We start from the raw sequence: 56703 nt of genomic DNA, 5'->3' as shown, positions 1-56703 counted from the left end.
GCCACCGACGACGAAGACGCCGCTGATGCCCGCGACACCGTTGAGAGCACCCAGACTGAGGACGGAGACGAGGAAGAATGACCTTCTTGGCAGGCCTGCTGGCGATCGAGATCAAAGCCGGCGCACCGAACAACGGCCGTGGCGAGGACAACGTCGCGATGGTCAAGTCCACCCGTGTCGGTAACCAGACGTATCCGTATGTGTCGGCGCAGGCGTTGCGTCGGTGGTGGCGCGACAGTCTGCCGACGGACGAGTCCCGGTCGCCGGTGTACCGGTCGGGGAAGGGCACGAATCAGCAGGCCTACACGGCCGGTCGTGGGGACCGGTTCCTCGACGATGACCTGTTCGGTTACATGATCGCGGAGAAGAGCGAGTCGTATAACCGTGACACCGTGCTGGCGGTGGGGACTGCGGTGGCGGTGGCGCCTCGGGTGATCACCCGGGATTTCGGCACGATGAACCGGGGTTTCGAGATCGGTGCCAACCCGGTGATCCATGAGCACCAGCACTACACCGCCGACGTGGCCAGCCCGGTTCTGCTGGACTTGCCGCGGGTGGGGACCTTCGAGTACGAAGGCCGCGGGAATCGTCCCGACCTGTCGGCTGCGGCGTTGGAGGAAGCGCGCGCTGAGGGCGCGGTCGAGGTGGAGTTCCGTGATACTAAGGCGATCCAGCTGCCGTTGGTTGAGCGGCGTCGGCGAGTAGCGGTATTGCTGCGGACCTTGGCGCAGCTGCGTGGGGGAGCGAAACAGTCGCTGCATTATGGCGAGCGGTCGCCGGCGCTGTTCGTGGTGGCGCCGATGAAGGGCGGCAACAATCCCTTCACCCGGGTCATCGCAGCCGAGGCGGGTTTGACGGTGGTGGATACCGGGGTGCTGCGGGAAGAGATCACGGCGTGGGCCGACGAGCTCGACGGCCCTGTCCTTCTCGGGTGGGCACCGGGCTTCCTGCGGGAGAAGCGTGAACTGGCACGGGAGGAGCTCGCCGAGCTCATCGCCGACGGGACGGTGCGTTTCGAACACCCGCGGGTGCTGCTGCGGGGCTTGGCGGAGGAGATCGAGCGGGGCGAACACGACGTGTGGTTCGAGGATGCTGTATGAGTCGTGAGGCGTTGGAGGTTACCGTGACCGCGTCGGTGGCCTCCTTCCGTAATCCGCTGTACTTCGGGATGCAGGTGGGCCTGCCGTGTCCGCCTCCGTCCACCGTCGGTGGGATGCTCGCCGCCGCGGCCGGCGGCTGGCACAGGGTCAAGCGCTCCACGCGGTTCGCGATGGCGTTTCGCGCCCAGTCCTCGGGCACCGACCTGGAAACGTTCCATCCTCTGGACAAGCGGGGTCGGCGGACCGAGGCAACGCCGAAAGATCGGGACTACCTGTGGGGCGTGGAGCTCACCGTGTGGCTCGTGGAGGACTGCGACTTCTGGTACCGGGCGTTGCGGCGGCCGGTCTGGCCGTTGAAACTCGGCCGTAGCCAGGACCTCGCGGCAGCCCGCCCCCGCTACGTCGATCTCCATGAAACGCCTGGCATACAGGGGCATGCCGTGGTTGCAGGTGATGTCGGCGGCGACGGCACGATGCTGCGGCTTCCGACCACGGTCAGCCTTGACCGCTCCCGCACCTTGTGGGGCACCTACCGCTACGACCGCAACGGCAGCCGAACTCACCTGCCCTCTGGAATGTCGACAGACGATGGTCGCGGGGTAGTGTTGCTGCCTGAGGTTCACCCCAGTCTGGTGGAGGAAGTCGCGTGACCGGCCCTCGCGGCGATGAGTCGCGGGAGTTCACGGATATATGGGCGAAAAGCCCGGATGCGGATGGTCCGTCCGGGGTGGGGGAGTCGCTGACGGTCCACAGCGACACCACGCTGGGAGCAGCGGTGGCGGTGGCGGATCGGGTGGGGCGGTTGCGCGGTGTGCCGGACTGGTTCTGGCACGCCGTTGTCCTGGCGGCGTTGCTGCACGACTTCGGCAAGATCGATCCCGGATTCCAGCTGCAGGTGCGTCATCCGGGAAGCAAGAAGTATGCGTGGCGGCAACGGCACGAAGTGCTCTCCCTCGGTGCCGTGGGTGTGCTGCTGCCTGAGCGGTCAGAGCTTCGGCTGTGGGTGGCCGCCGCCGTGGCCACCCACCACCGGCCGCTGATCAATCAGCACAAGCCCGAGCGGGAGATCCTGGAACCTCACCTGGCCGAGGAAGGAGAGCCACTGGAAGGCCGGTTCACCGTCACCGACGACCGCGACGTGCTGCGGGCGCTGCTGCGCTGGTTCGCAGGGCGTGCCGCCGTCCACGGGCTGCTTCATGAGGTACCGGATCTTGCTGCGGTGACGGCCGGGGATGTGCTCGCTGCCGTCGGTGAGCTCCTGGCAGAGCTGGACACGCGCTGGGGCCTGTACCCATCCACGGCACAGGCACCGGCAGCGGCGTCACCGGGCCTGCCGCTGGTGTTGCTGCAGGGCGCGGTGACGCTGGCCGACCACGTCGCCTCCGCACACGGCGAACTGCTCACCACACACCCCGTCGACGCGTTCACCACCACCTTCCTGCGCTCCCTCACCGCTGGTGCCGACATCGTCGATGGGCAGCGCGTTCTCCATACCCATCAGCAGCACGCCCGCGCAGCGAAGCGGGCGCATCTGCTGCTGCGGGCTCCTACGGGCAGTGGCAAGACCGAAGCAGGAACAATGTGGGCGGAAGAGGCCGTCCGGCAGATTGCGCAGCTGCGCGGTGGGCGGCCACGGCTGTTGTATGTGCTGCCGTATCTCGCCTCGATCAACGCCATGTCCGACCGCTTTCGTGCCGTGTGCCCCGGGGAGGTGGGTGTCCTGCATTCCAAGGCCGGGGTCTACCACCTTCACCGGCTCGGCGAGGACGTCGACGACGCACCGGCGCGGGCGCTGGAGGCGGTTGACGCTACGCGTCTGCACCGGCAGCTGATGCGCGTCACCACCCCGTACCAGCTTCTGCGCGCTGCGTTCGCCGGCGTAACCGACTCCGCCACACTGCTCGATTCCGCCAACAGCGTGTTTCTCTTCGACGAACTGCACGCCTACGAGCCCCGGCGGCTGGGCATGATCCTGGCGATGATGCGGCTGTGGTCCCACGACCTCGGAGGACGTATCGGGGTGCTCAGCGCGACCCTTCCGGACCGCTTCGCCGGGCTACTGGAGGACACCCTGGGACACGACACCGTCGAGGAGATCGACGGCTTCGCCACGACCACCGCGCCGCCACGACACCGGCTGAAGCTCGGCGACGAGCACCTCACCTCACCGAACACCTTCGAGCGCATCGCCGATGACCTCCAGGACGGGCACGCGGTGCTCGTGGTCGCCAACAACATCGCCGATGCCATCACGATCTACGAGCAGCTCCGGGATCTGGCCCCGGCACGGGACGAGGCCGGCATCCCTGCGGCATGGTTGCTGCACGCACGGTTCGAAAACGGCGACCGCGCCCGCGTCGAAACCGAGATCACGAAATGGTTCGCCTCGACCGGCGCCGCACCCCGCCCAGGGCTACTGGTGGCCACTCAGGCCGCCGAGGTCTCCCTCGATGTCGACCTCACCGTCCTGCACACCTCCGGTGCGACGATCGAGGCGCTCCTCCAGCGGTTCGGACGCATCAACCGCCGCGGACTGCGCCCACCGGCATCGGTGTGGGTCTACGAACCCGACTACCGCACCGCCCGCGGAAACCAGGTACGTGCCGACGGCGTCTACGACCCGGAACCCACCCGAAACACCTGGGAGTTGCTCTCCGCGCACGGCGATGGCGGCGTCCTGGACGAGTCCGAAACCCAAGCCTGGCTCAACAAGCTCTACACCAGCGACTGGGGCGACACCTGGGAGAAACAGGTCCGGGACTTCCGGGACGAGTTCACCCGGGCTTTCCTGACCTACACCGAGCCCTTCACCGATCGCTCACACCTGAAAACGCAATTCTTCGCCCAGTTCGACGGATTCGAAGCGATCCGCCGCGACCGCGTGGACGACTACCTTCACAAACTACGGCAAGGCAAGACCGGCGAGGGCCGACTGCTGGCAAGCAGCTTCCACATCCCACTGCCGGACCACTGCCGCCGCCACGCCGAATTCAGCAAAGACCTCGGCATCCACGTCATCGACGGCGTCTACGACCAGACCACCGGCCTGACCGAGATCCTCGGCACCACCGACTACCAGCCGGGAGAAATCCTGTGATCACCCGCGAGGACATCGGCGGAGTCCACATCAAGTACCTCTACCACTGCCCCCGGCAACTATGGCTGTATGCCAGGGGATTCCGCCCCGAACACCTCAATGAATCCGTCGAACTCGGCACCGCGCTGCACGCCACCACCTACAGCCGGTTCAGCCCGGTCGACCTCGGTGCCGCGCGCCTGGACCACTTCGACGGCCAAGCCTGGGTCCATGAAATCAAACACTCAGCACGAGCCACCGCAGCAGACCGCGCCCAAGCACGCCACTACTGCCACCAACTCGATCGCATCGGCATCACCGTCGAAGGCGCGATCCTGCACTACCACGCTTCCCGTCGCACCCAACGCCTGCCCTACACACCAGAGGAACATACCCGCGCCGAGACAGACATCGACCGGGTCCTCGAGGTCATCACCAGTCCCACGTCACCACCGAGACCCGAGCGCACCCGCTGCCACGGGTGCTCCTACCGCGACTACTGCTGGAACTCGTAAACCATGCCCGCGACCGCACGCACCTACTGGCTGACCACGCCCTGCCGAATCCGCCGCCACGACAACAGCCTCCGCATCGAACGCGACGGACACGACCACACCTACATCCCCATCACCGACGTCCGCGACATCATCGCCGCCGCCGAAGTCGACCTCAACACCTCGATCATCAGCCTCCTCAACAAACACCGCATCAACATCCATTTCCTGTCCTACTACGGCGACTACGCCGGATCCCTCCTCCCCGCCGACACCGCCACCTCCAGCCACACCGTCCTTGGCCAAACACGCCTCGCGACCGACCACGATGCGTCGCTGCGCATCGCCGCCTCCATCATCGACGCAGCCGCCTTCAACATCCGCTGGACCATCGACCGGCGCCTGCTCCACGAGCCCTACCAAACCCTCAAAACAAAACTGAAAACCGCCACCAGCCGCGAACAACTCATGGCCGCTGAGGGAAACTTCCGCCGCAGCGCCTGGGAAACCCTCGACACCAAGCTCCCCGACTGGCTCCAACTCGCCGGACGCCACCGCCGCCCACCGGCCAACGCCGGCAACGCCATTATCAGCTACGCCAACGGACTCATTTACGCCCGAGTCCTCACCGCACTGCGCCTGACACCCCTGCATACCGGCGTCGCGTTCCTGCACAGCACCCTCGAACGCCACCGCCACTCACTCGCCCTCGACCTCGCCGAACTGTTCAAACCCCTCTTCGCCGAACGCATCCTCCTGCGCCTGGCCGGACGCAACCAGCTCAAACCCCACCATTTCGACACCAACACCGAACACGCCATGCTCAGCGACGCCGGCCGCAAACTCGTCATCACCACCATCCGAGACGACCTCGCCACCACCGTGAAACACCGCGAACTCGGCCGGAACGTCACCTACGACGAACTCATCTACCTCGACGCACTCGCCCTCACCCGACACTGCCTGGAAGACCAGCCCTACAAGCCCTTCCGCGTCTGGTGGTGACAGATGTACACGATCCTCGTATACGACACCGCCGTCGAACGCAACGCCGCAGTCCTACGCACCTGCCGAAAGTATTTGCATCACATGCAAAACAGCGTCTTCGAAGGAGAACTCAGCCAAGCCCAGATCGTCTACCTCGAATCAGAACTCCGCCACCACATCGACCCCGACTACGACCACATCCTCGTCTACACCTTCCCACCCGGCACCACACCCCACCGCCAAGCCTGGGGCAAACCCGACGACCGACCCCACAACATCCTTTAACCACAACAGAAACTCACCCACGCCAACCGTCAAACCCCACGAACGCTGCACCCACCCGCACATTGACAACATCAACAGCGCTGCGACCAGCAGATTTACCCTCGGGTCCGCATCGCCCCTACGAGGGGTAGCATCGCCCCTACGAGGGGTAGCAACACGGCTTTGCCGTTGACTTCGACCTGGTTGTGCCCAGTCCGCACCGCCCCTACGAGGGGTAGCAACGTAATCACGATGTCGCGGAACAGTCGGGGAATGGAGGGTCCGCATCGCCCCTACGAGGGGTAGCAACACTGGTGCCCCACCCGCTACGCCGCGATGGTCAGGTCCGCATCGCCCCTACGGGGGTAGCAACTCCCGTTACTCGCCCCCCGTAGCCGCTGGCCCGGAGGGTGCGAGGGTACGAACGGAGACCCGTGTGCCGGGGTGTGGAGCGTGGTCGGTGAAGTAATCGAAGCCACGGTACACCTTCATTTGCAATGGCTGCTGACTTCTCGTGCTCGGTTGGTGTCGTTCCGCTGGCAGCTGATCTGCGTCGTGTCCGTTCAAGCTGCCTCAACCGCAGGGAGGGCGTTTAGTCCTATTTCCACGGTGGTCGCGGCTGCGTCGTGGCTGCTCCGCTGGTCTAGCAACGTGGTGAGTGCTGTGGTCCAGCGTTGTTGGAGGGCTTGGAGGAGCCGGGTTTCGATTTCGGGGGCGACGTGGGAGTAGATGTGTTCGATCTTGTCGGGGATGACGTGGCCGAGTCGGCGGGCTTGGGCGACTTGGGGGATGCCGTCGGCGATGAGCCAGGTTTTGTGGCTGTGCCGGAAGCCGTGGAAGACCAGTCCGGGCACGATCGGTTGGAGGTGGTGCCGTGCGCGGGGTTTGTGGAGGGTTCCGTCGGTGGTGGGGCGCATCGCGCGGCGGGAGAAGTTGCTGCGGCGGAGAAGTTCGTTGTCTTTGGTGACGAACACGTGGGAATGGCAGTGGGTGTCGAGGTGGGCTCGCAGCATCTCGATGAGGAACGGTGGGAGGGAGATGGTGCGGGCGGAGTCCTCGGTTTTCGGTGGGCCAAGGGTGAGTGCGCCGTCGACTTCGTGGAGAGCGCCTATGTCCGGGTCGATCACGATGCAGCCGTCGTCGAGGTGGGTGTTGAAGCGCTGCAGACCGGCAAGTTCGCCCCAGCGTGCCCCGGTGTAGGCGGCGGTGATCATCAGCGTTCCTGCTCCTGGCCATGCTGCGACGGCGGCCTGCAGCGCGATTTTGAGGACTTGATCGGGGGCGGCCCAGAGTGCTTCGCGGCGATGTGCGCGACGGCGTTTGCCGCGGCGTTGGGGCCGGATGGGGTTGGCGGGGATGAGTCGCTCGTGGGTGGCGTCGGCGAGCATCATCGAGAGGATCTTCACGATCGTAGTGACGGTGGAGTGGGCGTAGCCCTTGGCGCGGAGTTTCTTGGACCAGCCGTGCACAGCGGACCCCGTGATGTCGCTCAGCGACGTGGTTCCCCAGCGGGGGAGGATGTGGTTGCGGATGAGACTGGTGTACTGAGATTCGGTTGCCTGTTCCACGTCGAGGGAATCGAGCCACGTGGTGGCCCAGTCGGCGAGAAGGAGTCTCCCGGCGTTGGGGTCGAGGAAGGTTCCGTGGCGGCGTTCGCTGTCGATCTCGTTTGCCTTGTTTTCCGCGGCTTTTTTCGTGGCGAACCCAGGGATAGAGCCATGTGTGCCGTCATCTTTCCAGTATCGGACACGCCACGTGTTCTTGCCTGATTTTTCCACAAAGGACATGACAGGGCTTCCTGGGAAACTCGCGCCGTATTGGCTGGGTCGGTGTTGTGACGGACACATGGACGCTCTGTTGCTGACCGGTGTCAAGTAAATCCGGCGAGTAATTCCCTGTTTGGGCGTATGTAGTCGCGCGGCAATGGATTGAGGTTTCCTAGGTATTGCTCGCGGTGGGCGGGTCGATTCCTGCGATCTCTGCGATATCGCTACGCGAGAACCGCAGGTGTTTACCAAGGAACCGGCAGGGGATGGCGCGAGCGGAGGCTTTCCGTCGCAGCCACGAAGGGCGGACGCGCAGGAGGTCGGCAACTTCTTCGGCAGTGTAGAGGAATGTGCCCTGATTTACGGTTCTGCTTGCGTGCTCCGTCTGTTGTTCGGATGCGGCGTTGTCTTGCGAGTCCTCGGTCGCAGGGATGCTGATGCTGGGTTCACTTGCCGGCGTACTGCGAGGTGTTTTCAGTCCGGTCCGGCGCGGTGGTGCTGATCTGCCTACGTTTCTCATGAGATCAACGTCCTGTCTGGATCTGACTTCGGTGATCGCCGTCGTGCTCGGCGTGGATGCGGGGTGTCTTTGCGGACAGTGGCTACGCCGCGGCAAGTGGCGCGTGCACCGAGTCTCGGAACTGTAGCTGAGGGGTTCCTTTTTCTGCGGTGGCTTTCGACGTGGTGGGTTTGGTGAAGATGAGGACGTCTTCGTGGGCGATGAGGTGGAGGGGGAGTCCGTTGTTGCGTTGTTTGCGGATGAAGTCGCGTTGGAAGAAGCTGCCGCGGGCGACGAGGTCGTTTTCGGCGATGCGGGCCAGCAGTGCGACGCAGCGTTCGGTGGGGATGAGTCCTGCTTGGCGGCCGCAGGTGAGGATGTGGGAGGGCAGGTCGATGAGTTCGGCGTGTTCGCGCCAGGGGCGCAGTGTGACCGCGACGTGCCCGCCGGGCCGGAGGAAGACGGCCGTGTGGGTGAGGATTCGAGTGAATCCGGCGAGGAGTCGGTGGTGGCCGATGTTGGCGAGGTTTCCTCGGTCGAGGGTGTTGCCGTAGCGGTGGTGGTGTTTGTGGACGCCGGCGGTGCCGGTGCTGACCTGACCGTGGGTGGAGGGTCCGTAGGGCGGTGAGGTGACGACCAGTGCGACCTGGCCGTGAAGATCGGCTGGCAGGAGCGTGGAGAGTTGGCGGGCGTCGCCGTGCACCACGCGGCCGGCGATGGTGGTGGCGTTGGTGTGGTGGGCGAGGTCGAGGTTGGTTTGGGTGACGGTGACCCAGTGGGGTTCGTATTCGACGCCGATCGCGCGGCGGCCGAGGTGGAGGGCTTCGACGAGGGTGGTGCCGATCCCGCACATGGGGTCGAGGACGAGGTCGCCGGGCTGGGTGTAGTGGGCGATGGCGTGTGCGGCGACGGCGGGCAGCATTTTGGCGGGGTGTGCGGTGGAGTCGGGGCTGTAGCGGTCTTTGCGTTGGGTGGCGGGCGAGGTTTGCGCGGTCGCCCACACCGACACCGCCGGCGGCTGTTGCTCGGGTGGTGTCACGGTGATCCGGCGGTGCGATGCGGGAGGGGTGCGGTGTCCGGTGGAGGTGTGTTCGTGCACAGGGATGCCCTTCTTTTCGACGTGGTCAGCGGTGGGGTGTCGGTGGGGGTACGTCATCGGATGGCGCCGGTGTCGGGCCCGAAGTGCGGGTGCGGGCCGGCGTGCTGGTGTGGTTGAGCGAAGACGAGGACGTCGGCGTGGACACGGCGATGCCGCACCGGCCTTGCGGAGGCGCCTGGCGCGGAGCCGTGTGGGTGGTCGTTATCGGTGTGGAGGCGTCCGTGCCGGATCGGGGCGAGCAGGGCGACGATATGCTGGAGGTAGAGCAGGTCCGCGCTTTGTGCCGCCGCGACGACGGGACCGGTGGGGTCGACGAGTTGTCCCTGCGCGGTGCCGGTGTGGGTGAGTACGGCGAGGATTCCGCCGGTGCGCAGTAGCCGGGCCGCGGTCTGGGCGAGGTGATCGCAGGTCCGCGTGTCAGCGTGGTGGGGTGGCAGGCTCGCGATGACCAAGTCTGCGCGGCGCTTGTCTGCGCCGTCTGCTGACACGAGGCGGGGCAGCGGTGGTGTGTCCGGAATGCCGTCGGGCGCGAAGCCGGGCCGGGGCTGGTCGAGCGAGTGCCTGGTGCTGGGTTCGGCGGTGGTGTGGGTGACGCTGATCGTGCGGTCGAGTTGGCTCACGGCGGCTTCTGCTGTCGCGAGGCCGCTGGATTCAGTGGAGCGGGTTGCGGGCAGGTCGTGGGGTCGGGTGGTGGCCTGCAGGTCGAGCAGGATGACCTCGTCGTGCGGTGTGGTGAAGGATGTGACGATCTTGTTCACGAGCGCGGTGCGCCAGGGATCGTCGGGGTCGATCGGGGGCGTTTGGCAGGCCCACACCGTCGCTGGCGTGCTCGCGCCGGCCCGTTCGCGCGGGTTTCGTGGAGTTCGGCGGGGTGCTGACGGAGAGGCCGGGTCGCTGACGGCCGGCTGCGCGCGGCGTGCACGGGGCGTGCCGGGGTGGGGCTGTGATGGGTTCATGGAATGCCTCCACGATGCTGGTGACATTCCTGAACTCCGTCCTACGCCCCGGATAGGGACAGCACGCGCCCGGAGTTTTTACAGAAAGATCGACATCGAGCGGCATCTCTTTCCGGAAATTCACAGGTAGCTCCTGTGCTGAACATGCACGACGCCGACGCATGGGGTGTGTGTGAGAGACTGCGACGTCGGTTCCTGGGCGCGAGCACGATTCCTGGGGAACGCTGAAACTTTCGCGAGATTCCGTCCTTGTGGAAGCGTGCTGGCGCTACTACACGGCTACTACCGCAGGGTGTTGGCCCAGCGTATCGGCTACTACCGGCGCGATCTCGCGATCAAGCTGGCCCTGCGCACAGTGATCAACTTCGTGTTGGTGTAAGACTCACGGAATTCGCGGCAAGGAGCCGATGAAGATCGGCGGTAGTAGTGCGCCGCGGTGTTGGGTAGCAGTGTCGTAGAAATTCGGTAGTACCGGGTGTGGCGTCCTTGCCGGGTCGTTGTATCGGCTCGTTGTAAGGAGTCGCGAAATGGTCAGTGATAAGGATTTTCCGGGATTCACGGCGTCGGGTGCTGGGCGTGGTGGGATGCCGCTGGATACGGCTCGGGCGGCGTTTTCGTGGTTGGTGACAGGGCCGCATCCGGTGTGTGTGGACGGGCGCTTGTTCGTCGGGTTGCCGGATCGTGTGGTGCCGTTGAACGAGGTGCGGGATCTGTTGCTGCGCCGTCGGTGCGGGCAGGCCACGCGGGATGCGGTGTGGGCGCATCTGGTGCTGCGTTCACGCACCGAGGGTGCGACGTGGACGGTCGGCTGCGTGGGTGTGGCGCTGCCCGGGTTGACCCGGATCGCCGCGCGCCTGTCGGCCCGGTTCGCCGGCGATACCGCCGACATTCACGCCGCCGTCCTCGCCGGGTTCCTCGCCGAGCTCCCTCGTATTGATCTGCGTCGGCCGCGGATCATGTTGCGGCTGCGGTGGGCGGCCTATCGAGCCGGGCACGCCACTGTTCGTGAGGCATTGGATGCCCCGGTTCCGTCGGGGAGCGGTTTCCGGTCGGCGCCGCCGAGCCAGCCGTGGGGGCATCCGGACTTCGTGCTCGCCCGGGCGGTCGCCGACGCTGTGCTCACCGCGGAGGAAGCGGAGCTGATCGGCTCCACTCGGTTGGAAGGCCTCCCGCTCGCAGAGGCCGCCCAGCGGCGCGGGGCCACCTACGAGGCCATCAAGAAGACCCGACGACGTGCCGAGCTGCGACTCCTGGCTTTCCTCTGCGCGGAGAACGCCGACGGCGCGCGGGATGCCGGCGGGGACGTCGCCGTTCAGGTCGCGGACACCCTGGCCGTCACCGCCGCCGCACGCACCACCACTGAGCTGCCCGCAGCCGTAACACATCGCGGTGGTGGGTCCGCGCAGAAATCCCGGGCACGAATGTCCCGGCGGGGCAGTGACAGCGGAGTTCAGGGATGCGGGGGACACCCAGCCACGTCCTCCGCGATCTCGTCGCCGGCTCCTTCGACGCAGGAGGCTCCCCGATGCGCCTGACCACCCCTTCACGCTCCTGCCAGTTCCGGCCTTACCCACCCGCTTCAGCACCCCGAGATCCCCGTCGGCGTGCCCACCGGTCATTGACGTACCGGTGGCTGCTGGTCGGCGAAATCGTGGCCGTCGTGCTGCTGCTGACCGGGTCGGCGGCGCAGGCCGAGACCACACACGTGCTCGCTTTGGCGCCCACTTTGGAGGTGGTGCTGACCAACGCCCGGAACTGGATCATGGGGATTCTTGCGTTGGTGGCGACGGTGTTCCTGACCGTCGGCGGGCTGCGCTACCTGATGGCCGGCGGCAACCCGGGCGAGGTGGAAAAGGCCAAGCAGGCGTTCAAAAGCGCCGGCATCGGCTTCGGGCTCACCGCGTTGGCGCCGGTGGTCGTGGAGATCCTGCGCGGGATTCTGGGGATGTGATCGACGGTGTCGATCCCGCCCCCAGCCGCCTGGCGAGGCATCGCTGTCGTGAATGCGGTGGTGTGGTGTGCGCTGATCGGCAGGCCCATCACCGCACAGGCACAGCCGTCCCTCGACCAATCCCCGAGTCCTGGCTCTACCGCGCCACCGACGGAATCACCCCCGCCGCCGGCCCCGGAGACGCCACCGTGTGAGGGGGAGTACTGCATTCCCGTGGCGCCGACCGCGCCTGCGATTCCGGGGGCGGGGGAGGGTGAGGATCACGGTGGGTGGCTGCAGCATTTTCTGACGGACTGGTTCTGGGATTTCTTCTCCGATCTGGCCACCTCCGCGCTCAATGGCGTGCTGGATTGGCTTGGCACTTCGCTGTTGGTCACGCCCCGGCTGGATGAGATTCCGGTCGTCGGGCAGGTCTGGGGCAGTTCGCAGCGCATCATGATTGCCTGCTCGGTGCTGGTGGTGATGATCGCCGGGCTGGTGGTGATGGCGTATCAGTCGGTGCAGACCCGTAGCTCGCTGAAGGAAACGCTGCCTCGGCTGGTGGTGGGATTCACCGCCGCCAACTTGTCGCTGTTTTTCGGCGGGAAAGGAATCGAACTCGCCAACGCCCTCTCGGTGGCGGTGCTCGGTGGTGATCAGGCAGGGATCGATCAGACCGCGCAAGCTTTCACCGACACGCTGCGGGGAAACCTGCCGATTGAAGACGCGCAGTACAGCGATTTGTATGCCGTTTTCACGGTATTGGTGCTGGCGGTCATGATCATCGTGGTGTTGCTGACCTATGTTGTCCGGGTCGCGCTGACTGTCCTGCTTCTTGTGGGTGCGCCGTTGGCGTTGATGTGTCATGGGTTGGCGCCGGTCGAATCGATCGCGTTCTGGTGGTGGAAAGCCTACGGTGGGCTGCTAGCCATTCAGGTCTGCCAGTCGCTGGCGTTTATCGCCACCATCAAGATCTTCTATCTCCCTGGCGGAGTCACACTGTTCTGACACCCCTTCGAGAAAAGGGTGGTTGAGCATGTCGAGTTTTCTCGTCGCTATCGCGATGTGCTACATCCTGATCAAAATACCATTCTGGGTCCTGAGTTCTGTTCGCGGCGGCGGCCGGTCCCGCGTCGGATCGCTGATCAAAGGATTCCTTGCCTACAAAACCTTCGGTCTGATCCGGGGCGGCATGGCGAGCATGGCCTCACGCCAGCGTTCTCGTGGCGCGACATCGGCCAGTGCGGCGGATCCTTATGAGAACTCCCGTGCCGGCGCGGACGGCCAGTATGTGTTGCCGCTGCCCGGACTCGCGCGGGGCCGCTTGCGGCGGCCATTCCACAACCGCACGAAACCCGCCCCGGCGGCACGCTCGCCGCGGAATGCAGTGGGACGGCAAGGGGCCTTGTTCTCCGTGGATGGCAAACCGGTGCGTTCGGCGCTGCCACCGGATTTGGGGCCGTCCGCGATGCGCCTGAATCCGCGCCCGGGTGAGCAGCACATGCTGCCGATCCACGCCCGCCACGATCCCGACCGCACCACCCCCGACACCCCACCCAGCTCCGAGGCCGGCCCTCCAGCGGGCGCGGGGCAGCTGCCGCTGTTCACCCGCTCGGGGCGACCGCGACCGCAGGCCTTGCCGCCGAAACCGGGCAACCCCGGTGCGATACCCACCCGGATCCCGCCGGGCGGCCAGTACCCGCTGCCACTGGTGGGACCGTTCACCACCCAGTCCGTCCCCACACCACCACCTCCGCCTACTGCCCAGCCGGACCCCGGGCCGGTGCGGGTGCCGGGGCAGCGCCCGTTGCTCACCCCCAACGGAGAGGTGCACCCGCACGCACGCGCCCGCCGACCGCGCCGCGTTCCCCCGAAACCCGCCGCCCCCTCGGCATACAAGGGCATTCGCCCCGACAAGCACGGCCAATACGCCCTGCCGCTGGATCTGCCGCGCCCAGCCCGCAGCCGCCCTCGGCCGACCACCACCGGCGCGAGCCCTGCTGGAGCGGACCCGAGCCAGCCCGAACTCCCTCTGGACCTACCCGCTGCACCATCGACACCGGCGGAAGGTGATCCCACATGACCGAGCCCATCCGTATTCCGTCTGATGTGGACCGTGAAGACCGCATCCTGGCGAACCTGACCGCACGGCAGCTGGCCATCCTCGCCGTCACCGGCGCGGCGCTGTATCTCGGCTGGCTGGCGACGCGGACTGTCGTGCCGCTGCCGGTCTTTGTGGTGCTGGCGCTGCCGATCGCCGCGCTCGTCGTGGCGCTGGTACTGGGGCAGCGCGACGGAGTGTCGCTGGACCGGCTCGCCGTGGCCGCCCTCCGCCAACGCATGACCCCCGCGCGACGCGTCACCGCCCCGGACGGGGTGCAGCCTGCCCCGGACTGGCTGACCGCCCGCGCGCACCACGCCTCCCGCCCGAAGCTGGACGCGTCCCGGCTCGGGGCGGTGGAGTTGCCCGCGACAGGCGTGCGTTGCGCGTCTGCTGCCGAGGCCGGTGTGGTGGATCTCGGTTGGGACGGGCTGGCGGTCGTGGCGGTGGCCTCGACGGTCAACTTCGCGCTGCGCACCCCGGCCGAACAGGCTGGTCTGGTGGCCGGTTTCGGGCGTTATCTGCATTCCCTGACCGCCCCGATCCAGGTCCTCATCCGCGCCGAACGTCTCGACCTGACCACGCAGATCGCCGAACTCCGGGATCGTGCCGGGGGATTGCCGCACCCCGCGTTGGAAGCCGCCGCGGTCGAACACGCCGGCTACCTCAGCTATCTCGCCGGGCACACCGACCTCCTCCGCCGCCAGGTCCTGCTCGTCCTGCGTGAACCCCTGGAACACGCCACCACGAAACCGCCTTTTCTCACCTGGCGGCGCCACGAGCGCACCGCCAGGAGCGTCCCCGCCGGGGACGCGGCGCGGCGGGCCGCCGAAGCGCGCCTGGTGCGACGGCTGGACGAAGCCACGGATCTCCTGGCGCCTGCCGGGATCGTGGTGACTGCCCTGGATGCGGGGCAGACCACCGGTGTGCTGGCCGCCGCCTGCAACCCCGACCGCGTCCTGCCGGCCTTCACGGGTGTGGCCGGCGCGGAGGACATCATCACCACCCAGCCCGAGGCATCGCCGCATACCCATGACATCGCCGGCGAGGACGAGTGGGGGCGAGCGGCATGAGGGCCCACGCACAGCAGCGTGCTGGGCAGGAAGCGAGTTCGGCGGTGTTCGCGCCGGAGGCGCTGAGTATCGGGGCTCGGCATGTGGAGGTCGGCGGGGACTGGGCCGCGTCCTTCGCCGTCACCGGGTATCCCCGCGAAGTCCACCCGGGGTGGCTGCAGCCCCTGCTGACCTACCCCGGCCGGCTGGATGTGTCGCTGCACGTCGAACCGATCGACCCCACGACCGCCGCGACACGCCTGCGAAACCAGTTGGCGAAACTGGAATCCGGTCGCCGGCATACCGCCGAGCACGGCCGCCTCGCGGACCCGCAGGTGGACGCGGCCACCGAGGACGCCTACGAGCTCTCCGCCCGGATCGCCCGCGGCGAAGGGAAGCTGTTCCGCCTCGGCCTCTACCTCACGATCCACGCCAGCACACAGGAGGCGTTGGCTGATGAGGTTGCCGCGGTCCGCGCGTTGGCGGCCTCGCTGTTGCTGGACGCCGCACCCGCCACCTACCGCAGCCTGCAGGGCTGGGTATCCACCCTCCCCATGGGACTGGACCTGCTCGGTATGCGTCGCACCTTCGACACCAGCGCGCTGGCCGCGGCATTCCCTTTCACCAGCGCCGACCTTCCCCCGGCCGATCCGACATCGGTGTCGGCGCCGGCGGGGGTGCTCTACGGGTTCAACGTGGGCAGCCAAGGACTCGTGCACTGGGATCGCTTCGCCGCCGACAACCACAACAGCGTGATCCTCGGCCGCAGCGGCGCCGGGAAGAGCTACCTCGTCAAACTGGAGACGCTGCGCTCGCTCTATCGCGGGATCGAGGTCGCCGTCATCGACCCCGAAGACGAATACCGGCGCCTGGCCGACGCTGTCGGCGGCACCTACCTCCACCTCGGTGCCGACGGTGTCCGCCTCAACCCCTTCGACCTGCCCATCACCACCGGTGCCGACGGCACGCGCACCGCGCCGAAAGACGCACTCGTGCGCGCAAGCCTGTTCCTGCAGACCGTGATCAGCGTCCTCCTCGACGCACCACTGACGGCGGGGGAGCGGGCAGTGCTGGATGAGACGATCACAGCCACCTACCGCCAGGCCGGAATCACCCCGGATGCCCGCACCTGGACCCGCCCCGCCCCTACCCTCCGCGATCTACGCGACACCCTCACCGCCACCGGCCACACCGTCGCCGCCGACCTCGCCGCGCGGCTGCACCCCTATGTCGACGGCGCGTTCCAGGACCTGTTCAACGGGCCCACCACGACCCGCCCCGACGGGCACCTCGTGGTGTTCTCGCTGCGGGATCTGCCTGAGGAACTCAAACCCATCGGCACCCTGCTCACCCTGGACGCGGTGTGGCGGAAGGTCACCCACCCCGTGCTCCGCCGGCCACGGCTGGTCGTCGTCGACGAGGCCTGGCTGCTCATGCGCCAACCCGCGGGCGCGGAGTTCTTGTTCCGCATGGCCAAGGCGTCCCGCAAACACTGGGCCGGGTTGACCGTGGCGACCCAGGACACCGCCGACGTGCTCGGCAGCGATCTCGGCAAAGCCGTCATCGCCAACGCCGCCACCCAGATCCTGCTGCGGCAGGCCCCGCAAGCGATCGAGGAGATCACCCGCACTTTCGATCTTTCCGCCGGCGAACGCCAATTCCTGCTTTCCGCCGAGCAAGGTCAAGGTCTGCTGGCCGCTGGCACTCAGCGCGTGGCCTTCCACACCGTCGCCTCACCCACCGAACACACCCTCGTCACCAGCGACCCCGCCGAACTCGCCGACACCCCACGCCAGGAATCCACTATGGATTCCGGATACGTCGAGCTCGGTCAGACCACAACGCACCTCGCCGGCGATGAATCCGGGACTGGCGCGGGCGACATCCGCCTCCCGCACTCAACCTGACCACCCGCGTGCCGAATGAACTGGACACGTCACCCCGAGGAGGTGCGGTATGCCCGCCTTGCCGCCTGCAGTGATCAGCCTGGCCGGTGGATGGATCGAAGACTACTTACGGGACCCGTGGGGTGCCCTGCAGCTCGCCCTCGGGCACCTCGGTGACGTGGCGAGCGCCGCCGTTCCTGTCGCCGTGCCTGGTCTTCTCGTCGGGCTCGTCGGCGTGGTGGGCGGGCGTTGGTGGTGGCGCGGTCGCTGCCGTCGGCGCCTGATCGAGAACGCCCGCATGGTGACGATCCTCGCACCACCCACAGTGGACCCCGCGGGTGGAGCGGCGTTGTGGTCGCACCTCGTTGGCCTGCTGCGTCCACGATGGAAACGGCTTCTCACCGGCCAACCCCACCTGGCGTGTGAGTACGTGTTCTCTCAGGCTGGTGTCGCGATCCGGCTGTGGGTGCCCGGCGTCATTCCCCCTGGCTTGGTCGAGCGGGCGGTGGAAGCGGCCTGGCCCGGCGCACACACCCGCACCAGCCCCGCCGAACCACCCCTGCCCGCGCCCGGAGCGGGACAGCGGCGAGTCCTCGTCGGCGGAGAACTCCGGCTCGCGCGCCCGGACGCGCTGCCGATCCGGACCGACTTCGACGCCGACCCGATCCGCGCGTTGATCGGGGCACCGGTCGGCCTGGACCGCGAGGAGCACGCCTGCGTGCACATCCTCGCCCGCCCCGTCACCGGGCGCCGCCTCGCCCAAGCCCGCCGCGCCGCCCGGCACACCCACACCAGCAGCCACGTCGCCGGCCGGGTCCTGGACCTCATCACCCCCGGCGGCGCTACCCGCCATCGCGACCACAGCCGGGATGTGGCCCGTCATGATCCGCAGATGTCGCTGGAACACTCCGCGGCCAACCGCGCGATCGTGACCAAACAACGCGGCAGCCACTACGAGACCGTCATCCGCTACGCCGCCGCCACCCTGCTTCCCCACACCGCGACGACCACGGAGGTCGACACGGCGAAAGCGGCAGCGCGGGGCCGGGCGCACGCCGTGGCCGCCTCGTTCGCCTCCTACACCGGCCACAACCACTACACCCGCCACCGACTCCGCCACCCCGACACCGCCTTCACCCAGCGATCCCTGCGGCGGGGTGATCTGCTGTCGGTTCCGGAGCTCGCGGTACTGGCACACCTGCCCACAGACGACGCCATTCCCGGCATTCAGCGGGCCGGAGCCAAAGCCATCGCGCCCCCACCGGGCGTGGCCGCCCCCGGCCCGCAGGCCAAGCCACTGGGCGTCACCGACACCGGCCATCCCCGCCCGGTGGCATTGCGCGTGCCGGATGCCCGGCACCACCTGCATGTTCTGGGCGCCACCGGATCCGGGAAATCCACCCTGCTGGCCTCCATGATCCTCGCCGACGCCGAGGCCGGCCGCGGCACTGTGGTGATCGACCCTAAAGGCGATCTGGTCACCGACGTCCTCTCCCGCCTACCGCGATCGGCTGCCGACCGGGTGGTGCTTTTCGACGCCGACGCCCGCACCCGCCCACCCTGCCTGAACCCCCTGGATGGCGGGGAAACCGACCTCACCGTCGACAACCTGGTGTCGGTGTTCCGCCGCGTCTACTCCGCGTTCTGGGGCCCGCGCACCGACGACGTCATGCGCGCCGCGTGCCTCACCCTGCGCGCCCAGGACGGCACCGCCACCCTCGCCGACCTACCCACCCTCCTAGCCGAGCCCGCCTTCCGCGCCCGCGTCACCGCCGCCGTCACCGACCCGGTCCTCAAAGGATTCTGGTCCTGGTACGAGGACCTCACCGACGCCTCCCGCAGCCAGGTCATCTCGCCGCTGATGAACAAACTCCGCGCGTTCCTGCTGCGGCCGTTCGTGCGCGACGCCATCGCCGCCGGACCCTCCACCATCGACATGACACAAGTCCTCGACGGCGGGATCTGTTTGCTGCGGATCCCGAAAGGCACGCTCGGCGAGGAAACCACCCGGCTGATCGGGTCACTGGTGGTGGCACGCGTCTGGCAGACCACCACCGCCCGCGCCGCCATCCCGCAAGCCCAGCGCCGGGACGCGGGCATGGTCATCGACGAGTGCCACAACTTCCTCAACCTGCCCTACCCGATGGAGGACATGCTCGCCGAAGCCCGCGGATTCCGGCTCGCCATGACCCTGGCACACCAGCACCTCGGCCAGCTCCCACGGGAGCTGAAGGAAGGGATCTCCACCAACGCCCGCAGCAAGATCTTCTTCAACGCCAGCCCCGAAGACGCCCGCGAACTCGCCCGCCACACCACACCGCGGCTGTCCGACCACGACCTCGCGCACCTGGACGTGTACCACGCCGCAGCGCGACTGGTCCTGCACGGCGCCGAAGCCGAACCCTTCACCCTCCTCACCCAACCACTCCCACCACCGATTCCGGGACGTGCCCGCGAAATCCGCCGCATCGCCCAGAACACCCACCACCAACCGACACCACAACCCACCACCGAAGACGAGCGCCAAGCGCGCAGCGCGGATCCCCGCCGCAACACCTGACCACCACACGAGCCTTCGACACGACGCTGCGCTCGTCGTGGCGATTCAGCCTGCCTACGACTCTCTGGTCTGGAGGTGCCTGTCCCGTGATCACCAACCCCACCCGGCAGCGCGCGCTGCACGGACTCAAACCCGCACGCCCGACCCCGCGCGTCGCCAACTCCGTTGAACACCAAGCCATCTTGGCCTGGCGGCTGACACCCCGCGACAAATGGATCATCCGGATGCTGCACGAACACCGCGTGCTCACCGCCACCCAGATCACCGCCTGCGCGTTCCCGTCCTTCCGCTCCGGACGCCAGCGCCTGCGCGAGCTGTTCCAATGGTCGGTCCTCGACCGCTTCCAGCCCGCCATCGTGCTCGGCACCGCACCCATGCACTACGTCCTCGGCCCCGCCGGCGCCGCCGTCCTCGCCGGCGAATACGGACTGGACGTCAAAGACCTCGGCTACCGCCGCGACCGGACCATGAGCATCTCCCACCACCAGCGCCTGGCCCACACCGTCGGCATCAACGAATGGTTCACCGCCCTCGTCGCCCGAGCTCACCAGTACCCAGCGGAAGCGCTGCGCGTGTGGTGGTCGGAAACTCGCTGCGCCCGTCACTTCGGTGACCTCGTTCGCCCTGATGCCTACGGCCGTTGGCGTACCGCCAGCGGGGAGACCGAGTTCTTCCTCGAATTCGACCTCGGCACCGAGACCGTGGCCCGTGTCGCCCGCAAACTCCACGGCTACGCCCACCTCGCCATTGCCACCGCCATCACCACCCCCGTGCTGGTGTGGCTGCCCACCGGCCGCCGCGAAGCCACCGTTCGCCGCCAACTCCACCGCATCTGGCGCGACCTCGACCAACCCCACTTGATCCCTGTCGCCACCGCCGCGGCCGACCACCTCAACCCCGCCACCAGCCACCCCAGCCCCGCCGAACCCATCTGGGCACCCCTCGCCGCCACCGGAGGCGACGCCAGGTACCCGTTGCACGACCTCGCTGATGTGTGGAACCTCCCGGCCCCCAGCACCGTGAACGACCCCGCGGCCAGTGTGACTCCGAAGGGCGTGCTCCCGCCGCCGATGCCAATGCCTCCTCCTCGCCAGCCTCGCAGGGTTTCGAGGTGATCAGCCCTGTCCGCCCTCGTCAAGACCGTGCTCGCCGTCGTGGGCGGGTTGGTCGTCCTCATCGTGTTCATGGCCGCTGGCGCTGCCGGCGTCGTCACCACAGTCCTCGGCGGTGCCCATCAGACACGCTGCACATTCGCCGGGGACGAGACGCCCGCCGTACCTGGCTACACGCCTGAGCAACTCGCCAACGCCACAACCATCATCACGATCGGCAAACAGCTCAACGTCCCGGAACGTGGATGGATCATCGCGCTGGTCACCGCCATCCAGGAGTCCCGGCTGCGCAACCTCGACTATGGCGACCGCGACAGCCTGGGACTGTTCCAGCAACGCCCATCCCAAGGCTGGGGTAAGCGAGAACAGCTCCTGAACCCCACCTACAGCGCCACCCAGTTCTACCGGCACCTGCTCGCCGTGCCCGACTGGCCGGCTATGAGCATCAACGACGCCGCACAAACAGTCCAGCGCTCCGGCTTCCCGCACGCCTATGCCCGCCACGAACCCGCAGCACGACAACTCCTCACCGCCCTCCACGGACATACCTGCACCAGGACACCAGCAGCGGGGGAGTGGGCTGTGCCCGTGCAGGGGCAATGCACCTCACGCTTCGGGCCTCGCGGCACCGGCTTCCACCGCGGACTGGATATCGCCGCACCACTGGGCACCCCGATCCTCGCCGCCGGCAGCGGCACCGTCCTCGACTCCGGACCCGCCTCCGGCTACGGCCTCTGGATCCGTATCCAGCACCGCGACGGCACCATCACCACCTACGGCCACAACAACCGCAACCACACCCAACCAGGCCAGCAAGTCCGCACCGGGCAACTCATCGCCGAAGTCGGAAACCGAGGCGAATCAACCGGACCACACCTGCACTTCCAGATCGAACAACACGGGCAGCCAACCGATCCGGTCGCATTCTTCCGGCGGCACGGCGGGCCGACTCTGTGCGACCAGTGACACCCCTGCACATCACCGCGCCCGGGGCCGTTGGCGATTCGATTCGCTGCGGCTGCGGAATGGGCACCGGCGTGCCCGATCGGAGGAATGTCCACACAAGACAGTCATCTTGTCCGGAATCCACTTGACAGAACCGGGTCAACGAAGCGTCCATGTCTGTGTAGCCCGCTCGACCGGCAGCGCACCGGGGGCTGCAACCGCCCCCGGGGGCATGACCCACCACCTATCCGAAACAGGAGCGAACCGTCATGCCCAGAAAGAACAACAACGCCCGCACCACAGCCAAGCAGCGCCCCCTAAAAGCCGTTCCCACAGCCGGCACCGATAGCAACCCGACGCCCGCACGCACCGAATCCCAGGACAAGGTGTGGGCCGCACTCCACGCCAACCCGGGCACCACCACTACCGACATCGCCGAAGCTGCCGGAGTCGGCCGATCCACAGCCGGAAAAATCCTGGCAACGTGGGCCAAAGACGGCAGCGTCACCCGCATCTCCGGCATCGTCGACGGCGGACGCCGCAGCGCCGACTGCTGGACAATGACCCACACCGACCAGATCACGCCCCCGCCAGGAACAGCTTCCCCCGCACGCGACGACACCACGGCAGAACCGGCCACCGTGGACGAGCCCAGCCAGCCGCAAAGCCCCAACCAGAACGACGAATCTGGGGCTGAGGAACAGGTATCCGCAGAAGACGCACGAGAGGCCAGCGGCGTCGACGCTTCCGGCCCGATCATCAAGGGGCCCCGCCTGAGTAAGGGTGAATTGCGCGGCATGGTCGAGGACTACCTCACCGAACACCCCGGCGAAGAATTCAGCCCCAACACCATCGGCACAGCACTCAACCGCTCCTCCGGAGCCGTCAACAACGCACTGGAAAAACTCGTCGCCGACGGCTACGCAGTGCAAACGCAGGACAAGCCCAAGCGCTTCGCCGCCAAACAAACCGACGCGCCCGCCAGCTAAACCACCGACGACGAAATCACGTAGCAGGGCCAGGTCCCCGGAGGGGAGCCTGGCCCTGCAGTGCGCTGGTCGTCGAGCTTGGCGCCACGGCCGAATTTGCGACGTTGAATGATGGGACACCGTGGACTGGCATGAGCGTTGCCTTGCCCGCCGGTAGGGCAAGTCGACCCCGTGTCGGCGGCGTCCCGGTGACGCCACGATGGGCTGGATCGCCGTTGACTCGGCACAGCGGATTCCGTGGGTGTCCCCGGTAGAAGATGGCCTACGGCTGATTGGCCATGACTATCAGATTCCTTGCGCAACCGTGAACTCACCGCAGGAGGAAAGAGCCGGTGGGCTCGGGGGCTGTGGGTGGAGGGCACAGCCTTCCGCCCACAGCCAGTGCTCTCAATGGGGCAGCGGTGCACCGACGGGAGTGGCACCAGGTCTGGTGCGAATTCATCACGCAAAACACCCTCGATGCAGCGCTGTCACTTACTTCCATGCTGTGATCAGTCAACGGAATCGATGGGTCCGGTTGGTTTGTGGCTGGCCGTGTTCGTCGACGAAGAACAGGGCACCGGTGTACTGGTCGTATTGGTCAGGGGTCAGGTGTTGGGTGCCGCGACGGTCGAGGATGGTGAATGCGTCGGAGACGACGTGGTCGAGGGCAGAAGCGTGATCCGGGCCGGTGAGTCCTGTGAGGCGGATGTGCAGCAGCAGGACGGGCGGGGTGTCGCCCCACAGCGGAGCGATGGTGGAGGCGCTGGTCGTAGTTTCGACGTGCGCGGGGATGGCTCCGGCGTCGCGGGCGGTGAGTAGATCGGCGTGGACATCGTGGGCGAACGCGCCGAAGGCGTCGGTGGTGGCTGTGGCGTGGGACGGCTGTCCGTCGATCCACACTCCGGGTTTCCAGCTTTGCTCGATGAACATCGTCTGTCTCCTTGGCGATGGGGTGATACGTGGACAACGTGGTGTGCCGGTGTCGGTCGGTGGGGTGTAGCCATGTCCGGGTATGGCTGACGCCGACTGTCTCCGGGATCGTGGTTTAGTGCTGTAGTGGGGTGTTTTGGCAGCCTGATAGGTGGGCGGGGTCGGTGTAGAACTCGTGGACTGGTTCCTTGTTGTGGTCGGGGTCGAGGTGGTCGTCGAGGTCGGCGAGGGTGGCTATGCGGGCCGTCGGCACGTCCGCGCCGCAGCGGGGGCAGGCGTCGATGAGGAGCCATCCGTCGCCGGTAGTGGTGAGGTCGGGGACGAACCGCCATGTGCGCGGTGTGTCGGTGATGGTGATCAGGTCACCGGGGACGGGGCCGCTTCGGGCGCGGTAGGTGCGGTGGGCATCGTCGGTGACGGTCACACACGTCACCGGGACGTGCAGTGCGGGCGCGATCGTGCGGTCACGCGGTCGCGTCGTTTCCGCCGGGTCCACTGTGGTGGGCTATCGTGGCGGTGGTTGCGGCCGTCTGGATCGGCTTTGCGCTGAGACCGTGCGACGTTGACTGCGCGCAGAGTAAGCCCGCAACGGCCGTGTGCGGGGGATGTGGCTGTGTCGGGCATTTCGTGGCTCCCCGGCTGGTGTCGTCGGACGTTTTCATGGGACATGACTGCCACCGGTGTCCCCGTTGTTGAGTAGGGGTGTGGGGCAGTCGCTGCATTCGTCCCGGCCGAAGCTGGTGATGAAGGCGCACTGCTTCTCGTGTGCTGTGGTGAGCGTGATCGAGCCGTTCGTCTGCGGGATGATCAGAAAGGGATGTCCGTGTGACTGTGCCCAAGCAATGTCGTCGGGCTCGATCGTGGTCTCGCCGGTGTAGCCGTAGGTGGTGGCGAACAGTGCGTGCAGCGTGGCAACCAGCTCGGTAATGGAGAGGTTCACTCCGGGAGGGTGGGAGAGGATCGCCTCGGCACGGTGGACAAGCCGGTCGGCTGCGTCGCCGAGTTCGTTTGTGGGGGAGATACGGCTTGTCCGGGGGTGTCTGGTGTCGGTCAGCCAGTTTTCCTGGGCGTCGTCGGTGAGGTGGGTCCAGGTCACGTTGTCGGTGAGCATTTCGGCGATGGCGTAGCTCTGGGAGGTGTCGAGATGGCGATGGATTCGTAGGCGGACGGTGCGGTCTGCGATGCGTGCGATTCGTTGGTATTCGTAGAAGTCCCATGTACTACGGCAGGTTTCAACAATGATGGTGTGGGACACGGCTGGTTCTCCGTTGTGGCGTCGTGGTGTGTTCGGTCAGGTGGCGGTGTTGGTTTCCTGGGGCCCGGTGCGGTGCGCCTGCCGGTAGGCGTCGACAGCGGCCGAGAGCGGTTCTCGCAGGGCTTGCATGCTCGCGACGGCCGCGTCGTAGTTTCCCGAGTCCGAACACGATGCGAGGCTGAAGACGTGACGGTTGCCGTCGGCGAAGCGCTTGGCCGCGTCCTGATGGTGGGCGACGTTCTCTGCGATCACCTTCAGCACGATGTCGACGGGGTGGGTGTCGTCGAGTTCTGCGCAGGTAATACCCGCGACCTCGGTCAGGACCTTGTCGGTGCTGGTGAAACGGTTCTCGGGCAACGCTGTCTCCTGTTCTGGGGTTTCCACTGTGGTCAGTTGGTGCCGTGGAATTCGCGTTCGCTCGGGGTGGCGGCCGGGTGCCAGGTGGCCGGGTGTCCGGCCACCTGGCGGGGCGGCTATCGGGCGGCGCGCAGTGCTGCGGTGGCGGCGTGGCCGATGGCGTGCGCGGTGGCTGTGGGATCGGCGAGCGGGTGAACGGTGACGCCGTGCAGTGGCTCCACGCGGGGGCTGTCGGGTGCGAGCCACAGCACGGCGCATCCGTTGGCGCGCAACCGATCGACGCGGCGCTGCCCTTCCCGGCGTGGGTCGTGCCGGTACCGGCCGTCGGAGACGATCACCAGCAGCCGCGCGGCGGCGGGGCGGTAGAGGTCCAGGGCTCCGTCGAGTGCGTCGATGGCGCGTGGGATGTCCTCGTAGTTGTCGTCGGCGTCGAACTCGGTGACGTGTGCGGGGGCGGAGTCGGGGCGGGTGATGGCGCGCACCCGGTTCCCGAAGATCACGGTCGCGGCGGCGGCCGGGATCTCGGCGTGGTGGGCGGCGTGGTTGAGGATCCAGGCGGCGGAGGCGACAGGTCCGGCGAAGGCTGACATGGATCCGGACACGTCGCAGGCGATCCCGAGCCGCAGGGGTGGGCTGGGCGCGATGCGCCGGGTGGTGCGGGTGAACGGTTCGGCGGTGGGCAGCGCACCGGCGGCGCGTTGCGCGTCGGCGGCCAGTGCGCCGCGCATCCGCAGCCGCCCGGGTGGTGTGGGCGAGGTTGTCTTTGTCGCTACACGGTCGCGGATTCCGGCTGTGCTCAGTGCGCGACCGAGGCGGCGCGCGGCAGCACGTTCCTGCCCGGTGGGGGGCCGTGTCCCGGTGATGGTGGTCTTCCCGGTACGCGGCCCGCCGATCGCGGAGAAGACCTTCCGCGCGGCTTTCGCGGCGTCTTGTTGTGCCTGGCGTTCGGCGTTCGCCGCGTCCGCTTCGGCCGTCGCGGGGTCGGCGGGAGCGTCTTCGGTGGCGACGGCTACGGCGGTTCGCGCTGCGGCCACGGCGATAGCGCTGGCCAAGGGTGATGGGGGCCCCGTTTCACCCGGGGTGGCTTCCTTTCCGCCTGCCCCGGCTGTGGGGGAGGGACGATCTGGGTCGGTGCCGAGGGCTTCGCACCAGCGGCGGCCGAGGTCGATCATGGTGTCGGCGTCGCCGTCGTCGACGTGGTGCGCGGCCAGCCACACGTCGCGGAGCTCGTCCAGGGTTGACGTGCCGAGGAGTGAGTCGACGACGTTGCCGACGATCTTTGTTTCGTCGGGGGTGAGGATTCCGGCGTCCGTGCGGGCCAGGAGCAGGGCGGCGGCGTGGGCGGCCGCGTGCGGCGTCATGCTGGGGGCGCGGGTGGGATCGTTGGCGTGGGTGTCGGCGAGGATGAGGTGGGTAGCGCAGGCGCGTAGCCAGTGCCGGTCGTCGGGGCGGCGGCGGATCTGGTTGGCCTCGATGCGGGATTCTTCCAGCAGCATCGCGGCGTCGACCGCGCCGGGTGGGGCGTCGTGGGGTGGTTCCCAGACGGAATGGCGGGCGTGGGCGCATTCGTGGGTGAGCAGGCCCCACGCTGTGGCGTAGCGGGCCCGGTCGCCGAGGCGGTCGGGGGTCATGGTGGCGGGGTCCACTGTGCCCAGGTGGGTGCCGTCGATCTCGATCGTGGCGTGGTGCGGGAAGTAGCAGGCGGGCGCCCCGTGCCCGGCCCCGGGGGCGATGGTGACGAGGAGGTCTTCCCGGTCGGCGATGACCGGAACCTCGTCGGTGAGGGTGGCGGACAGGCGCAACCACACGGCGTCGCGGGAGGAATCGAGGCGGGTCTTGTCGACAGCGGTATCGGTGACCAGGTGCGTGCTCATGGGGATCGTCTCCAGGACTTTCGAAGTGGCGGGGCGTGGGGGTTAGACCCGTGGCCCGAGTGCGAGCGGTTCGATCACGGTGCCGAACGCGTCGCGCACGGCCACCGCTACGGTGTCGCGGTCCTCTTCCGGCGCGATACCCACGAGATTGGCGGCGGCAGCGTCCGCACCCAGTACGGCGGAGATCCGTTCGAACGCGATCAGTTCGCGAAGCTGCGGGGCCCAGCGGACCTCGCCTTTGCGTTGGCGCGTCGCGAGATTGCGCGCCACGCGCACCGCGCGGCGGTCGATGTTCAGTTGCTTGGCCAAATCGAAGTCCGTGGAGACCTGGATCTGCGCGGAGAACCGTGACGAGAGGGCGTCGGTGAGGACCGCGCCGTGCACGCCGGGGTTGTGTCCGGCGACGACGTAGAAGCCGGGCTCGGCGGTGACCACTTCGCCGCCGTTGGCTTTCACGGTGATCTGGCGGCGTCCGTCCATCGCGGGATACACCACGGCCAGCACGGTAGGCGGGATCAGGGTGGCGTCGTCGATGAACAGGCACCGGCCGTCCCGCATCGCGGTGACCAGGGGGCCGTGGACGAAAACGTAACGGCTATCCGGGGTTTGGGTGTATTCCCCGACGAAGTCCGCGACCGTGGTGTCCCCGTCGCCCTGCACTGTGATCAGGTCCGGGAAGGCGGCCTCGACGACCGAGGTCTTTCCCGTTCCGGGGGGCCCGTACAGCAGGGAGGACACACCTGCGGCGCGTAGCTTGCGCAACGCGGTGACATCCGGCACCCCCGACAATTGGCGGGGGTGGTAGGTCTGCCCGTTCGGGCGGGTCACCGGACCCGACACGGGCGCCTCTTCCGGGGGCACCGGAGCCGGGTGTGGCGCCTCTGGTTCCGGTACGGCTGGCGTGGGCGCGGCTGGTGTGGGTGCGGCTTTCCGGGGTCGGCGCGAGGCTTTCGCGGGGCTCGCCGCTGGTGTGCTGGGGGCGGCGGCACCGGCGGTCGCGGCCGTCGCCCGGTAGCGCAACGGCGTGAGGGAGGTCCTCTCGGCCTCCCCGCGATCGGTGAGCACCTGCAACGCGTTGCCGACCGCGCCCGACGAGCGACCCAACTTTTTAGCTATGTCGCGTGGCGTGAATTCCGTTCCCGCGTGATCGGAGAGCCATTCGGCGACAATCCGCCGCAGTTCGCCACTGCGCAACCGCGCACCCCCCGTAGTGCCCGAGGGCACCGGTGCGGGCGCGGGCGTTCCTGGCGAACCGGCGGGCGGTGTCATGTGCAATTCCCCTTCCCAGGTGGTGGGCCACACAACCGGCGTCTCGTTTTCGGCGGCATCGCTGGATTCGCGGGTTTCGGCGGTAGGGTGGATCGCGGCCATCGGCACGGTAGCTCCCTCGGTGAACATAGCTCCGCCAGGGGCGGCATTTCGGTGATTTCCCGGTTCCCCCGGTGATGGTTCAAAGATAGCTCTGTGCCGCGCACGATTCAACAAATAACGCCCCATTTTCACGACTCTTCTCGAATCACCCCATAGGATCCGGCCTGCCGTTATTCTGAAATCGCCCACATTTCCTATTCAAATCCCAAGTGCTGGGCGAATAGGTCACTGAAAGCGACGACTTGAACAGTTTCTGAAAAATAAAATGAAAAACAATAATAGTGGAGGGAGGTTATTTATCGGGATACAGGTGGTGAGAGGCGTGGTGGGAGTGTCCTGACGTGATGCCTGGCCCCGCCCGCCTCGATGTTTCTCCCGGCCTGTGGCCAGGCCAGTCGGGGATACCCGCGGATCCCCCGTGAGGCACGCTACGCAGCGGGGGACCGCCGCCCGAGGGGGTGGTCGTCTAAGCGCCGCCTCCTGCGGATCCCCCTGGTGATCCTCCCTATGCACCCCCGTATCCCCAGCACAGGCCCCGCGGCCCCGCCTCGCACCACGCGGTCGACGGCGGGGCCGCGGGGCCTGCCGGCCGGCGGCCCCGCCTTCGACTATCGAGCGTTGTCGTAGGCCTCGACGATCTCCGCGGGGATACGGCCTCGGTCGGACACCTGAAAACCTTGTTCGCGAGCCCACGTGCGAATGGCCAGGTTGCGTTCTTTGTCCGTCGTCTGCGGCGCGGCGGCTTTGGCGGGCTTGATAGTCGCGCGCTTTCGCCCCCCGGTCCGGCGGGCATGAGACACAAACGGTGTGAGGGCGTCCCGGAGTTCAGTGGCGTTGTCCTGGGACAGGTCGATCGTGTAGTTGACTCCATCCAGGCTGAACTCGACGCTGGCCTCAGCGGGCGTGCCATCGATGTCGTCGACGAGCGCAACGGTGACTTTCTGAGCCATGTAGTTCCTTTCGTTTGCCCGGTATCGTGAAATGCCGGACGTCGGTGTGGAAACGGATTGTAGGGCAGCCGCCGGAGATAAAACCCACGGAGCGCCGCCGCGTCCGGGTGGATTACAGTCGCGGCATTCTCAAGGATGTCACATGTGCTGGCTGTCGCGGGCGGCGATGTTCTATGATTTCGCAGCAAGGAGTACGTGCTGACTTCAGGGCCCCTGTCATGGATCTCTGGACTTGATATTGGGATGGTGCTGTGGCTGAAAAGACCGTGGTCGAGTTCGTCGATGACATCGACGGCTCACCCGCCGAGCAGACCATGACGTTCTCTGTGGAGGGGGTGGTCTATGAGATCGACCTCAACGCCCACCACGCGCAGCACCTTCGGGACCTGCTTCAGCGCTACATCACCCACGCGCGTCGGGAACCGGCTCACCGCGGGAACCGGCGCGCCGAGCGTGAGCAACGCCAGGCCCGCGAGACCAACAAGGGCCTCACAGCACAGATTCGACAGGCAGCCCAGCGCACCCGCGAGCACCTCAGCCACCAGCCTGCCTCGGAGCAGACAGACCACACCGATCCCAATCCCCCGGCGGAGATCACGGAGATCACGGTGGTGGAACCGCACACCAGGAAAGAGCCACGGAATCCCCAGCATGCCCCTGAGTTGGCGCCCCCGCAGTTTTCCTCGATCTAGCAGCTCCGGCAGGCTGCCCTGCCGGCTGCGCAGGGCGCTGCCGGAGCCGGGTGGACTTGTTGTGCCGACGGTCAGAGCGCCCCTCGCCACAGGTGGGGCGGCCTGACCGTCGGCACCGCTGGCCGGGTTCATCATGGCGACGGCTTTTATGTGTGGCGGGACGGCAGGGCGCGCAGTCGTGGTGAGCTTGCGGTGTTCTGCGGTGCTGCGCCGGCCTGGGGTGCTGCGCTGGCCTGTGGTGCGGGCAGGGCGGCGTGGATCAGCGGCGCGGCGCGGTAGGTCCAGCCCGGGCCTGCGTTCTTCCAACAGCCCAGCATCAGCCAGCGTCCGTGACGGGTGAGCCACAGCCAGACGTCGACCAGATCGGGATCGTCGCCGTCGGCGGGTGGAAGGAGCTGCAGGACAACGGTTCCCGCGGGGAGGGAGGCGGGGCTGAGGTTCGGCTTCCAGGCCCCGGTGAAGCCGGTGAGGGCCTGGTGGGGGTCCCGGTCGGTGGAGGTGATGACGATGCCGCCGGTGTCGCGGGGCATGCGCATGGGCGGCGGGGGACCCAGGGTGCAGGTGAGCCGGGTACGCGCGGCAGGTGAGGGATACGGCGGTGCCGGAGCCTGGTTCAGCCGTGGGCCAGGGGCACGCAGTTGCTGTGCCGGTGGTGTGTGAAGCCGCGAACGGTCTACTGAGGACATTTCTGTTACCTCCTTGGTGACATTCGATTCGTAGGGGCCAGTGGTATATGGACGCTCCGGTCAGGGGCGCTGTCAACCGGGGTGTGGCGTGGCGGGGTGAGCTGCACCGGTGTGGCGTATTCCGGTGTCGGCGTGTGGTGGTTGGGGAACCGACCGGATGACGTGCTGGGCGTGGCGGTGTTGTAGCGCGGTAGCCAGGGTCTGGGTTTCTGGTGCGGGTTCGCAGTCGATGTCCCGCAGCCGCACTTCGAGGAGCGCGAGGGTGCGGGGGATGCCGTCGTGGATGCCGAGACGGTCTTGCAGTCGCATGATGTCGCGGTAGAGATGTTCGTTGTAGGGGTCGAAACCGGTGGCGGTTTCCAGCAGTTCCAGGGTGTGCCGGGGATCGTCGGCGACGTGATGGCGGGCCAGTTCGCTGATGGCATTGATGGCGGTGCGTTGCGCGGCGTGCCGCACGGGGTGGATCCATTCGGAGTCGATGCCCGCACCCAGCTCGCCACGGTAGGCATCCACGATCTCGCGTAGCACGGTGAGGCGTTGCGTCGTGTTCTGTGTACGGCGGCTATCGGAATCGGCGTGGGCGAAGTGGTGGTAGTCGACGTCGACGAGATCAGGGTTGAGCCGCAGATGCCGGTTGTGGGTGTCGACGATCTCGCCGGCCAGGCCGTGGGTAGCGCGGGTGAGAGTGGCGCGCAGCCGGGAGAGGGCGGTGTTGAGCGCGTTGGTGGGCCGTGCTGAGGGACTGGTGTGCCACAGGTCGGCGATCAGCGTGTCGCGGGCGACGCCCTCGGGATGCACCGCGAGGTAGGTGAGGAGTTCTTGCTGGCGTGGCGAGAGCTCCCCGGTGATCTCCCACCAGGTACCGGATTCATCGCTGCACGACAGAGCAAAGCAACCCACAACCCGCAACGACAGCACCCCAGCGCCGGTGTCCGGCGCCTCGGTGATCCCGAAGGATTCCACGGTGGAGACCGAGTCCTCCGTACCGGCAGCGGCGCCGCTGTCCGTGGACCGGCAGGTTCCTTCAACCTCTGGCAGTGAGGCTGGTGGGGGCGCTGGCGAAGGCGTTTTCGCCTCGGCTGGATTGTTTCGTGGCCGCTGGGGTGCGACGTGGTGGGCGAGGGTGAGGAGGTCGTCGGCGGCGGGCGGAGTCGCGGTGAACATCCGGACGCCCACCAGATCTCTCGCGGTGGCCTCGGGAAATCGCTGAGGTCACGATCCCGCCGGAGTTGATGGTCAGCGTGGTTCCCGAGACCGACGGTCCGAGCGCGAGCACGACCACACCGCCGGGCCTCGTGTGCGATCGCCTCAACAGGGCAGCGGTCTGGGCCGGCAGTGGTGCGCGCACCACGAAAACCTCCAGACGCTGGTCGTCCTCCCCGGGGCTGCTGGCAGCGGTGGTGAGGGCGTCGGTCACCTCCAGGGGGTGAGGCAGCTCGCCGTAGTGGGGGAACAGGTTGTTGGCGAGTGATTTCTGCAGCACAATCCGCGGGCCGTGGCGGTGCTGGAGATCGAGGATGAGCGCCCGCATCGCGTCCTCGGCGCCAGGCCCGGTGAGCCCGAGCCCACCGACGGCCGCAAGGTCCAGCCGCACGGTCGCGTTGTCGTCGACACCGAGCTCCGCGACGACGTCACCTGGTGCTGCGGCACCCTCACCGGTCTCGCGCTCGCGCTCGTGTTCGTGATCGTGATCGGCGGAGGGGGACTCGGTGTCGAGGCTGGGTTGGGTGGCGCGAAGGTGGGCGAGTTTGAGCTGATACACCGTGGGAGCAACGGGGTAATCCGGCGTCGGTGCGGCCCCGGGACGCTGGGTGCGGCGGTGGCGTGTGCGGGCGAGAACCAGCGCGGCACTCGCGGCCGCGGCCAGCCCCAGGCCGAGGAACACCCCGGACGCGATCTCCACCCCCGGCCCCTGTTCCAGCGCAGCGGCCGGCTGTGCAGCCGACCGGCCGTGATCCTCCGGTGACGGAGCCTGAGGGTGTGATGTGGTCGCGCGCGGCGTGTGATCGGGCGGTGCGGGTGCGGGGGCACTGTGGCCTGCCGGGGGTAGTGCGAGGCGCCAGCCGGGGAAAAGCATGTCCGGGTCGCGCAGAACACGCCCGTCCGGCTGTGGCTGGTGGGCGTTGAGCTCGGCGATCTCCTGCCAGCGGTCGGGGGCGCCGAGCTCGCGTCCGGCGATCGCGGTGAGCGTGTCACCGGGTCCGACAGTGATCCACCGCGCGTCCTCGGGAATGACCGCGGGGGCGGGGAGATGGGTGGCGTCGCCCGGCAGCAGGAGGACCGAACCGGTGAGCAGGCAGTAGTCGTCGCCGATACGGCCGGTGTTGAGTGCCGCGATGTCAGGCCAGCGGTGGGGATTGCCGAGGTGGCGTGCCGCGAGGCCCCACAGGGTGTCGCCGCGAACGACCTCATAACGGGGGTAGTCCGGACGCAGGTCGTCGCTGACGGTGGTGGGGGTGCTGGGTTCGGGCAGGCCGGGAGGCCCGCCCGAACCCAGCGGGACGGTGGTGCCCTTCTCGTGGGGCATCGGGAGGACACCACCGGGGTACTGGGGTGCGGTGACCGCGACCGGATCTGTCACCGGGGCGGCGGACACAGTGGAGGGAGTGCTGGCGAAGGTCGCGGCGGCGACCAGCGTGGTGATCCACCCGCGAGGCCCCATCGCCGCGACACGCTCACGCGCACGGCCGGCGCCGTAACGCAGGAGAAGCAGGAGATCGCAGAGGCTCCACCACAGCATCACCAGCCAACTGCCCCACCCGGTCGCGAAGATGAGCAGGAGGAGCGCACCGTCGGAGCCGAGGTCGAGGCGCAGGGCCTGCCAGGTGTCCTCCAGCCAGGGCCGGAGCTGGTCGATCAGCGGCGGCGCCCACGGGGAATCGTCGAGCACCGGCCACGACAGCTGCGGCATCGTGATGACCTGCCCGGCGAAGGTCAGAACGACGGGCAGTCCGATGAGGAGCAGGGCGAGGCCGAGGACGGCGGCACCGGCGCGAATCCGGTCGGCCGTCGTGGCGCGGGGCGGGGTGGTGGTCATGGTGTGCTGCCGGGGGTGTTGGTGCCGACGGCGAGTTGGGCGGTCGCGGAGCCGGTGACGGTGTGGGTGGTCCAGAGCAGCCCGATCGCGGCGGGCTCGGAATGCCAGACGGTGACGTGCACGGTCCGTGCACCGTCCAAGACCAGCGTGCCGGTGTGGTGGGTGGCGGTGAGGTAGCGGCGCGCGGCTGTGGCGGCGTGAACGGGGTCGAGGGTGATGGCCGGGCCGCGGGTGTCCAGGGCGGTGAGCGCGGCACGGGCAGTCTCGGCGGCGATGGCGTCGGCGCGTGCGAGCACGCGTAGCCGGTCGGCGCCGTCGACCAGGACCGCGAACACCAGCAGCAGGCACGGCGCGAGCACGGCGATGAGCACGCTCACCGAACCCTCATTGGGTAGGCGCTTCCGGTGGCTGGTCATGAGCGTGTCCGGTACGGGTCCACAGGACTGCTACTGGCCGCATCGAGCCCGACCCTGCCCGGCAGTCCGGGCAGGCTGGTGAGGTCGGACAGCGTCACCGTGCAGCGCAATCTGATCGTGACGACCCCCGCTTGTCCCGGGCGGGTACCGAAGCCGCTGGCGTCCAGGGTGTGCTGAATGTCCGTGCACGACAGGTGTTGTTCGCCCAGCACTCGTGTACCGGTGCCGACGGCTGCGGCGTGAGCGGCGGTGGGGGTGCGGGCCAGGGATGCGGCGCGGGCGGCGGCGGTGGCGGCGTGTTCCAGCGTGGTGTGGGCGGTGACGATCCGGCCCCCTGCGACCATGAGCACCAACACCAGCAGCACAACCGGGGTCAGGACGGCCAGTTCCACGCTGGCCGAGCCCTTGTTGTCGAATGGGCGCAGTGTCATGGTGTGCTCCCGGGGGTGGTGAAGCGCTCTTTGGCGGCGCGGGCTTCCTGCTCGATGCGATCAAGCCCGGGGATGGGCAGCAGGCGGGGTGCGGTGGCGGCCACCCGCACCGTGACCGCACGGTCACCGATCTCGGCGGTGACCACTGGGGCGTCCACGACCGTGGCCGCGCGGGCCAGGAACGCGGTGGCGGCGTTCTGGGCGTCGTCGGCGGTGCCGGTGACGGTGCGGGCGGCCTGCACCCCTTGCTGGGCGGCGGCGAGACAGAGGGTGCGGGTGTGCCACCACAATCCGGCCTGCAGCACCGTGACGAGCAGCAGCAGCGCCAGCGGCGCAAGCACGGCGAGCTCGACCGCCGCCGACCCGGTGTCGTCCTGAGTGTTCCGGCATCTGGTGTGGACAGACGTGGCCTTCATGAGCGCATCCCCGGGCGGTTAGCGGATCTGGCCTTGATACTTGGAGACCACGGCGGTGATCGCGGCACCGAGGCCGAGTGCTGCGGCGAGAGCGATCGCGGTGAGCACCGCCTTCTCGGTGCTTTCCGATCCACGGTCATCGAAGCGTGCCCGCATCCAGCGGTCCTGGACGGCCTGGCCGGCGATGGCTATCCAGATTCCAAGGAGAAGGACGGTGGTGGTGACCTGGTGACGCGTGCGTGCGGTCAGCATGATGATGTCCTTTCATTCCTGTTGGTGTACAAGGAAAACCCTCGGTTTCTATCCGGTGAGGAGCCGGACTATGGCGGGGTAGAGGACGAGGAGGAGGAAGCCGAGCATGAGCGCGGTGACCGGGAGCGTGAGTCGTTCGGTTCGTGTGTTGGCATCGGCCTTGTCGGCACTTATGTCGGTGGCGCGTAGGCTCGCGGCCTGGGTGGTGAGGCTGGTGGAGATCGCGGCGCCGTCGGCGGCGGTGGCCGCCAGGTCCGCGACCGCCACCAGCTCCCGCACCCGAATTCGTTCGCCGAGGTCGCGCAGCGCATCCCACGGGGAGTGTCCACTGTGCTCGGCGTGGGTGAGGGTGCGGTGCAGGCGCGTGAACAGCCAGTGCTCGCCCACGCCGGCGGCCTCTCGCAACGCCGGGCCGGGGGCGTGGCCGGCGGCGCGTTGCTGGGCGATGAGCTCCAGGTACACCGCCAGCGCGCGACGTCCGTCCTCCCGCGCCTGCGCTGCCTGGTCCCGGATCTGCCAGACCGGCACCATCGCCCCCACACCACCCACGGCACACACCATCAGCATCGACACACCCAGCGGGAACACCACCCCGACCACCGTCGCACTGAGGGCGAGAACGGCTGCGGCGGTGAGGCTTGCGGCCGCCCACCGCACCCGCGCGGCCACGTAGCCGGCGGGGGCGCGGTCGAGCAGGTCGAGATCGTGCACGGGAATGCCCAGCCACGGGTGCCGGGCCCGGTGAGCAAGCTCGGTCACGCGGGCGAGCAGACCAGCCCGCCGTGCTTTCCAGCCGACGGCCGGGCGCGTGCGCGTGGTGAGGTGGCGGACGGCTGCGGCGAGGTCCATCGGCGCCGGCCCGGCCACGACCCGCACCCCGGCGGCGAGCCCGAGCCCGAGCATCGCGCCCAGGCCGGCGGCGATCTGGAGTACGGGGTTCATGGCCGGCTCCCGAGGTAGCGTGACCTGGGCGCGGCGGTGGACAGGCGGTGCATCCGCCACAACGCTCCCGCGAAAATCCCGACGACCCCGGCCAGCACTGCCTGCCCTTCCCAGGACGTGAACGGGGCGAGGTAGGGGTGGGCGAAGACCAGCAGCCCACCGGCCATGACCGCGGTGATGGCCACCAGAGTCCGCACCGTGGTGCGGGGTTTGGCGCGGTCGGCCTCGATCTCCCGCTGGGCCGCGACACGCGTGTTCAACGCAGCGGAGAGGGCATGCAGGTTCTCCACCAGACCGCGGCCACCGGAGCGCACGCGCAGCAGCAACGCCAGCACGACTTCGTCCACGGCCGGGTCGGCAAGCTCGTCGGCGAAGGCCCGCAACGCCCGCTCCGGTCGGTCGCCCGGTAGCCGGTCAGCCAACCGTCGGAGCGCCCCGGTGAGAGGTTCGGGGGCGGTGTCCGCGGAGCGGGCGAGCGCCTGATGCAGGCCGCCGGCGCCGGAGGCCAGCAGATCTCCCACCCGCCGAGTCCACACTGCCAGCGCGTCCTGCAGCGCGATCGCATCCCGTGGCCCGGCCGGTGCCAGCAGGACCGGCAATCCCAGGACCGCCGCGACCGCAGCGAGACCCGCGACCGGCCACCCGCTGAACCACCACACCCCGCTCGCGACGGCCGTGGCGAGCAGTCCACGTCGCCACCAGCGGCGGACACGCCGCCACACCGACACCCAGAAGCGCCCCGCTGGACGCCGACCTAGACGCGGCGGTGCCGCAAAGGTGAGCAACCCCAGCACCAGCCCAGCACCGAGCACGAGTCCACACAGGACAGAAAAGGAGGAGATCACCGGTCCTCGTCTCCCCAAGGGTGGGTGTCCCACCTACCGTGGTGATGCTGGAAGATGCCGCGGTCCAGACCGCGGGCTTCCAACCGGGCCAGCAGGACGGGGCTGGGGGCAGAGGCGGGCACAGCGCGCCCGTCACCCGGCCGGGGCACGAACAGGCTGGTGAGGTCCGGGATCGCCGCGTCACCGACCTGGCCGACTTCGGCGATCTCGGTCACGAACCGCTCCCGCCTGCCTGCGTGGTCACGGCGGGCGACGTGCACGATGAGATCCAAGGCCGAGGCGGTCCACCGGTACGCGGCCTCCACCGGCAGGGGCGGGGTGGCGAGCTGGCCGAGCGCGGCGATGCGGTCGGGCACGGCCCGCGCGGAGGCCGCGTGCAGGGTGCCCATCCCGCCGGCGGCACCGTTGCCCAACGCGCGCAGCAGCGCCGTGATCTCACCACCGCGGACCTCGCCCACCACCACCCGCGACGGCGAATGCCGCAGCGTCTGCTTCAGCAGGTCGTCGAGGCTGACCTCGCCGACCCCTTCGGCGTTCGCGGTGCGCGCCTCCAGGGGTGTGACCAGGGGATGTTTCACCGGGTTCAGGTGCAGCCCGAGCTCGTAGTCGTCCTCCACGGTGACGATGTGCTCCCTGTCGGGGATCTCGTCGCACAATGCCCGCAGCAGCGTGGTCTTGCCCGCATACGGGCCCCCGGTGACCAGCAGGTTGAGCCCGGCGGCCACGGCGACCTGCAGGAAATGCAGCAGATCGGTATCCAGGCTGCCCTGGTGGTGCAGGTCGGTGAGGGTGGTGTGGGCCAGGCGGTGGCGGCGGATGGCCACCCGTGGCCGGCCGCTGATCTCCCGCACCGCCGCCAACCGCGCGCCCAACGGCCCACCCCCGGGAAGGCGGAGATTCCCGATCGGCCTGGCTGGTGAGAACTCCCGGCTGGTCTGGCCCAGCCGCGCGAACATCGCCTCCAGCAACTCCACCAGCTCCGCATCCGAGGCGGCGACCGCATGGGGCCAGCGCTGCAGACGGCCATCGGCCAGCTCCAGGAACACCTGGTCGTGGCCGTGGATGTGGATGTTCTCCACATCGCCGCGTTCCAGCAAGGGCTGCAGTCCACCCAACCCCGCCAACGCGGCCAGCACCGCGGCAGCAAGCACCCGTTCGTCCTGTTCGGACAACGACGGATCCCCGCGAGAGGCGCGTTCGTGAGCCCAGGCGGTGATTTCCTCGGCCACCAGCGACGCCCGCTGCACCCCGTGCGAACCCTCGCCCTGCAGGCGCCGGGCCACCCTCGCGCGCAACGCCCGCACCGTCGCCGGATTGGGCACGAACCCCGGCCGATCCACACCGATCGGGGGCTGCCGCTGCTCGTTGATCCCCGTGCTCATGCCGCACCTTCCTGAACGACGCCGTTGGTGACCGTGGTGTTCGGGGGCGGAGGCGGGGTGAGACGGACGTGGAGGCGACGCGCGGCCATCCGGCTGGTGCGCAGCAGCGCGCAGTGGCGAGGCTTGAGGGAGTGCGCGCAGCCATCCGAGAGCACACGCGCCGCGGCCGGGTCGTCCGGCAACTCCAGCCCGACCGGGATCCCCAACGCTCGGGCCACACCGTCGGCTTCCCGGCTTGTGGTTGCCGATACCGCAGCCCCCAGCCGGGTGATCGGCACCAGCTCCCGCAACGCTGTGATCAACGGCAGGGCGGCCGAGACATGCCGCAAGCTCGGGCGAACGCCGACCAGGACAAGGTCGGCTTCGGTGACCAAGGCCCAGGGTGTCTCGGGCACCCACCGGCCCGCGTCGATGAGGACGTCGGGCCTGTCGTGGGCGGTGAGGTCCCGGGCGGCGCTGGCCAGCCGCCGCCAGCCGTCCTCGCCGATCGCACCGGCCTGGGCCCGGTTGGTCACCCCTGCCAGCAGCCGGAGGTGATCGTGCCCCGGGACCTCCTGCACATGCCCCGCCAGCCCTTCCGAGGGCACGGCGTCCAAATGCCGGGTCGCGGCGGCGAAACTCACCACCCCACGGCTGGTCGTGAGGCGCCCATCGACCCACCACTGGCCGACCCAGCCCGACAGCAGATCACCCCCGCCCGGGTCCGCGTCGACCACCAGCAGGTGATGCGGCCACACGGTGGCCAACGCGGCAACCGCCGTAGTCACACCGGGGGAACATTTCGCGGACAACATCGTGATCACAGCCATGACAATTCCCTTCACCATCAACAGAAACCACGGATCTACGAGGAGGGGCCGAGCAGCGTCACGAGCGCTCCGCTGGTCGCGGCGGCGCTGGCCTGCTCGGCCAGCGAGTCGGCAATGAGCAAGTCCGCGACGATCGCGCCTTCGGCATCCGGCGGTGACACCTGCACCACCCGCGCCCGGAACCCGCTCCCACTCGGGACCGTTTCTGCCGCTGCGCCGGTGGTCGACAGCGTCACGACCTCGACAGGGTCATTGGGAAACAGCCCGCGAGCGGGAAACCGGCCCTGCGGCAGCCGGACACCGATCACCTGCTGGCCTACCGCAGGCACCCTCTGGGCCATCACGTCGCCGTGCGACAGCAGCTGCCCGGCACGCAAATTGCCCGCAGCCACCTGACCCACCACCCGGCCGCGATCGGCATCAGCGACCACAAACCGGCGAGCGCTCGGCGGAAGCTCCACAGTGGTCACATCCGCACCCGTCACCGGCTGACCCCAGGCCACGTCCCGGGCCAGCAGCAGCATCGGCTCACGTTCCCACGCAGCCGACACCACCATCACCGTCGCGACCGTCGACGCAGCCACCAGCCCCAGCGAGGCCCCTACAAGCCACCACCGCCGTCGCCGAGGCACCCGAGGAGAACCCGCAGAGCCCGCTTTCTCAGACGGACTGGAATCCGGTGTCGTGACCGCGAAAATCCCACTACTGGACATAGATACTCCCAGAAATGAATGCATACAAAGAAAGAGCGTTATTCACGTGAGTTACCAGCCGAGTCGATAGAATTCGAGCGCCGTGACGATGCGGATGATGTTGGAGAGTTCAGCGAGCCGCCCTCGGTACCCGGTGGCAAGTATCTTCCAATTCTTTAAATGTGCGAGGCATCGCTCGACGGCAGATCGTAGCGATGAGATCGTTTTGTTGTTTTTCTTATCTGCCGCCGAGAGTTCGCCGCCTTTCGGCTTCTTGCGAGGCGTAATCGCGCGAGTTCCCTGATAGGCAGGGTCTCCGATGAATGAGGTCTCGACTAGAAGATCTTCCCAGCCGGACTCGGTGAACGCCTTTCGGTCGTGCATGGATCCGCATAGAGGCGTCGATATTCCCAGCAGACCTCCCTCCGTATCGGCGGCGACCTGGATGTTCAGCCCAGCACGGCGACGTTTGCCGGAGTAGTTGTCCTCGTGACCAGCACGGTTACCGGTCGGCACATCGGTGCCATCGACCAGGACGAGCCGGCCACGAATGGCCTCCTCGAGGTCTGGCACATGCAGACACAACGCCTCTCCGATCAGCGGCAGTATGCCTCGATAGACCCGCGATACGGTCGGCTGACTGACGCCGAACAGATCACCCACGGCCGCCTGGTTTAAATTCTGTCGGACATACACCAGGGTGAGCGTGACCGCGCGATACAGCCCCACCGTCGGAGGCCACACTTGTTCTTTACGGCACTGGACGATCTGCCAGATCCGGGCAACAAACTCCTCAATCTGGTCAGCAACAAGCCCCGTAGTAGACTGGTAACGCAACGGCTCCACCTGTAAGTCGTGTTCTGTGAGAAGAAAACGATCTTACTCGATTGGGGCCGTTGCCCTATTTTTAGGTGATCAAGTCGCTAGAATAGCGCTCAAAGAATGAGAAAAGAAGAAATGTGTTTTAGCGGGTGCGGAGTGCTTGGGCCTCGGCCACCGCGAACCGCGCCGGCGCCCGCGAGGTCATCGGCGCCAGCTCACCACCCACGGGCGCGCTGCCATCCCATCCCCGCCATACCACCCGCCACGTGATCGACCACTGTGCCGTGACCTGCTCACCGGGCTGATCCATCGACGAGCGCTCATACACCACATCGCAATCCGGCGAGGCCGCATGCAGCCCAAACGACCGGTCATACGGTGTCCCGGGCCCAGCACAGAACTCCGTCGGCTGCCCCATTCCCGGCACCATCGACAACCGGACCGGCACCGCCGTGGCCTCGGCCCATACCGCGCCGGCCTGCACCCTCTCCCGCTGCGGACGCCAGTCCGCAGGATCTGTCCAGAACCAGGTGTGCTCACCGACCACCGTCGCCGAACGATCATCCGGCAACCGCAGGTCCGGGGAATGCCGAGGCATAGGTAACGGCAACCGCAAACGTTGCGCCGCCTGTTGTGCCAGGACAGCGGGACGTGGCGTCGGGGCAGTGGGTGATCCCGTCGTCGGTGATGCGGCTTTTGGCCACAGGCACCGTCCGTCATACAGCGGTCCCAAGCACCACAGCGGCCGTGAGGCGAGCAGGAACGCCGCATCCTGCGACTGCCCCGGGGCATCGCACAGCAACGTCGAACACATCGCCAACGGCGCGGGCGCAGCACCCGCGGTGGGATGTGTGCTCGCATGGCTGCTGGGCTTGTATGACGCGGGCTTTCCTGGGCGGCCTGGGCTCGTCGCGTCGAGATCGACCGCCGGTGGCGCGTACAAGTTGCCTCCAGGGACTCCGGGCCGCACGACCACGTTGTCTTGCGCTTGAGCCACTGGCGCAGCAGCTAAGCCCACGGCTGCGGCAAGGGCAAGGAGACCGAGGTTGGAGTACATCAGCAGGGCCCTCCTGGAAAGTCCAATCGAGACACGCGCCACGCACCGGACTCGCGGATCACGGTGACCCGGGCGGAGTTGCGTTCGATTCCCACCGTCTTGGGTGTGCCGGTAGCAAGGTCGGACTGCCCCGCTCGGCTCGTGTCTTGGCAGTCGGTGATCGTGGCCTGATCGCCTTCGATGCGCACGTCGGTCCGCGGGGTGTGATCTCGCCGTACAGCCCGGACCCTTCGGCACGTTGCTGCCGAGCCGTGGACGAAATGTGATTCGCGAGTTGCCCGGAGGTGACCCGACGCAATTCGTTTTCCCATTGAGTGTCTGGTTCGTTGTGCGACACCCATGAGATGCGCCAGAACTCGCGGTACACGCCTTCGACGGCCGCCCGCTCGCCGGTGTAGCGACCGGGAGGTGGAGCGATGCTCGGCCCGGAGGGCTCAGGTCCCGGATCGGACGTGCTCGCACACCCTCCCATCAGAGCACCCACGGTCCACAGCACCAGACCGGATGTCCGGGTGAGCACAGTCGTGGTGGTCATGCCCATTCGACTTGTCCTTTCTGCATCAGGATTGTTTACGACAGGACGCCGATCCAGCCGCCGAGGATCAGACTGGGGCCCGCGGCGATCCGGGCTTCGCTGTCGCGGCGGCGGATCCATGCCAGTGCTGCGGTGATACCAAGCAGGAGGAAGGAAGCCGTGATGCCGCGAAGGACCGCGTGCCAACCGATCCAGGCCCAGTACAGCGCCAGCGCACCGTAGAGGGTGACGTCGCCGAACCCCATCCAGTCCGGAATCACCAGGTAGGCCAGGACACCCACGGCGAATACCACTACTGCAGCCAGCAGGGAGCGCACCAGAGCCACACCGTTCTCCGGGTCGGTGATGGTGAGCATCGCGAACACCGCGAGCCCGCCCGCCGCTGTCGTCACTACCCACGCCCGGGGAAGCCGGTGGCAGGCCATGTCGATCACGGCCAACCCGGCCCCGGTGATGCCAAGCCACCACCATGCCAGCAACGCGGGATCGGTCGCGAACCGGCAACCCACGACGAGGGAGACCACGCCGCCGACAGCACTGAACCCGACCATCGGCCCACGCCGCGTCGACCACACGACCCACGACCGCACCCTCCACGCCAGCACACAACCCGCCGCGATTCCCGCGCCAGCAAAGAGAAAACCCGCACCCATCGACGAACAGTGCATCGCGGGGAAACGCATCGCGCCACCCACAGGCGCATGGACGAGATGACGAATCCAGCACTGCATCTCACCTCCCAGGCCGGAATGAACCGCGACGAAACAGAGAGGACTGATTTATCGCCACGATTTCAAGGAAGACCGAGCCTGACATTCACGGATGCCTCGTGTCAGATTTTGACCCCGGTCCACGGCCGCATACACCCGATCGAGCGAGAGCCTGTGAGGACCAGCCGCCCCTGCGCCGCGGACTTCGCGAAACGCATGATGATCGAGAAACCAGCAGCCGCCACCAAATTTACCGCTCGCCGCAACGCGTCTCAGCCGTGGACGGGCTAGTGACATCGGCAGTGCGGCTCACTCTATTGGGTGTATCTACCCGGTGGGGGAGGCCAAAATCTGACGCGGCACCCGCTCCCGTGTCACCGTAGCGAACCCCTCAACGCGGAAAACCATATCCCGGGTCACCGCAGTTTCCTAAGTGGACTCCCCGCATTTCTTTTTCTTCCCGTGCCCAGCGCGGGGAATGGAGTGCATTATGCGAACCGTCTCCGAAACCAACACGCCCCCAGCGTTGTTCATCCTGAGGTGGCAGGACGGCGAAGACTGGGGCCACCTGTCCATGGTCACCCACGCAACCAAGCCGGTCTTCCTCGGCTTCGTCAACCGCGCCATCGACCCCGCTTTCCATGCTCTGAGTCGTGACTGCTCGATCGGCGCCGATGGGTTTCGCGAAGTCTGGTTCACCGGCCGCCTCTCCCGCAACGCATGCGGCGAGGTGATCCGGTGATGAAGCACCACCGGATCACGATCAACGGCGTCGGCGCGGTCACCGGAGACCTCGCGCCCGTCGCCGATGCCATCAACACCGGCCGCTACAGCCCCGAGCAGGCCCGCCGGAACCAGCAGTCCTCCGTCGCTGTCGCACCAGACCGCACCGGCCCTGAACTGGCGGCGCACGCAGGCCACCAAGCCCTCCGCGGCTTCTCCGGCCGCCTGGACCTGCATCTACACGCCACCATCCACGACCCCGGCCTAGATTTCTGGTCGCACAACTCCTATGTTGCCGACCAGCTCAGGCTCGACACCACCATGACGCTCGCGCTCAACGGCATGTCCAACAGCATGATCGCCGGCCTGGAGCTGGCCGCCACCGTCCTCGCCGGCCAACACGGCCACGCCGCGCTGCTCACCGCAGGCGACACCTTCCACGCCCCGCTGTTCGACCGCTGGCAAACCGATCCCGGCATCACCTACGGCGACGCCGGCGCCGCAGTCCTCCTCCACCGCGACTCGCCCCACGACGCCGTAGCCGAACTGATCGCCACCGCCTCCCACGCACAGCCATGCCTGGAAGGCCTGCACCGCGGAAAAACCCCGTGGTACAACGGAAACACCTACCGGCCCCCGATCCAGCTGCGCCACCGAAAAGCCCACTGGCTCGGAACCCACGACGGACCCGGCACCATCGAGGCCCTCAACGCAGCCGCCACCACAGCCGTCGTCAAACAGGTCCTCTACGACGCCGAGCTCGAACTCGACGACGTCCGCTGGGTGCTCTGCCCCCACTACGGAGCCCCACTGGCCCACCGGCACTGCCTGGCACCACTCAGAATCCCCGAACAGCGCAGCAGCACCTTCCTCGCCCGCCGGTACGGCCACATGGGCGCCGCAGACCACATCATCGACCTCCACCACCTCCTCACACGACACCAGGCCACCACCGGCGACCACGTCATCCTGCTGGGCATCGGCGTCGGAATGACCTGGACCGCCGCCCTCCTACGCATCGCTTAACACGTGACGCCGACCCCGCATGAAATTCCGCCCAGGGCGAAACGCGCCCAAAAAGAAAGGAAACGAAATGAGAGACAAAAACAACTCTAGGAACGCGACAACGACGTATATCCCAACCGTCACCGTCCGGTACGCCTCCGCGCTCGTGACAACACTGCTCACGATGATGGGACTGCTCGTCCCGCTCACCGGTGCCATCGCCACAGCAGCACCCAGCATCGGCGATGAGACCATGACCATCGCTAGCGACGCCGTTCCGGACGACGGCTGCATCGCTGGCTGTTGCGAACTAGCGTGTTTGGGAGATTAAAAGCCTTCCGGTGCCCCCGCAGAACTGTAATTCGCCAAGATTTTCGTCGGCTACTTTGACGTCGGCAACCTACTGTTCTTGGCCAGAAAATCCTTCTTCCGTTGCAAGATCGAATTTAGTTCCTGGAATGGAGAAAAAATGTTGAACAACCCAAGCGTCGCACCACCCCCACACCAGGTAGCCGTCGCGCGCACAACGCCACACCCCCTCCACCGGCCGGGGTTGCTCGCCGCACGGGCAACCCCGACTCCCGCCGACCGATCGTTCATCTCGTCCGGCGAACATCCATGCCCCGCGACCACCTCGCTCATTGGCCCAGCGATCCATCACGACTAGGAGATCTCAATGAGAACAAAAGGGTTTACCACCGTGACCATCGTCCTTGCGGGACTCTTGATGTCAGGTGTGGACGGGGCCGCGTACGGGGAAGGTTCCTGCCCGGCCGGATACACCTTCTCCATCCAGGATGGTGCCCGTATCCACAGGTCCAACGACCTGAAGTCGCCTGTCGACGGCATCTACTACACACACCACGACTACCGCGTCCACCAGTTCCTCGGCGGTACAGCCACAACACCGCACTGGGTCAACTTGACCGACGTCACCACCGCGGTGTCTGGTTGGGTGAACGGCAGCGTCGCAACCTGCTTCGCCCCTACCTCACCAAACAGGACGAGCTAGCCAACGCCAAGCGGTAAAGCACCAACTCATAACCCGCTGCGTCCAGAGAAATCTTGCTCTTTCCTTCCATTCAATTCCTCCCACGGTGAAGCACGTCCACATTAGAAGGGAACTAACAATGAAGAGAACCGATCATTCTCGCTCGGAGGTCAAAACCGGTGCAGTGACAAGCGCTTCGGATACCCGCCGCCGACGTCGGCGGTCCGCCGCGCTTTGTCTGTCCGCGATGAGCATGCTGGCCGCGTTCACCATCGGTGCCAGCCATGCCACGGCAGCATCCGATTCCGGACACGACACCACGCAACAACGAGCCGCCTGCGGCTTCTCCTGGTGGACGGAATCAGCAAGCCCGTTCGACTACTACGTCCACGTACACCACCCATGCGCACCCGGCCGATGGGTCGGCATCAACATGTATGGCCTCGATCCATGCCATAAGCTAGACCACAACGGCTGGACGACATTCCGCCTACGCCAGAACGGCATCTCCCCTGACAGCCTCTACCTGGACTGCCGCTAGCCCAGGCGCCAGCCACGCGGACCTCGATCGCTTTTCGAGGTCCGCGCGGCCGTACAGGTACCGAGTGCTTGTGAAAGACAAGCGAATCCAGCCGCCAGTTTCGCGAAGTGTAGGACCAAGTGAGGATCCGGGCAGGGCTGATCCAGCCGGTTCCGCTGGGTCAGTAAACGCTGCGATCTCGCTCCAGGGCGAGTTCGGTGGTGGCGCAAGTGTAGGTGCGGAGGAGGCTTTGCGTAGCCCGTATCCTCAGCGGTTCTGGTCGCCGGCATCTGTGCTGGGTTCTTGTCGGTTCGAGGCTCGGAACTCGCGGCCGCGGGCGAGAACGAGTTGCGGGTTTCGAAGGTGGTCCAGGCGTGTGAGGGGGTCGCCGTCGACGACAATCAGGTCGGCGGAATAGCCGGGCTGTAGTCGGCCGACGTTGTTGGCGATGCCGAACGCTGTGGCGCTGGTGAACGTTGCCATGTCGATGATCTGGTCGTGGGGGAAGCCGAGGTATTCAAAGAGTTCCATGGTTCCGACGAGGTCGTCGAACCATGAGCCGGGTAGACCAGCGTCGGTGCCGATGATCAGGGGCACGCCGAGTTCGGCGAGCCAGACCAGTCTGCCGTACATCGCCTCCGTTCCCTCGGGGCCGAGGCGTTTCATGATCGAGCGCCAGTTTCCGCTCAGCGCTGTGCAGGCATAGATTCCCCTGTCAGCCATTTGTTTCGCGATGTCGTCGCGCCGGTCTGGTCCGTTGGCGCTTTGCCAGGAGCAGTGTTCGATGGTGGAGACCCCAGCGGCGGTCGCGGCGGCGATAGCTTCGGTGCCATGCGCGTGCGCGGCTACCGGTAGCTCCAGCTGCGATGCTTCTTCCACGATGATCGACAGTTCCCCTGCAGTGAACTGTGACGCCCACATCGGGGGAGAGTTCGGGGTGATCTGACCGCCGGAGGCCATAACCTTGATGACGTCTGCGCCCAGGGCGGCGTTGTGGTGCACTAGCTGGCGGATCTCGGCCTCTCCGGAGACGGTCCCACCGAGGAAGTGGCAATGTCCGTTAGGGATAGTCAACGGTGCTGCGGCAGCGAGGATGCGGGGACCCGGCAGATCGTCGCGTGCGATGGCATCGCGGAGGCGGATGGAGAGGCCGCCACGGTCACCGAGATCGCGAACGGTGGTAACGCCGCTGGCGAGAGCTTGTTGTGCCCGTCCGGCCATGCCCAGGAGCAAATCACTGTCTTTGTCCTGCTGTACCGATTCGAGGAACTGGGGGCTGGTGTCGAAGCAGAGATGGACATGGCCGTTGATGAGTCCCGGCAACACGGTGGAGTTTGGGTAGTCCCGCCGCCGGGCATTCTCGTCGGCTTGTTGCTCGAGGTGATGTCGTTGTCCCACGGCGAGAATGGTGTCGTCTTGGATCAGGACCGCGCCTTCCTGGATCCGCTGCTGGGCTGGCCCGATGAGCACCTGACTGGCGGTGATCAGCTGCTGCACGTCATCGTCCTCTCCGCGCTGTGCGCGCTGCGTCGTGCATTGACCGAGCAGAGTGGCTTGGGCTTCAAGTGATGCGAATCGCCTGTTCCTGGGCCGCAACAGGGGCGAGCGGATCATCCTGGCTTGGGCTCGAGACGGAAGACCGCTGTTGTGGAGGTATGGGCAAGGATCTCACTGACCGGAGCGTTGGGCGGGAACGGCCACATCATGGAGTGGTTCCCGAGATCGTGCAGGTAGGTCTGGATGGCTCTTGCCGCCTCATCGCCTTCGACGAGAACAGCACGATGCATAGGATGTGTGTCGCGCTCGATCTGCGTTTGGCCGGCGGCCAGAAGGTTGCGAACCCAGTCGCGCTGGCGATGTGGGGCGCACACATACCGTTGGCCGTCGAGTTGGGTGACCGCGATCGGGACCGACCGAATCTCGCCGGTCTTGCGTCCGTTGATTGCGAGAATGCGCAGAACGTAGCGCCGTTCAGCGTAGGGAGCGGGGTCCTGCGCTCGGATCCGGTCGATCATGACGGCGTTGCGTGCGCGTAGCCCCGTGTCTTGCCTGTGGGGTGTATCGCCCCGTTGCATCGCGATCTTCCGTGTCAAGGCCAGCAGTTCAGCGACGTCGCTTTCGACGTTGCCGACCTGGGGCGGCGCCGCCACCAGGACCGCTGAGGAAGTCGTCGCGGGCAAGCCTTCGTGCCGATGCTGCAAGGCGCGCTGGAAGGTGGTGATCTGCTGGTCTGCTGGGCGGCTCGGCGAGTAACCGAAGTCCGCCAGGTGCGGACTGAGCTGGACCAGTCCGTCACGGATCTCGATGACACGACGCCAGTAGTGCCGGCGGACTCGGCGAGGAGACACTCGTTCCCGCCACAGGCTTCGTGTCCGGCGATCAAGAGCATCCTTCGGATACACCGAATTGAGGACCTCCCACAGCGGGCGCAGCTCACGGTAGGCGCGTCGATGTCGCCACCACACCCGCATGGTGGCGACCCGCAGCAAAACCGCCGGGCAGAGCACGCCCGTCACGAACAGACCGCCACCAAGGGCAGCCAGCGTCGCCGTCATCTCCCGCACCGCGTCTGGGACAGTTCCACCGAGCCAGAACACGACTACGAGCAGCACTCGCAATGAGCCACTCAGAGCACGGATTCCGAGTCCGACGGCGGCCATCCGCAACCCGATCCGCACGCGCCGGTTGGACTCAGCGGCATACCGCAACGCGAAGCGGGCGGCCTGCACGAGTACGTAGACGAGGTAGCTTGCACCGACGAAGTAGAAGCTGGCGATACCGGGAATCTGCAGATCCGTGGTGGAAAACTTGTGATCGCGAAGCTGGTCGGGAGTCAGGGCCATCGACACTGTCTGAGCGATCACCGCAGCAGCTAGCGGGATGACTTCCCGCCAAGCTTGATGCCTGACGCCTTTGCCCGCTGGTGCTGCCGAGAACAGGAAAAAGAGCATCAAGAAGAAGTACCCGAGCATGATCACTGCGTTGAGCAGCACTTTCGGGATGCCGTGCTGGACAGCGGGATCCGCCTCGGCCGCTCTGGCCAGCCAACCCAGCGGATAACTGAGCGCCATAAAGGCCAAGCAAGCGGACACCATCCACAGCGCAGGGTCTCGTGGCGTGCGCCACACTCGATGCAAGCACCACAACAAGGCGAGGCTGAGCGCCGCGGCCACGAGCTCTTCCAGCATCACAGCCAGACCATCCGGTCACCGAGCGCGCGCTGTGCCCGGCCAGCACGCTGTGAGAGACCGGGAAGTCGGACGCATTCAACGACTGCCGCGGCTTCCAGCAGCATCGTGGCCGCGATCTCTGCCTCTTGTTCCTGCACGGTGTCATAGGACGTACGGCGCAGCGCGCGACGGATCACCTCCGGCGAGATGTCAGGCATCATCGTCGCCCACAACGGATCCTCGTCCGGGTCGGGCTTGTGGTCGGCGAGTAGATGCCCCAGCTCGTGCGCGATGATGTGCTGCTGATGGGCGGGTGTCGTCTCAGCCTGGTACAGAATGAAGTCGGTATCAGGCGTACTGCCCCACCAGCCAAAGGGCCCGGGAACCGCAAACGGATAAGCGACAAGTCGAATCGGCTTGCCGCGCTGCACACTCAGCCGCCTGCAGACCTCACCCATGTCCACAGGCTCGTCGATGCCAAGACCAGCGAGGTCCCGGCGAAGGCGCCGTCGCAACGCCCGCTCCGACGCCCAACATGGGCGCGACTCCCGCCACCTTCCCACAGCAAGCTCACCCCCAGATCGCGGCACTAACGCCGAGTACGGAGATCCAGTGTCGCCTCACGATCACCGATCAACAGGGACAGAGACACATCGTCACTCAGGCGAGTGATCGTCAGCTGTTTTCTTCTGGCGGCTGGCCTCGAACTCGATGAAAGCCAGCACGTTGTTCATCGACTCCACCGACAGCTGCTCCGCACCACGCGCCAATGCACGAAGCTTCCCCTCGCCGAATTTCGCGAGCAACGCGTACTGCGACGTCAGCTCGCGACCGCGTTCGTTGTCGGCGAAGTAGTCCAACGGCACATCGAAGAACTCCGCCAGAGCCTTCACCGTGGCATGGCTGGGCTCACGGTCGCCGCTGAGAAGGTTGTAGAGATGCGTCTTGGACATGCCACAGCCCTTGGCGACTTCCCGGACCGTGTGCCGCTCGCCATCCTCACGTCTCACGCTGCCGAACAGAAGATCAAGTTTCTCGGCGAACGTGTGGTGGACCTTGCCCCGTTCGGTCCCCATCGACGACACCTCCTTCCACTGCCAGTCCAGCGTGTCCTCTTTAGGGGACATACGCAAGCCCCGAGTTCAGTGAAGTTGACACCTGGTCCTCGGCGGCTTACGTTCGAAGCTCCAAGTCCTCTATAGCGGACAAGATCAAGCTACACAAGGGCTTTGATCACCGGGGGGTCGCATTGTTTCGCGATCTAGAAAAACGAGTGCATCGGCAAGGTCGATGCGTCGACGGCACCCAAGGCGAGTGGTTTCCTGAGCCACCTCGCGGCGTCGACTCCGTGAGCCGCCAGCGGCGTCAAGCGAAGTGGGCGTGTGCCGACTGTCCGGTTCGGACAGGCTGCCTTGTGGTCGCCCTCGCCTACGAAATCGACGAAGGCGAGAGTTGGGGGATCTGGGGTGGTGTATGCGCGCGGGACCGACGGCAAGCCATCCGGCATGCCACACAGCATCCTGGCCGTAGGCCGGACGCCATCCGCGTGGCACGCCAGCTACTCGAGACACTAGACGCAGGGGAACCCCGGGAAGAGTCCGAACTCGTTCCCCCAACCGAGTTCGATCAGCACCCAGCGGCCGTGGGCGCCACTGAACGGCACCGCGACCCGAACGAACGTATCGCCTGAGCGGAACTGCCAGAATCTGCCAGGTACAGGTCGCGTTGGGGGGTCCGAACTGTAGGAGCCCTTCGATGGCCCTTTGGGCATGCGGTACAGGGGCCAGGCTCTGGACCCGGGCACGTAGGACTTGAGCTGTTGGGGATCGTAATGTTCGTCGAGACAGAACACGTAGGCGTCGCCCGTGGTGGGGGCCAGGGCGCAGACGGGGACGGTGTGGGTGTCGGCACTGTCGAGTACGACCGGGGCACCGTTGTGCGGGTAGGTTTCCTGCCCGGCGGGGCGTAGGTGTTGGGCGCGGCTGTCCTGCCGGTTGTGGTCGATGCGGGCCCAGGCGAACAACATTCCGCCGGTGCCGTCGGTCACGAACTCGGGGAAGTACCCGTCGGGGAAGGCGCCCGGGGTGGTGTCGTCACAGAGCCGTACGGCCGGTTGGATCCAGTCAGGGGTTCCGGTGGGCCCGAGTTTCTGGGCGTCACGCTGCGCGCCCAGGGCAGTCCCCAGCGGGGATGAGCCACGCCTGGCTGTGGGAGAACTACCAGACCTCGCGGAAGTCGGCCACGGAGTTGGCGGTGGCGCGTTGTAGCGGTGTCTTTCGGCTGTGGCCGATCAAGCGATCGGTGTCCGCACGGCCGCTTTCCAGTGCTAGCCGATGGGCTTGTCGAGTTTTTGGAAGCGGTCGCCGGACGTGATGGTGGCGGAATTGAACGTGAGGGAGCTGAGGAGTTCGTAGGATCGGCGACGGTCGGCGTGGTTATAGACCGGGGTGGTGACCATGATCTCGTCCGCGCTCGTCTCGTCGAGCAAGGCTTCCAGCTTGTTTCGTACGGTGGTGGGCGAGCCTGCCACTACGCTGTGAGATCGTGCGGCGATCTCCTCGCGGTCTGCGGAGGTGTAGGGGTGCGCGGCTGCGTCTTCCGGGCTGGGCAGGAGGATCCGCTTGCCCTGTACTCGGCTGAGTACCTTCAGACGGGTTGATCCTGCGAGCCATTCGGCGCGCTCATCGGTGTCTGCGGCGATGACCGACACGCTAACGATGATCTGCGGGACTTGTGACGTCGAGGAAGGCTGGAACGAGTCTCTATACACCTGGACGGCCTCCAGCCCCTCGGGGTTGAGGTGGTGGGCGAATGCGTAGGGCAAGCCGACCGAGCCCGCGAGCTCGGCGCTGGCGGTGCTGGAGCCGAGAATCCACACCTGCGGCCGGTTTCCGACGGCGGGCACTGCCGTAACGGTATGGTCCTCCGGAGGATCGAAGTAGCCGAGCAGCTCGTGTAGCCGCTCGCCAAATGACGTGTCGTTGAGTGTGCGTGTACCGCGGATTGCGGCGGCGGCGTGAGGCGGACCGCCGGGAGCGCGGCCGAGTCCGAGATCAATTCTTCCGGAATGTAGTGCCTCCAGCGTCCCGAACTGCTCAGCGACCACCAGCGGCGCGTGATGGGGCAACAGAACTCCGCCGGATCCCACGCGCATGCGGCCAGTAGCGTCGGCGATCTGGCCCACCAGCACTGCGGGAGCAGAGCTCGCGACCCCGTGCATGCTGTGGTGCTCGGGCACCCAGTACCGGTAATAGCCCAGTTCGTCGGCGAACCGGGCCAGATCGAGCGTGTTGTGGAGGGCCTGCCGAGCTGTGGAGCCCTGCACGATCGGCGAGGTGTCCAGGACGGACAGGCGTACGTCAGTCTCCGACGGTGCCACGTTCCAGCTCCTTTCGGATCGCGCCGCGCTGTGTCAGCTCGTCGCAGAGTCGGATCATCCACTGTGCGCCAACCCGGGATGTGATGGACCAAGCGATGCCTTGAGGGTGATCGAGTTGGACAGTGTCGAGGTTCGTGGGGGCGAGGTGGGGAGCCGCCCCGGTGGAGGGGCGCGTTGGGGCGGCTCGACCCTCGCGGAGCGTGCGCTGCGGGTATGTGACGCGCCCACGCTGGACGTTCAGCGATGTGATCGCGGGCCTTGGCAGGGGCGATCGACGGTGCGGTTCGCTGCGGTGATCACGGTTGTCCACGGTGGGAGCCGGCTGCTGGGTTCTGGTGCACGACGCCAGTGGCAGGTGTCCTGTGGGTGGGCAACGATGACCTGCCCGCCGGGTGGGATGGTGTGGACCCGTCGGCTGCGCAACTTCGGGGCGATGTCGGCGTGTGCTGGTGGGCGGGGTTCGGTGAGGATGGTCCACCAGGTTGTGGTGGTGTCGACGCACACCGGCCCTGCTTGTAGGTTCCGTTCGCGGTGTTGGACGACCGTGTCGGCCGGCCAGTCCGGCAGGACGACGGCGTCGAGCGGCTCGCCGGTGCGCAGGATCAAGCGGCGATGAACTGCATCGAAGGTCACCGGCCAGCCCAACTTCAGCCGGTACCAGTCCGCGGCGCGGACCAGGTCAAGCCGCTGGGCATCGGCGTCTTCCTGCGGCGGCATACCCAGAATCCTTCCGTGTTTGGGTGGCATGACGGTCTTCCTGTTCCTCGGTTGACGATGGCCGGGGTGCGGCATTCGCGGGTACTGCGTAGTAGTCGGCGCCGAAGGCGAAGGACGCCCCGAAAAGCGGCGTTGCGGTGCGGCGATGCCGGGTTCGGGCTCCCGGTGCTGCCAGCGGGGCGTGTGTAGAGATGGCGTCGCGCACGGCGGCCCGCAGCCGCCCGGCTTCCAGCGGCGCCGACGTGATCGGCCCGTGCGGGGTGACCGTCAGGGTCACTCCTCCCGGGGCCAGTCCCACGCGCAGCCGAGCCCGCCTTCCCCGTGCTTCGCGGCAGGGGATCGTCCACGTGTAGCGGTCGTGTGGACGTCCGAGGCGGGAGAGGACTGCCAGTACTGAATGTCGTTGGTTTCGGCGCCACATCGGCCTCACTCCTCTGCTGGAAACCTGGCGGACCGCAGGTGTTGGGGTCACCGTTGGTCCGCCAGGAGCTTTGACACGACTCCGCCAGTCAGTCGCTGGGGGCACGCGAGAACACAGGACGCGTACCGTCCGGCGGGAGCCGCAGGTTGGTGCGCAACGCAAGCTCAGTGGGATCCGGAAGGCCAGCGATCGTGATCGCGACCAGCCGTTGCAGGAACTCCTGGGGGAGCTGAACGGAAATCAATGCGTGCTCCTTTTGGAAGGGCCCGGTCGGAGATACGTCGCCGAAGTCATGGCTGTTCGGGGTACAGCCCGGTGACGCATCGCCGACCGGCAGCTCGGCTCCCGGGCCGGGGGAGTGCTGGGAGCCGAGCCAGATCATGGGGGGTCAGTGCAGGGCGTGACGAGGCTCGTCGGTCTCGTCGAATAGGGCCCGCCGTGCCGCGAGGTAGACCGTGCACGGCGATGTCGGTCGCCGCCACGGTTTCGTCCACCGCCGCAAGGTTCGAGAGCACGCCGGGCACTCACCGATCTCGTTCGGTTCGTGTCCGGCCATCAGGGTCCGTACGGCGTCGATGAGGTGTGGCACCTCTGAACGAGCAACCGCGGTCACCGCCCGGTCATCACCAGCGCTCACGACCCGCAAACGCTGCCGCACCGATTCGTAGAGCTCCCTCAGAAACACGTGCCACCGACCACGGTGGTTCGATTCGTGGGGTCGTAGTTCGCGTGTGACTCCCAGATCGCTTCCCGGGCCGCAGCGAGCAAGTCACGAAGCTGCTCGGCGTTCACCTCGAACCAGTCACTGGGCGGTGGTTGTACAGCCACACGGTCATGAGCGAGCGGCAGAATTCGCAAGACCTGACTACGGCCCTTTGCGTCCGTGCATCGGACTTCCTTGCATACCGCCGAGTGCGATCGTTACCAGGATCGCCGCGACCACCCACATCGCGGATCATCCGTCAGGCCGAGCCCTGCCCCGCAGCCGATCGGCCACCAAAAACGGCTCTTGTGATCGATTAGTGGGCGTGTGGCCTGGGGTTGGGTCCGGAAGATGAAGGCACGCCGTCGCTTTGGGCTAGGTTGTTGGTTGCGAGATCAACAAGCTGACCAGGGAGCGAACGACGTGCCGGATGTCAGTGTATGGCGCGCGATGGCGGGTCTGGACGACAGGACCGTGATCGAGCGTGTGGCTTTCGAAGAAGGCCGTCCTGGCCGCGCTGAGCGGGTAGTGCTGCATGTGCGGCCCAGCCGCCGTAAGGGCGAGCATGACCGGTGCGGCCGGTGCGGTCGGAGAAGCCCTGGATACGACGGCGGGAGGCGCCGTGAGTGGCGGAGTGTGGATTGCCTGAGCGGGTAGTGCTGCATGTGCGGCCCAGCCGCCGTAAGGGCGAGCATGACCGGTGCGGCCGGTGCGGTCGGAGAAGCCCTGGATACGACGGCGGGAGGCGCCGTGAGTGGCGGAGTGTGGATTGCGGGCTGACGCAGATGTGGCTGGCAGCCGACGCGCCCAGGGTGCGCTGTGCCGAGCACGGGGTGACTGTGGCTCGGGTGCCCTGGGCTCGGCATGGTGCCGGGCACACGCTTGTCTTTGACGCCCAGGTGGCGTGGCTGGCGGTGCGAACCTCGAAGTCAACCGTGCGGGAGTTGCTGCGAATCGCATGGAAAACGGTCGGGTCGGTCATCGACCGGGTCTGGGCCGACATCTCCGCTGAGATCGACCTGCTCGACGGGGTCCGCAAGATCGGGATCGACGAGGTTTCCTATAAGAAGAACCATCGCTATCTGACGATCGTGGTCGACCACGACACCGGTCGGGTCATCTGGGCCGCGCCGGGCCTGGGCGCCGCCACGTTGAGCACGTTCTTCGACGAACTCGGACCCGAACGCACCGCGGCCTTGACCCACGTCAGCGCTGACGCGGCGCACTGGATCGCCTCGACGGTCACACAACGCGCCCCGCAAGCGATCTTGTGCGCCGACCCGTTTCACATCGTGGCCTGGGCCATCTTCACCCGCATGGCCTTCGGGTTCCACACGCCCCAGGCCCTGATCGCCCTCGTCATGCTCAACCTCGGCGGCCCGACACTCACCCTCCCCGGGCGCACTTAACCCACACATACGTCAGGAGAGCCCTATTTTTGATGCATTCGCAATGGAACCATAAAGCTCAATGATTCATTTTGGCTAGGACCTAATTGGGTTAACATGTTCAGCGGGGTTTCACCGTGAACTCTTGGAGCGTTCGCGTCGTGTTGTGCACGGTGAAATAAGGGAGACCGTCTTGGCTCGGCAAGTCGCCATTCGACTCCTCGACGGCATCGACGGCACACCGGCTTGAGAGTATTGTAGAGTTCGGTATAGATGGAGCGAACTATGCAATTAACCTCTCCTTCGAGAATGCTGCCGAACTCCGTGACTCGCTGGCGTCTTTCGTGGTAAATGCGCGGAAGACCGGTGGCCGCAAGCGTGCCGTCGTCAAGACGGGCAAGTCTTCAGCGACGGTAACTACGACCGG

Annotated in this window: 59 protein-coding genes and 1 pseudogene (2 of these 60 running past the window's edge); 26 read left to right on the top strand and 34 right to left on the bottom strand. The window is 66.9% G+C overall.

The window, feature by feature from the left end; all coding sequences use genetic code 11:
* The 7 genes in view from SSPN_RS0124890 to cas2 are tightly spaced (at most 3 nt apart) and all read left to right on the top strand, a layout consistent with a single transcriptional unit that may run on beyond the window.
* Nucleotides 1-81, top strand: partial view of a hypothetical protein gene (locus SSPN_RS0124890; protein WP_010310348.1) — the 3' end only. The gene continues 1344 nt to the left of window position 1, outside the view; the window shows 81 of its 1425 coding nt (coding positions 1345-1425); its start codon lies beyond the left edge, outside the window; the stop codon is at nt 79-81.
* Nucleotides 78-1100 (top strand): type I-B CRISPR-associated protein Cas7/Cst2/DevR, encoded by a 1023-nt coding sequence (cas7i, locus tag SSPN_RS0124885; protein WP_010310347.1) that lies wholly within the window; start codon nt 78-80, stop codon nt 1098-1100. Before SSPN_RS0124890 ends, cas7i begins: the two co-directional genes overlap by 4 nt.
* The gene (cas5, locus tag SSPN_RS0124880; protein WP_029535696.1) at nt 1097-1750 is read left to right on the top strand and encodes a CRISPR-associated protein Cas5; all 654 of its coding nucleotides are present in this window, start codon (nt 1097-1099) and stop codon (nt 1748-1750) included. The genes cas7i and cas5 overlap by 4 nt, the downstream gene beginning before the upstream one ends.
* Nucleotides 1747-4197, top strand: a complete 2451-nt coding sequence (locus tag SSPN_RS0124875) for a CRISPR-associated helicase/endonuclease Cas3 (protein WP_083822106.1) — start codon at nt 1747-1749, stop codon at nt 4195-4197. The genes cas5 and SSPN_RS0124875 overlap by 4 nt, the downstream gene beginning before the upstream one ends.
* Nucleotides 4194-4691: a CRISPR-associated protein Cas4 gene (locus SSPN_RS0124870; protein ID WP_010310344.1), complete on the top strand. Its 498-nt coding sequence runs from the start codon at nt 4194-4196 to the stop codon at nt 4689-4691. The genes SSPN_RS0124875 and SSPN_RS0124870 overlap by 4 nt, the downstream gene beginning before the upstream one ends.
* Before the next feature lie 3 nt (nt 4692-4694).
* The gene (gene cas1b, locus SSPN_RS0124865) at nt 4695-5675 is read left to right on the top strand and encodes a type I-B CRISPR-associated endonuclease Cas1b (protein ID WP_010310343.1); all 981 of its coding nucleotides are present in this window, start codon (nt 4695-4697) and stop codon (nt 5673-5675) included.
* 3 nt (nt 5676-5678) lie between these two features.
* Complete coding sequence (gene cas2 / locus SSPN_RS0124860) at nt 5679-5942, top strand: CRISPR-associated endonuclease Cas2 (protein ID WP_010310342.1); 264 nt, start codon at nt 5679-5681, stop codon at nt 5940-5942.
* A 542-nt stretch (nt 5943-6484) separates the two neighbouring features.
* On the opposite strand, the gene SSPN_RS0124855 is transcribed toward cas2, so the two are convergent.
* The 4 genes from SSPN_RS0124855 to SSPN_RS60285 all read right to left on the bottom strand — a co-directional run bounded on the left by SSPN_RS0124855 (nt 6485) and on the right by SSPN_RS60285 (nt 10100).
* A complete protein-coding gene (locus SSPN_RS0124855) occupies nt 6485-7708 on the bottom strand; it encodes a tyrosine-type recombinase/integrase (RefSeq protein ID WP_010310341.1) in 1224 nt (407 codons plus the stop codon).
* Between the two features lie 151 nt (nt 7709-7859).
* Nucleotides 7860-8207: a helix-turn-helix domain-containing protein gene (locus tag SSPN_RS51880; RefSeq protein WP_083822105.1), complete on the bottom strand. Its 348-nt coding sequence runs from the start codon at nt 8205-8207 to the stop codon at nt 7860-7862.
* An 82-nt stretch (nt 8208-8289) separates the two neighbouring features.
* Complete coding sequence (locus SSPN_RS45655; protein ID WP_010310340.1) at nt 8290-9342, bottom strand: TRM11 family SAM-dependent methyltransferase; 1053 nt, start codon at nt 9340-9342, stop codon at nt 8290-8292.
* Nucleotides 9339-10100 (bottom strand): hypothetical protein, encoded by a 762-nt coding sequence (locus SSPN_RS60285; protein WP_237710718.1) that lies wholly within the window; start codon nt 10098-10100, stop codon nt 9339-9341. Before SSPN_RS60285 ends, SSPN_RS45655 begins: the two co-directional genes overlap by 4 nt.
* A 668-nt stretch (nt 10101-10768) precedes the next feature.
* On the opposite strand from SSPN_RS60285, the gene SSPN_RS0124835 reads away from it, so the two are divergent.
* The 10 genes from SSPN_RS0124835 (at nt 10769) to SSPN_RS0124795 (ending at nt 22816) form a co-directional block, all read left to right on the top strand.
* Nucleotides 10769-11776, top strand: a complete 1008-nt coding sequence (locus SSPN_RS0124835) for a hypothetical protein (RefSeq protein ID WP_029535694.1) — start codon at nt 10769-10771, stop codon at nt 11774-11776.
* A gap of 125 nt (nt 11777-11901) precedes the next feature.
* Nucleotides 11902-12192, top strand: coding sequence for a pilin (locus tag SSPN_RS0124830; protein WP_237710717.1), 291 nt, complete (start codon nt 11902-11904; stop codon nt 12190-12192).
* A gap of 213 nt (nt 12193-12405) precedes the next feature.
* A complete protein-coding gene (locus tag SSPN_RS0124825; RefSeq protein ID WP_010310331.1) occupies nt 12406-13179 on the top strand; it encodes a TrbL/VirB6 family protein in 774 nt (257 codons plus the stop codon).
* Nucleotides 13180-13600: 421 nt separating this feature from the next.
* Nucleotides 13601-14254 (top strand): hypothetical protein, encoded by a 654-nt coding sequence (locus tag SSPN_RS55360; RefSeq protein WP_143539717.1) that lies wholly within the window; start codon nt 13601-13603, stop codon nt 14252-14254.
* The gene (locus SSPN_RS0124820) at nt 14251-15345 is read left to right on the top strand and encodes a PrgI family protein (protein ID WP_010310328.1); all 1095 of its coding nucleotides are present in this window, start codon (nt 14251-14253) and stop codon (nt 15343-15345) included. The genes SSPN_RS55360 and SSPN_RS0124820 overlap by 4 nt, the downstream gene beginning before the upstream one ends.
* A complete protein-coding gene (locus SSPN_RS0124815; protein ID WP_044575545.1) occupies nt 15342-17231 on the top strand; it encodes a VirB4 family type IV secretion system protein in 1890 nt (629 codons plus the stop codon). The genes SSPN_RS0124820 and SSPN_RS0124815 overlap by 4 nt, the downstream gene beginning before the upstream one ends.
* 49 nt (nt 17232-17280) lie before the next feature.
* Nucleotides 17281-19770 (top strand): type IV secretory system conjugative DNA transfer family protein, encoded by a 2490-nt coding sequence (locus SSPN_RS0124810; protein WP_010310325.1) that lies wholly within the window; start codon nt 17281-17283, stop codon nt 19768-19770.
* Nucleotides 19771-19856: 86 nt separating this feature from the next.
* The gene (locus SSPN_RS0124805; protein ID WP_010310323.1) at nt 19857-20885 is read left to right on the top strand and encodes a replication-relaxation family protein; all 1029 of its coding nucleotides are present in this window, start codon (nt 19857-19859) and stop codon (nt 20883-20885) included.
* 27 nt (nt 20886-20912) lie between these two features.
* Nucleotides 20913-21848: a M23 family metallopeptidase gene (locus SSPN_RS0124800; protein ID WP_010310321.1), complete on the top strand. Its 936-nt coding sequence runs from the start codon at nt 20913-20915 to the stop codon at nt 21846-21848.
* Between the two features lie 248 nt (nt 21849-22096).
* Nucleotides 22097-22816 (top strand): MarR family transcriptional regulator, encoded by a 720-nt coding sequence (locus tag SSPN_RS0124795; RefSeq protein ID WP_010310319.1) that lies wholly within the window; start codon nt 22097-22099, stop codon nt 22814-22816.
* Nucleotides 22817-23311: 495 nt separating this feature from the next.
* On the opposite strand, the gene SSPN_RS0124790 is transcribed toward SSPN_RS0124795, so the two are convergent.
* The 7 genes from SSPN_RS0124790 to SSPN_RS0124760 all read right to left on the bottom strand — a co-directional run bounded on the left by SSPN_RS0124790 (nt 23312) and on the right by SSPN_RS0124760 (nt 29535).
* The gene (locus SSPN_RS0124790) at nt 23312-23728 is read right to left on the bottom strand and encodes a hypothetical protein (RefSeq protein ID WP_010310316.1); all 417 of its coding nucleotides are present in this window, start codon (nt 23726-23728) and stop codon (nt 23312-23314) included.
* Between the two features lie 115 nt (nt 23729-23843).
* Entirely contained in the window at nt 23844-24152 is a 309-nt protein-coding gene (locus SSPN_RS45645; protein ID WP_143539716.1) for a hypothetical protein, read from the bottom strand.
* A 234-nt stretch (nt 24153-24386) separates the two neighbouring features.
* Complete coding sequence (locus SSPN_RS45640) at nt 24387-24983, bottom strand: hypothetical protein (RefSeq protein ID WP_010310314.1); 597 nt, start codon at nt 24981-24983, stop codon at nt 24387-24389.
* A gap of 36 nt (nt 24984-25019) precedes the next feature.
* A complete protein-coding gene (locus SSPN_RS0124775) occupies nt 25020-25340 on the bottom strand; it encodes a hypothetical protein (RefSeq protein ID WP_010310313.1) in 321 nt (106 codons plus the stop codon).
* A 116-nt stretch (nt 25341-25456) separates the two neighbouring features.
* Nucleotides 25457-27214: a VWA domain-containing protein gene (locus SSPN_RS0124770; RefSeq protein ID WP_010310312.1), complete on the bottom strand. Its 1758-nt coding sequence runs from the start codon at nt 27212-27214 to the stop codon at nt 25457-25459.
* 42 nt (nt 27215-27256) lie between these two features.
* A complete protein-coding gene (locus SSPN_RS0124765) occupies nt 27257-28483 on the bottom strand; it encodes an AAA family ATPase (RefSeq protein WP_029535692.1) in 1227 nt (408 codons plus the stop codon).
* Nucleotides 28484-29193: 710 nt separating this feature from the next.
* Nucleotides 29194-29535, bottom strand: coding sequence for a histone-like nucleoid-structuring protein Lsr2 (locus SSPN_RS0124760; RefSeq protein WP_010310307.1), 342 nt, complete (start codon nt 29533-29535; stop codon nt 29194-29196).
* Nucleotides 29536-29801: 266 nt separating this feature from the next.
* On the opposite strand from SSPN_RS0124760, the gene SSPN_RS0124755 reads away from it, so the two are divergent.
* Entirely contained in the window at nt 29802-30227 is a 426-nt protein-coding gene (locus tag SSPN_RS0124755) for a histone-like nucleoid-structuring protein Lsr2 (protein WP_237710716.1), read from the top strand.
* Nucleotides 30228-30373: 146 nt separating this feature from the next.
* On the opposite strand, the gene SSPN_RS0124750 is transcribed toward SSPN_RS0124755, so the two are convergent.
* From SSPN_RS0124750 to SSPN_RS49260, 15 genes are all read right to left on the bottom strand, one after another.
* Entirely contained in the window at nt 30374-30763 is a 390-nt protein-coding gene (locus SSPN_RS0124750) for a hypothetical protein (protein ID WP_029535691.1), read from the bottom strand.
* 222 nt (nt 30764-30985) lie between these two features.
* Complete coding sequence (locus SSPN_RS0124745) at nt 30986-31876, bottom strand: AfsR/SARP family transcriptional regulator (protein WP_010310290.1); 891 nt, start codon at nt 31874-31876, stop codon at nt 30986-30988.
* 61 nt (nt 31877-31937) lie between these two features.
* Entirely contained in the window at nt 31938-33950 is a 2013-nt protein-coding gene (locus SSPN_RS0124740; protein ID WP_010310289.1) for a LysM peptidoglycan-binding domain-containing protein, read from the bottom strand.
* Nucleotides 33947-34327 (bottom strand): hypothetical protein, encoded by a 381-nt coding sequence (locus SSPN_RS0124735; RefSeq protein ID WP_010310288.1) that lies wholly within the window; start codon nt 34325-34327, stop codon nt 33947-33949. The genes SSPN_RS0124740 and SSPN_RS0124735 overlap by 4 nt, the downstream gene beginning before the upstream one ends.
* Nucleotides 34328-34362: 35 nt before the next feature.
* On the bottom strand, nt 34363-34797 hold the full coding sequence (locus SSPN_RS0124730) for a TadE/TadG family type IV pilus assembly protein (RefSeq protein WP_010310287.1): 435 nt from the start codon (nt 34795-34797) through the stop codon (nt 34363-34365).
* Complete coding sequence (locus tag SSPN_RS45635; protein WP_010310286.1) at nt 34794-35213, bottom strand: TadE/TadG family type IV pilus assembly protein; 420 nt, start codon at nt 35211-35213, stop codon at nt 34794-34796. The genes SSPN_RS0124730 and SSPN_RS45635 overlap by 4 nt, the downstream gene beginning before the upstream one ends.
* Nucleotides 35214-35231: 18 nt before the next feature.
* Entirely contained in the window at nt 35232-35465 is a 234-nt protein-coding gene (locus SSPN_RS0124720) for a hypothetical protein (RefSeq protein ID WP_010310285.1), read from the bottom strand.
* A 48-nt stretch (nt 35466-35513) separates the two neighbouring features.
* The gene (locus SSPN_RS0124715) at nt 35514-36407 is read right to left on the bottom strand and encodes a hypothetical protein (protein ID WP_010310284.1); all 894 of its coding nucleotides are present in this window, start codon (nt 36405-36407) and stop codon (nt 35514-35516) included.
* Complete coding sequence (locus tag SSPN_RS45630; RefSeq protein WP_158309641.1) at nt 36404-37252, bottom strand: type II secretion system F family protein; 849 nt, start codon at nt 37250-37252, stop codon at nt 36404-36406. The genes SSPN_RS0124715 and SSPN_RS45630 overlap by 4 nt, the downstream gene beginning before the upstream one ends.
* On the bottom strand, nt 37249-38634 hold the full coding sequence (locus tag SSPN_RS45625) for a TadA family conjugal transfer-associated ATPase (RefSeq protein ID WP_010310276.1): 1386 nt from the start codon (nt 38632-38634) through the stop codon (nt 37249-37251). Before SSPN_RS45625 ends, SSPN_RS45630 begins: the two co-directional genes overlap by 4 nt.
* Entirely contained in the window at nt 38631-39443 is an 813-nt protein-coding gene (locus SSPN_RS45620) for a CpaE/TadZ family protein (RefSeq protein ID WP_010310273.1), read from the bottom strand. The genes SSPN_RS45625 and SSPN_RS45620 overlap by 4 nt, the downstream gene beginning before the upstream one ends.
* Nucleotides 39444-39478: 35 nt before the next feature.
* On the bottom strand, nt 39479-40027 hold the full coding sequence (locus SSPN_RS0124695) for an SAF domain-containing protein (protein ID WP_029535689.1): 549 nt from the start codon (nt 40025-40027) through the stop codon (nt 39479-39481).
* Nucleotides 40028-40207: 180 nt separating this feature from the next.
* A complete protein-coding gene (locus SSPN_RS51875) occupies nt 40208-40981 on the bottom strand; it encodes a transposase family protein (protein WP_237710444.1) in 774 nt (257 codons plus the stop codon).
* A gap of 118 nt (nt 40982-41099) precedes the next feature.
* Nucleotides 41100-41555, bottom strand: coding sequence for a hypothetical protein (locus tag SSPN_RS0124685; protein ID WP_010310265.1), 456 nt, complete (start codon nt 41553-41555; stop codon nt 41100-41102).
* A gap of 1029 nt (nt 41556-42584) precedes the next feature.
* Nucleotides 42585-43100: an A24 family peptidase gene (locus SSPN_RS49260; protein WP_010310263.1), complete on the bottom strand. Its 516-nt coding sequence runs from the start codon at nt 43098-43100 to the stop codon at nt 42585-42587.
* 649 nt (nt 43101-43749) lie between these two features.
* On the opposite strand from SSPN_RS49260, the gene SSPN_RS0124675 reads away from it, so the two are divergent.
* From SSPN_RS0124675 to SSPN_RS55350, 5 genes are all read left to right on the top strand, one after another.
* Nucleotides 43750-44001 carry a hypothetical protein gene (locus SSPN_RS0124675; protein WP_010310259.1) on the top strand — a complete coding sequence of 84 codons (252 nt, stop codon included), beginning with the start codon at nt 43750-43752 and terminating at the stop codon, nt 43999-44001.
* Nucleotides 44001-45008 (top strand): ketoacyl-ACP synthase III family protein, encoded by a 1008-nt coding sequence (locus SSPN_RS0124670; RefSeq protein ID WP_010310256.1) that lies wholly within the window; start codon nt 44001-44003, stop codon nt 45006-45008. Before SSPN_RS0124675 ends, SSPN_RS0124670 begins: the two co-directional genes overlap by 1 nt.
* A gap of 67 nt (nt 45009-45075) precedes the next feature.
* Nucleotides 45076-45318, top strand: a complete 243-nt coding sequence (locus SSPN_RS55355; RefSeq protein WP_010310254.1) for a hypothetical protein — start codon at nt 45076-45078, stop codon at nt 45316-45318.
* 369 nt (nt 45319-45687) lie between these two features.
* A complete protein-coding gene (locus SSPN_RS0124660) occupies nt 45688-45999 on the top strand; it encodes a hypothetical protein (RefSeq protein WP_010310251.1) in 312 nt (103 codons plus the stop codon).
* Nucleotides 46000-46162: 163 nt separating this feature from the next.
* Nucleotides 46163-46519, top strand: coding sequence for a hypothetical protein (locus tag SSPN_RS55350; protein WP_148272031.1), 357 nt, complete (start codon nt 46163-46165; stop codon nt 46517-46519).
* Between the two features lie 246 nt (nt 46520-46765).
* On the opposite strand, the gene SSPN_RS45610 is transcribed toward SSPN_RS55350, so the two are convergent.
* From SSPN_RS45610 to SSPN_RS0124640, 4 genes are all read right to left on the bottom strand, one after another.
* Nucleotides 46766-47995: an amidohydrolase family protein gene (locus SSPN_RS45610; RefSeq protein ID WP_044574911.1), complete on the bottom strand. Its 1230-nt coding sequence runs from the start codon at nt 47993-47995 to the stop codon at nt 46766-46768.
* Nucleotides 47996-48108: 113 nt separating this feature from the next.
* Nucleotides 48109-49686, bottom strand: coding sequence for an MAB_1171c family putative transporter (locus SSPN_RS0124650; RefSeq protein WP_337466375.1), 1578 nt, complete (start codon nt 49684-49686; stop codon nt 48109-48111).
* Nucleotides 49686-50132, bottom strand: coding sequence for an ImmA/IrrE family metallo-endopeptidase (locus SSPN_RS0124645; protein ID WP_010310241.1), 447 nt, complete (start codon nt 50130-50132; stop codon nt 49686-49688). Before SSPN_RS0124645 ends, SSPN_RS0124650 begins: the two co-directional genes overlap by 1 nt.
* 192 nt (nt 50133-50324) lie before the next feature.
* Nucleotides 50325-50744: a helix-turn-helix domain-containing protein gene (locus tag SSPN_RS0124640; RefSeq protein ID WP_029535685.1), complete on the bottom strand. Its 420-nt coding sequence runs from the start codon at nt 50742-50744 to the stop codon at nt 50325-50327.
* 197 nt (nt 50745-50941) lie between these two features.
* On the opposite strand from SSPN_RS0124640, the gene SSPN_RS51865 reads away from it, so the two are divergent.
* On the top strand, nt 50942-51358 hold the full coding sequence (locus SSPN_RS51865) for a WhiB family transcriptional regulator (protein ID WP_083822098.1): 417 nt from the start codon (nt 50942-50944) through the stop codon (nt 51356-51358).
* Here SSPN_RS51865 and SSPN_RS57825 read toward each other — a convergent pair.
* The 4 genes from SSPN_RS57825 to SSPN_RS57820 all read right to left on the bottom strand — a co-directional run bounded on the left by SSPN_RS57825 (nt 51239) and on the right by SSPN_RS57820 (nt 54429).
* Nucleotides 51239-51715: a hypothetical protein gene (locus tag SSPN_RS57825; protein ID WP_010310235.1), complete on the bottom strand. Its 477-nt coding sequence runs from the start codon at nt 51713-51715 to the stop codon at nt 51239-51241. The two genes, SSPN_RS51865 and SSPN_RS57825, sit on opposite strands and share 120 nt — an antisense overlap.
* A gap of 279 nt (nt 51716-51994) precedes the next feature.
* A complete protein-coding gene (locus SSPN_RS0124630; RefSeq protein ID WP_010310233.1) occupies nt 51995-53047 on the bottom strand; it encodes an LLM class flavin-dependent oxidoreductase in 1053 nt (350 codons plus the stop codon).
* A gap of 237 nt (nt 53048-53284) precedes the next feature.
* Nucleotides 53285-53764: a hypothetical protein gene (locus SSPN_RS0124625; RefSeq protein ID WP_010310231.1), complete on the bottom strand. Its 480-nt coding sequence runs from the start codon at nt 53762-53764 to the stop codon at nt 53285-53287.
* Nucleotides 53765-54273: 509 nt separating this feature from the next.
* The gene (locus SSPN_RS57820) at nt 54274-54429 is read right to left on the bottom strand and encodes a hypothetical protein (RefSeq protein ID WP_187764675.1); all 156 of its coding nucleotides are present in this window, start codon (nt 54427-54429) and stop codon (nt 54274-54276) included.
* Between the two features lie 1112 nt (nt 54430-55541).
* Between SSPN_RS57820 and SSPN_RS45595 the strand changes: the two are divergent.
* Nucleotides 55542-56192: pseudogene (locus SSPN_RS45595) on the top strand (transposase); the annotation flags it as partial.
* A 338-nt stretch (nt 56193-56530) separates the two neighbouring features.
* A protein-coding gene (locus SSPN_RS62910) for a histone-like nucleoid-structuring protein Lsr2 (RefSeq protein ID WP_395475399.1) crosses the window boundary here: on the top strand, nt 56531-56703 show its beginning. The gene runs 265 nt beyond the window's last position; only the first 173 of its 438 coding nucleotides appear in the window; it begins with the start codon at nt 56531-56533; its stop codon lies beyond the right edge, outside the window.

The sequence above is a fragment of the Saccharopolyspora spinosa NRRL 18395 genome (genome assembly GCF_000194155.1).
Lineage (GTDB): Bacteria > Actinomycetota > Actinomycetes > Mycobacteriales > Pseudonocardiaceae > Saccharopolyspora > Saccharopolyspora spinosa.
Note: the sequence above shows the minus strand (reverse complement) of the source record. Positions and strands in the feature narration are given on the sequence as shown.

Coding starts and splice junctions, on each gene's coding strand:
- cas7i (WP_010310347.1), top strand. CDS start 78: ATGACCTTCTTGGCAGGCCTGCTGGCGATCGAGATCAAAGCCGGCGCA.
- cas5 (WP_029535696.1), top strand. CDS start 1,097: ATGAGTCGTGAGGCGTTGGAGGTTACCGTGACCGCGTCGGTGGCCTCC.
- cas1b (WP_010310343.1), top strand. CDS start 4,695: ATGCCCGCGACCGCACGCACCTACTGGCTGACCACGCCCTGCCGAATC.
- cas2 (WP_010310342.1), top strand. CDS start 5,679: ATGTACACGATCCTCGTATACGACACCGCCGTCGAACGCAACGCCGCA.
- SSPN_RS0124855 (WP_010310341.1), bottom strand. CDS start 7,708: ATGTCCTTTGTGGAAAAATCAGGCAAGAACACGTGGCGTGTCCGATAC.
- SSPN_RS51880 (WP_083822105.1), bottom strand. CDS start 8,207: ATGAGAAACGTAGGCAGATCAGCACCACCGCGCCGGACCGGACTGAAA.
- SSPN_RS45655 (WP_010310340.1), bottom strand. CDS start 9,342: ATGACGTACCCCCACCGACACCCCACCGCTGACCACGTCGAAAAGAAG.
- SSPN_RS0124835 (WP_029535694.1), top strand. CDS start 10,769: ATGGTCAGTGATAAGGATTTTCCGGGATTCACGGCGTCGGGTGCTGGG.
- SSPN_RS0124820 (WP_010310328.1), top strand. CDS start 14,251: ATGACCGAGCCCATCCGTATTCCGTCTGATGTGGACCGTGAAGACCGC.
- SSPN_RS0124815 (WP_044575545.1), top strand. CDS start 15,342: ATGAGGGCCCACGCACAGCAGCGTGCTGGGCAGGAAGCGAGTTCGGCG.
- SSPN_RS0124810 (WP_010310325.1), top strand. CDS start 17,281: ATGCCCGCCTTGCCGCCTGCAGTGATCAGCCTGGCCGGTGGATGGATC.
- SSPN_RS0124795 (WP_010310319.1), top strand. CDS start 22,097: ATGCCCAGAAAGAACAACAACGCCCGCACCACAGCCAAGCAGCGCCCC.
- SSPN_RS0124790 (WP_010310316.1), bottom strand. CDS start 23,728: ATGTTCATCGAGCAAAGCTGGAAACCCGGAGTGTGGATCGACGGACAG.
- SSPN_RS0124770 (WP_010310312.1), bottom strand. CDS start 27,214: ATGAGCACGCACCTGGTCACCGATACCGCTGTCGACAAGACCCGCCTC.
- SSPN_RS0124765 (WP_029535692.1), bottom strand. CDS start 28,483: ATGACACCGCCCGCCGGTTCGCCAGGAACGCCCGCGCCCGCACCGGTG.
- SSPN_RS0124760 (WP_010310307.1), bottom strand. CDS start 29,535: ATGGCTCAGAAAGTCACCGTTGCGCTCGTCGACGACATCGATGGCACG.
- SSPN_RS0124750 (WP_029535691.1), bottom strand. CDS start 30,763: ATGCGCATGCCCCGCGACACCGGCGGCATCGTCATCACCTCCACCGAC.
- SSPN_RS0124740 (WP_010310289.1), bottom strand. CDS start 33,950: ATGACCACCACCCCGCCCCGCGCCACGACGGCCGACCGGATTCGCGCC.
- SSPN_RS0124730 (WP_010310287.1), bottom strand. CDS start 34,797: ATGACACTGCGCCCATTCGACAACAAGGGCTCGGCCAGCGTGGAACTG.
- SSPN_RS45635 (WP_010310286.1), bottom strand. CDS start 35,213: ATGAAGGCCACGTCTGTCCACACCAGATGCCGGAACACTCAGGACGAC.
- SSPN_RS0124720 (WP_010310285.1), bottom strand. CDS start 35,465: ATGCTGACCGCACGCACGCGTCACCAGGTCACCACCACCGTCCTTCTC.
- SSPN_RS0124715 (WP_010310284.1), bottom strand. CDS start 36,407: ATGAACCCCGTACTCCAGATCGCCGCCGGCCTGGGCGCGATGCTCGGG.
- SSPN_RS45625 (WP_010310276.1), bottom strand. CDS start 38,634: ATGAGCACGGGGATCAACGAGCAGCGGCAGCCCCCGATCGGTGTGGAT.
- SSPN_RS45620 (WP_010310273.1), bottom strand. CDS start 39,443: ATGGCTGTGATCACGATGTTGTCCGCGAAATGTTCCCCCGGTGTGACT.
- SSPN_RS0124685 (WP_010310265.1), bottom strand. CDS start 41,555: ATGCCTCGGCATTCCCCGGACCTGCGGTTGCCGGATGATCGTTCGGCG.
- SSPN_RS49260 (WP_010310263.1), bottom strand. CDS start 43,100: ATGGTCGGGTTCAGTGCTGTCGGCGGCGTGGTCTCCCTCGTCGTGGGT.
- SSPN_RS0124675 (WP_010310259.1), top strand. CDS start 43,750: ATGCGAACCGTCTCCGAAACCAACACGCCCCCAGCGTTGTTCATCCTG.
- SSPN_RS0124670 (WP_010310256.1), top strand. CDS start 44,001: ATGAAGCACCACCGGATCACGATCAACGGCGTCGGCGCGGTCACCGGA.
- SSPN_RS55355 (WP_010310254.1), top strand. CDS start 45,076: ATGAGAGACAAAAACAACTCTAGGAACGCGACAACGACGTATATCCCA.
- SSPN_RS0124650 (WP_337466375.1), bottom strand. CDS start 49,686: ATGCTGGAAGAGCTCGTGGCCGCGGCGCTCAGCCTCGCCTTGTTGTGG.
- SSPN_RS0124640 (WP_029535685.1), bottom strand. CDS start 50,744: ATGGGGACCGAACGGGGCAAGGTCCACCACACGTTCGCCGAGAAACTT.
- SSPN_RS0124625 (WP_010310231.1), bottom strand. CDS start 53,764: ATGCCGCCGCAGGAAGACGCCGATGCCCAGCGGCTTGACCTGGTCCGC.